Origin of the sequence: Pantoea sp. USMM079 (genome assembly GCF_037153115.1) — a bacterium.
Taxonomy (GTDB): Bacteria; Pseudomonadota; Gammaproteobacteria; order Enterobacterales; family Enterobacteriaceae; genus Pantoea; species Pantoea communis.
This window is the reverse complement of sequence record NZ_JBBCKX010000019.1, coordinates 1-56,571: the sequence shown is the minus strand read 5'-3', so window position 1 is coordinate 56,571 and position 56,571 is coordinate 1. Positions and strand designations below refer to the sequence as shown.

Below are 56,571 nucleotides of genomic sequence, written 5' to 3'. Positions count from 1 at the left end.
ACGCGCATCACCGCTGTGATCAGCGCGGCAACCACAATGGTCATCAGGACATTACGCTCCATGTTATTTCCCCTCCTTGTATTTCATGCGTAACAGCAGCGTGGCCAGACTGGCGGCAATCGAGGCGGCGATGATCACCACTATGCTGAGATCCAGATGTCCCGCAGAAAAATAGGTCACCAGCACCGCAACCACAATCGCCAGCGTCTCCAGCCATTTGCGGCGGCTGGCAAACCACGTCATTAGAATCAGCCCGATAAACATCGATACCAGACTAAAACTCAATCCGGCCATCAGCGATTCAGGGACGGCAGATGCGGCATAAGCGCCAATCACACAGGCAATAATCCAGTTCAGCCAGGCGGGCAGGTTAAGACCAAACATCCAGGCAAAGGCGATTTTGCCGTGCTGGCTGCCGTGCTGTACCGCGACGCCGAAGGTCTCATCGGTGAGCAGCAGGCCGCTGACGACTTTCTGCCAGCCACTTTGGCCACGGAAGAACACGCTAATCGCTGAACTCATCAGCAAATAGCGCAGATTAACCAGCATCACGCTAAGCACCACCGAGGTCATTTCCGCGCCTGCTGCCCATAGCGAATAAAATAAGAACTGCGCCGAACCGGTGTAGAGCAGCGTCGCCAGCAGCGCGGTTTGCAATACGGAGAAACCGGCCAGCGTGCCAATGGCACCCGCCGCAAAACCGATGCTCAGGTAACCGGGCACGGTAGGTAAACAGGCGATAAAACCCGCGCGAAAACTCAGTGAATCGCTGTGTTTCGGCAGGGTGTGACTATTCAACGACATGACAATTTTCCAAAACCTTCTCAACAGATGCACCAATTTTAAGCCACGATGCGCAAGGCTATAGTAAAATCCTGCTCCCGGAGTACATCAGCGAAGGATTTGTGATGCAGGAAAAACGTGATGACATCAAATTGTGGCGTGACCGTGGTATGCACGGCGGTATGGAAATCCTGCGTGCACGCTGCTACGAGCACAGTTATCCGCCACACTTCCACGACGAATTTGTGATCGCGGCGTTTGCCCGAGGGGCACAACGTACCCGTATTTGCCGTCAACAGGGGATTGCCGCCGCTGGCACGGTGATGGTGATTCTGCCGGGAGAAGTGCACACCGGTGAAGCGGTCCAGCGTGAGGAAGGCTGGGATTACTGCGCGTTTTATCCTTCCGCCACACTGGTTAATGAGATCGCGGAGTCACAAATCGGCGGCAAAGGTGAACTCAATTTTGGTGCGGAAGGGATGCGGTATGATCCGTTGCTGGCGCAGCAGATGTTGCAGGCTTCCGCCGTAATGCAAGAAAGTCCGGACGCAGTGGAAAAAGAGTGTGCGCTGTTTCAGGTACTGAGCGCGTTAATCCGTCAACACGGCGAACGCACGTTAAAAGGCGGTGAGCGGCATGCGTTACGCGCCGATATTCGGCAGGCGATCGATTTTCTGCACAGCGATTACCATCAGCCGCTGGCGGTCAGTGAAATCGCCGCCGTCGCCGGGCTAAGCGAATACCATTTTATGCGCACCTTCCAGAAGCTGACTGGCTTGTCGGTACATCAATACCTTACGCAGATTCGCCTGATGCGGGCAAAACGACTGCTGTCACAAGGCTTCGATGCCGCGCACACCGCCAGTGAAGTGGGCTTCTTCGACCAGAGCCACTTCATCAAGAAATTCCGCGCCCATTTTGGCATTACGCCGGGTGCATTTGCGGCGGCATCGCAATGATGGAACGAGGATCTTGCCATGACTTCCCGTAACAAACCCAATGAACAGGCAACGCCGCTGTCGGTCGGTTTCGTCCTGCTGAACCGCTTTACGCTGCTACCGTTTGCGGCTTTTGTGGATTGCCTGCGTCTCGCCGCCGATGAAGGCGATCGCAGCCGTCAGCTGCGCTGTAGCTGGACGTTTATGTCCAGCTCTGGCAGTGAAGCGACTTCAAGCTGTGGCGCGGTGATCTCGCCCTGTGAAGCCCTCAAGAACCCGGAACATTTTGACTACATCGTGGTGATTGGCGGGGTGCAGGATGAGAAGGACAAAACCGATCATCGCGCGCTGGATTATATTCGCCTTGCCGCGCAGTTTGGCACGCCATTGGTCGGCTTATGTACCGGTGTCTTTGCATTGATTCAGGCTGGCGTCATGAAGGGAAAAGAGTGTTGTGTCAGCTGGTATCACCATGGTGATTTACAGCGGCGTTTTCCCGATATCACCCCGGTAGCCGATCGCATCTTTGTCGATGAAGGCAAGCTGATTACCTGTGCCGGTGGCGTGGCGGCGGCGGATGTTGCCGCGCATCTGATTGAACGCCATCTGGGCCGCGCATGGGCGATAAAAAGTCTGCATATCATGCTGATTGATGAAGCGCGCACCACGCATCATCCGCAGCCGCAACCGGTGATCTTCGAAAAAATAAAAGATCGCATGGTGCGCAGTGCCGTTGATGTGATCTCCCAACATATGGGCGAGGTGATTTCGGTTGAGCAACTCGCGCAACGCCTCAATACCTCGCGACGCAATATTGAGCGTAAATTCAAAGATGAGCTGGGTGTCAGTCCACAACGCTTCGCACGTGACTTACGACTGCGTTATGGTCTTTGGCTACTGCTGTACAGCGCGAAAACAGTGACAGAAATTGGCGAGCGCTGTGGCTTCTCCGATACCGCGCATTTTTCCCGCCATTTCCGCGATGCCTTTGGTTATCCTCCCAGCCTGGCACGCAAGCAGGCCGCATTGCGCGATCAGCAGCATGTCGATCCATTCTTTATTCATATTGATAGTGCAATTGAAGGGCGTTGATTTCAGCGCTCTCGTTATTTCATTGTTGCTGCACAAAATGATTACCCACTGATTTACTTAATTTTTTCCTCCCACCCGATTTAAGCATTTCCATTCAGACATCACATTTTCTTATCCAATCGTGATGCACCTCAAACAATACAAATCACCTTCAAATATTAAATTATTGATAAATAAGGGTTGTCGCGATTTTGTCATATTAAATGTCGCAAACGTTCAAGCTTGCACCCGGCGATATTCAGTAGTGTGAAAACGTACTGAATTTGGCCACTAATCCTGATGATGAGGGTGTAGCAATGAATGCAAATGATTTGAACAGTCCCGATCCACAACTGTTTGCCGCCGTAGTGGGTGAGCTGGTGCGACAGGAAACACACATCGAATTAATCGCCTCGGAAAATTATGCCAGCTCCCAGGTCATGTCGCTGCAGGGCAGCCAGCTCACCAACAAATATGCTGAAGGCTATCCGGGGAAACGCTACTACGGCGGCTGCGAACATGTCGACACCATCGAACGTTTAGCGATTGAACGCGCCTGCCTGCTGTTTGGTGCGGATTACGCCAACGTGCAGCCCCATTCCGGTGCTCAGGCGAACGCCGCGGTGTTTATGGCGTTGATCAAACCCGGCGACACCATTCTCGGCATGAGCCTGGCGCACGGCGGTCACTTAACCCATGGCGCCGCACCGAATGTCTCCGGTAAGCACTACAACGCCGTGCAATACGGTTTGAATGCCGAAACCGGTGAGATTGATTATCAGGAAGTGGAGCGCCTGGCAAAAGAGCACCAGCCGAAACTGATTGTGGCCGGTTTCTCCGCTTACTCGCGCATTGTTGACTGGAAACGCTTCCGCGAAATCGCCGATAGCGTTGGCGCCTGGCTGATGGTGGATATGGCGCACGTCGCCGGTCTGGTCGCTGCGCGCTGTTATCCCAATCCGTTGCCGCATGCACATGTGGTGACCACCACTACGCATAAAACCCTGCGCGGTCCGCGCGGTGGCCTGATTCTTTCAGCGAACGGTGATGAAGCGCTTTACAAAAAACTCAACTCTGCGGTGTTCCCCGGCCAGCAGGGCGGCCCGTTGATGCACGTGATTGCCGCTAAAGCGATGGCCTTCCGTGAGGCGATGGAGCAGGACTTCATTCACTACCAGGCCAAAGTGATCGATAACGCCAAAACCATGGCGAAAGTGTTCATCAAACGCGGTTACGACGTGGTGTCAGGTGGTACCGATAACCATCTGTTCCTGGTCTCGCTGATTGGTCAGGAGATCACCGGCAAAGAGGCCGATGCTGCCCTGGGCCGCGCGCATATCACCGTGAATAAAAATTCCGTGCCCAACGATCCACAAAGCCCGTTTGTCACTTCTGGTTTACGCATCGGCACGCCAGCGGTGACCACGCGCGGCTTTGGCGAGAAAGAGTGCGAAACCCTGGCGGGCTGGATTTGCGACATCCTTGATGTGCTGGCGTTGAAACAGAACAGCGACAACATCGAAGCCTGGGTGCGTTTCAACGTATCAGAGCTGTGTGCCAGACATCCGGTGTATGGCGAACATTCACCGCAGGCTATCGCCAAAAAAGCCATTGCCTGACCATTTTTCCCGGCTCAGGCCGGGAGTTTTAGGAGACGAGTATGCAACGTTTTTCTGGTTTCGGGCTGATTAGCCACGGACTGAGTTATCATGAAAACTGGCAGCGTATGTGGCGCAATCCCACGCCGAAAAAGTCCTACGACGTGATCATCATCGGCGGGGGCGGACATGGCTTAGGGACGGCTTATTACCTGGCAAAAGAGTTTGGTATCCGCAATGTAGCCGTGATCGAGAAAGGCTGGCTGGGCGGCGGAAACACCGCGCGCAATACCACCATCGTGCGCTCAAATTATCTGTGGGATGAAGCTGCCGCACTGTTCGAGCACTCCGTGAAATTGTGGGAAGGGCTGACTCAGGAGCTGAACTACAACGTGATGTTCTCGCAGCGTGGCGTGTTGAATCTCGGACACACTCTGCAGGACATGCGTGATATCCAGCGACGCGTCAACGCCAACCGCCTGAATGGCATCGACGGTGAAGTCCTCGACACTCGCGGCGTACAGGATCTTGAACCGCTACTGGATTGCTCTGCTCGTGCACGTTTCCCAATCATGGGCGCTTCATGGCAACCGCGCGGCGGTGTGGCGCGTCATGATGCGGTGGCGTGGGGCTTTGCTCGCGGCGCAGATGCGCATGGTGTGGATATCCTGCAACAGACCGAAGTCACCGGCCTGATGATCCGTGATGGCCAGATTTATGGCGTGCATACCAATCGCGGTGATATCGAAGCGAAGACGGTGGGCTGCGTGGTGGCGGGTAACTCGGGCGTGCTGGCCAATATGGCCGGTATCAAACTGCCGCTGGAATCACATCCTTTGCAGGCGCTGGTCTCCGAACCGCTCAAACCGGTGGTCAACACGGTGGTGATGTCGAACCACGTACACGGTTACATCAGCCAGTCCGATAAAGGCGATCTGGTGATTGGTGCGGGCATTGATGGTTACACCGGTTACGGCCAGCGCGGCAGCTATCCGATTATTGAACACACCCTGCAGGCGATTGTTGAGATGTTCCCGGCCTTCTCGCGCGTGCGCATGAACCGCCAATGGGGCGGCATTGTAGATACCACGCCAGATGCCAGTCCGATCATCTCGAAAACCAAGGTGAACGGCCTCTATTTCAACTGTGGCTGGGGCACCGGCGGCTTTAAAGCGACACCGGGATCGGCGCACGTGTTTGCCGCCAGTCTGGCTAAACGTGAAATGCACCCTCTGGCGGCACCGTTCTCTATTGACCGTTTCCACACCGGCGCTCTGGTGGATGAGCACGGCGCTGCGGCCGTTGCGCACTGATTATTGTTCGGGAGAAAGACAACATGTTTCATATTTATTGTCCGTGGTGCCAGGAGCATCGCGAAGAAGAAGAGTTTCATGCCAAAGGCCCGGCACATCTGGCGCGCCCTAAGGATCCGGAAGCTTGCAGTGACGAAGAGTGGGGCGACTATTTGTTCTTCCGTGATAATCCACGCGGCGTGCATCACGAACTCTGGGTGCACGCGGTGGGTTGCCGAAAATTCTTTAATATCACGCGCAATACCGTGACCTACGAGATCCTGGAAACCTACAAAATCGGTGAGCAGCCGGGCAAAAATGTGCAGGCAGAAGTGGTGACATTACCGGTGCGGCAGGAAGCACGAGAAGCCGCCAACGAGAACGTGAAAGTGCAGGCCGGAGGCGCATCATGAGCCAGGTCAATCGCCTCAAACAGGGCGGTCGCATCGATCGCAGCCGTAAAATCACTTTCACCTTTAATGGCAAAACGCTGGAAGGTTTCGTTGGTGACACCCTGGCATCAGCACTGATCGCCAACGGCATTGATGTGGTCAATCGCAGCTTCAAATACTCCCGTCCACGCGGCATCGTTGCGGCTGGCGCGGAGGAGCCGAATGCCGTGGTACAGCTCGGTGGCGCGGAACAGGAGCAGATCCCCAACGTGCGTGCTACCCAACAAGCGCTCTACCAGGGGCTGGAAGCCGCCAGCACCAACGGCTGGCCGAACGTCGATCGCGATCTGATGGGCGTGGTAGGCAAAATCGGTGGGCGTTTTATGCCGCCAGGTTTCTACTACAAAACCTTTAAACAGCCGGCGTCGATGTGGAAAACCTACGAAAAATATATTCGTAAAGGGGCCGGTCTGGGCCGTAGCCCAACTGTCGCCGATCCCGATATTTATGATCACTTCAATCAGCACTGCGATGTGCTGGTGATTGGTGCTGGTCCAGCCGGACTGGCTGCGGCGCTGGCCGCAGGGCGCAGTGGCGTCCGCGTGATTCTGGTGGATGAGCAGGAAGAGATGGGCGGCAGCCTGCTCGACAGCCGTGAAATCATTGATGAGAAAGGCGCTGCGCTGTGGGCCCGCGATGTGCTGCAAACCTTGCAGGCGCTGGACAACGTGCAGCTGCTGGCAAAAACCACCGCCAACGGCTATCACGATCACAACTTTATCACGCTGCTAGAGCGTCGCACCGATCACCTGTCGATCACCGCGCCAGTTATCAAGGGGCACAAACAGGCGCGTCAACGTATGCACCGGGTACGTGCCGGACGGGTAGTGCTGGCCACCGGTGCGCATGAGCGTCCATTGGTGTACAGCGGCAACGATATTCCCGGTAACTATCTGGCGGGTGCCGTTTCCACCTATATCCATCGCTATGGCGTCGTGCCAGGCAACAAACTGGTGGTCTCCACCAGCAATGATGACGGCTACCGTGCCGCGCTGGACTGGCTGGATAGCGGGTGTGAAGTGGTGGCAATTGCTGATGCGCGTCCGAGTCCGGACGGCGAGTTGGTGAAACAGGCGCGTCTCAAAGGCATCACCATCATGACCGGCAGCGCGGTGATTGAAGCGCAGGGCGCAACGCGCGTGCGCAGTGTCGATATCGCCCGCATCAACAGTGAGAGCTTTGTGGTGGTTGGTAGCGCCACGCGTCTGGTGTGCGACACCGTCGCCAGCTCGGGTGGCTACAGTCCGGTCATCCATCTCGCATCACATACTGGCGGGCGCCCGCAGTGGCGTGACGATATCCTCGGTTTTGTGGCGCCGCAGGTAAAAGGGATGATGGTAGTGGGAGGCGCGCAGGGCATCTATAGCTTGCCAGACGTGCTCAGCAGCGGTTTCGAGGCGGGAAAACGTGCCGCTGAAGAAACCGGAGGCACACCGCAACCGATGGCGCTGCCGCAAACACGGGCGCGTCGTGATGGCCCGGCGCAGGCGCTGTACCAGGTACCGCACATGAAAACCACCATGCGCGCACCGAAACAGTTTGTCGATTTGCAGAATGACGTAACGGCCGCTTCCATTGAGCTGGCTACGCGTGAAGGCTTTGAATCGATTGAACATATCAAACGTTACACTGTCATGGGTTTCGGCACCGATCAGGGCAAACTCGGCAACATCAATGGTCTGGCAATTGCGGCGCGGGTATTGAACCGCAGCATTCCTGACGTTGGCACCACCATGTTCCGCCCCAACTATACGCCTGTGGCCTTTGGCGCAGTGACCGGACGCCACTGCAACGAGCTGTTCCAGCCGGAGCGCTATACCGCGCTGCATCAGTGGCACGTGGAAAAGGGCGCGATGTTCGAAGATGTTGGGCAGTGGAAGCGCCCATGGTACTTCCCGCAGCGCGTCAATGGCCAACTGGAGACGATGCACCAGGCGGTGGTGCGCGAATGTCGCGCAGTGCGAGAAAGCGTTGGCGTACTCGATGCCTCAACCCTCGGCAAAATCGATATTCAGGGGCCGGATGCGCGTGAATTCCTCGAACGCGTCTACACCAATAAGTGGGCCAAACTGCCGGTGGGCCGTGTGCGCTACGGCCTGATGTGTCGCGACGATGGCATGGTGTTTGATGACGGCACCACCAGCTGCCTTGGCCAGAATCACTTCCTGATGACCACCAGCACCGGCAATGCCGCCACCGTGCTGGAGTGGCTGGAACTCTGGCACCAAACCGAATGGCCGGAACTGCAGGTTTACTTCAACTCGGTCACCGATCACTGGGCCACCATCACTGTCACCGGGCCTAAAGCCCGCGATCTGCTGGCGGAGTTCAGCGATATCGATTTAGCGCGAGACAGCTTTAAGTTTATGGACTGGCGTGAAGGCAAGGTGGCGGATGTCCCGGCTCGCGTGTTCCGCATCTCGTTCACCGGCGAACTGGCGTATGAAATCAACGTGCAAGCCAACTATGCGTTGCATGTCTGGCAAGTACTGTTCGCGCACGGCAAGAAATACAACCTCACCCCTTATGGGACAGAAACCATGCACGTATTGCGTGCGGAGAAGGGGTTCATTATTGGCGGTCAGGACACCGACGGATCAATGACACCGCACGATCTCGGCATGGAGTGGTGTGTGGGCAACGACAAACCGTTCTCGTGGATCGGCAAACGATCGCACACCCGATCCGATGTGCTGCGCGAGGATCGTAAACAGCTGGTGGGGCTGTTACCGAAAGATCCTAAAGTGGTGCTGGAAGAGGGGGCGCAGGTGGTGTTCGATCCGCAGCACGCGGTGCCTGTGCCGATGTATGGCCACGTCACCTCCAGTTACTACAGCCCGACGCTGGACAGCGGCTTTGCCATGGCCGTGGTGACACGCGGACATCACCGCATGGGCGAAACCGTCTGGCTCGCCAGTTCAGACGGTCAATTCACTGAAGCCAAAATTGTTAGCTCCGTGTTTATCGATCCAAAAGGAGAGCGCCAGAATGTCTGAGACCCTCACTGCCAACCTCTTTAATGCACATCCTGTGACGCCGGGGATGGGCGAATCTCCACTGGTGTGGAGCTATATCAAAACGGGTGTTCCCACGCTAGCGGGCGCCTCGGATATCACATTGCGCGAGCGCGCTGACCTCGGTCATCTGACGCTGCGCGGATCGGCTATCGAGCTGGATAAAGCGCTGCGTGCCGTATTGCAGCTCTCTCTGCCCGCGCAGCCTTTATCCCTGACGCAAGCCGGTGCATACAGCGCGCAGTGGATGTCACCGGACGAGTGGCTGCTGATTGTGCCGCAGGGTGAAGAGTATGCGATTGAGCAGCAGTTACGCGCTGCGCTCGGCGATGCGCACTACGCAATTGTGAACATTGGCGGCGGGCAAACCTTGCTGGAGTTGCGCGGTGAACAGGCGATCAATCTGCTGAAAAAATCGGTGGTGTATGACGTTCATCCGCAGAATTTCCCGGTAGGTAAAGGTGTGATGACCTGCTTTGCCACCATCACGGTGATCCTGCGTCGCCCAACAGAAGATCGTTGGGAGCTGGTGGTGCGCCGCAGTTTTGCGGACTACAGCTATCGCTGGCTACTGGATGCCGGCGCGGAATATGGCATTAGCGTGCTGTCCTGATAGGACATCGTCGTCAATTTTACGCGGTGGCCTGCAGGTCACCGCCATTCGGCTCAGTTGCCAATGATGTGAGGGTCTTTTATGAGTCGTAGTAATGCCAACTGGATTTTGACCGCCCAATGCCCGAGTAAACTGGGCAGCGTGGACGTAGTCACGCGCTTTCTGAAAGAACAGCGTTGTTACATTAATGAGCAACACAGCTTTGATGACAAATGTGCGCAGCGATTTTTCATCCGCACTGTATTTGAACCGCAGACCGACAACTTTGATGCGGCGGCATTTCGTGATGAATTCAGCACGCGCGCGGCTGACTTCGCCATGTCGTTCGAACTCACCGAACCCGGCTATAAAGTGCCGGTGGTGATCATGGTGTCGAAAACCGATCACTGTCTCAACGATCTGTTATATCGCCATCGCGCCGGTAAGTTGGCCATCGATATCAAAGCGGTGATCTCTAACCATCCGCTGCTGGAGCCCATCGTGGCCTGGCATGGTTTGCCTTACCACTATTTCCCGGTATCTGCGGCGAATCGTGCGGAACAGGAGCAACAAATCTGGCAGGTGGTACAGGAGACGGGGGCGGAACTGGTAGTGCTGGCGCGTTACATGCAGGTGATGTCGGCGGAGATGTGTCAGAAGCTGTCGGGTCGTGCCATCAACATCCATCACTCCTTGTTACCCGGATTCAAAGGGGCCAGGCCTTATCATCAGGCCTATGACAAGGGCGTAAAACTGGTGGGGGCCACCGCGCACTTCATCAATGAAGATCTCGATGAAGGGCCAATTATCAGCCAAAAAGTCGAGGTGGTGAGTCATGCCGATTACGCTGACGATCTGGTGGATAAAGGGCGCGATATCGAGCGCTTAACGCTGGCACATGCGGTCTCGTGTTATGCCGAGCGCAGAGTGTTCCTGTATGAAAATCGCACCGTGGTGTTTTCACGGTAAGGTGCAGTGGAGATGGACAATTATCCGAATCCAGCCACTGACGAACCGGCATTGCCGCTGCGGCCTGACATTCGCATCGGCTTTGTGCTGATCAACAAGTTCACGCTGCACTGCGTGTCAGAACTGATCGAACCCATCCGCTTTGCGGCGGATGTGTCTTTTCTCAGTCGTCAGATTTTCTGTCAGTGGGAGTGGATGAGCTGTGACAATCAGCCTGTAACATCCAGCTGTGGCTTGCAGATTACGCCAACCGCGCCTTTTAACCTGGACGATCAGTGGGATTACGTGGTGTTTGCCGGTGGCCTGCTTGATGAGACGCGCGATTCGCCTGCGTGGCTGCTGGAAGCGATGCGGTCACTTCAGGCGCGGCGTATCCCCATTATTACCCTGTGCAGCGCCACTTTTATGGCTGCTCAGGCGGGTTTGCTGGAAGGCAAGAAGTGTGCGATTCACTTTACGACGCGCGATGAATTTCGTCAGCGCTTCCCTTCGGTGACGCCGGTGATCGATCAAACCTATCTGAGTGACGGCGGGATAATTTCCTGTCCGGTTGGCACCGCGCGCGATTTGGCCATGGATATCATCCTGCAGCATTGTGGTGAATTGCGGGCGAAGAAAGTGCAGAAGTACTTGCTGGTGGAAGAGAGTAAAAAGCGGCAAAGCAGCACAGCACGCTCCAGCATGGGCGGGGAGCTAAAAAACTATGATGATGAGCTGGTGAAGCGCACCGTTGCGTACATGCAGCAGCATCTGTCTTCGCCTGAGCCGTTGCAAACCCTGACGCATGCCATGCAGATTAACCTTCGTCAGCTGAACCAGGCATTTTTACACAGCACCGGTGATACCGCGGCTGTTCACTGGCGCAAAATGCGGCTGGAGCATGCGCGAAAATTAATGACCAGCAGTAATGTGAGTATTAACAGTGTCGCGAAATCATGCGGTTTTTCTGATGCTTCACATCTTATTTCCTGGTTCCGAAAACAGTATGGTGAAACGCCCGCCGATTATCGCAAACGACGGCGGGATGTTGAGAGATTAATTCAATAATCCTCACTTTTTTGATGTAAAGCCCACACGCTATCAATGCGGGGTGGGCTTTATTATTTTCACCGCTTATCTGAATTTCAAAGCGTGAGATTCGGTATAAAGAAAAACATCAATCATGTCCCATTTCACAAAAATAAGAAAAGGATATGAATGAATTGTTAATAAATTATATCGTTGATAATATTGGTATTTGTCTGGTGGTGGGTGATAAATATTATATTGATGTGAATTTTTATATTATTTCCACTCTGCTGTCAGGTTGACCAGCATTGCGTGCTGATGCAATTATTCCCTTACGAATTCACGGATATACTGTGAGGCTGAAATGAAAGGGTCAACCTGTAATCTGATAGCGCGCACGGCACTCCCGCATAAGGCATATGGAAGGCATCGCGCCAAAGGAAGTGTGAAGAAAATTGATGTGATATTCTGCGCGGTAAGTAATGGCATCATTGAAAATTCCTACATCAAACCGGGTAAAAGCCTGTTGCGTCTCGGCAAAGCGCTGTGGAATTTAATTGCCGCGCCCAATGCAAAAGATGAAGAGAAACGCAAATTCAATTATTAACTCTCCAGAGGGCGCAACTTGCCCTCTCTGTTTATCTCCTGCGATTTAGTCTCATTCCCTCGTTTGGTTTACCGTTCTACGTTGCACGCTGTGCTGTTGAGGTTCCTGGCCTGCATTTGGGGTTGATTTCTCTGCCGCAGAAGGGGAGTTTAGGTTTGCCCAACTGCAAAATCAAAGGAATAGCAACATGACGAACGCCCTGTGTCAGGCGCTTCAGCTGCAATACCCGCTTATTCAGGCACCGATGGCGGGCGTCTCCACCCCTGAAATGGCCGCCGCCGTCACCAATGCCGGTGCGCTAGGTTCTATCGGTGTGGGGGCCTCTACTCCCGAACAGGCAGCTGTGATGATCGCGCAAACGCAGGCGCTCACCCGAGGCCCCATCAACGTCAACCTCTTTTGCCATGCGCCAGCGGTACGCGACGTTGAACGCGAGCAGGCGTGGATTAATCGCTTTGCGCCATTGTTTGCGCGTTATGAAGCCGAGTTACCTTCGGCTCTCTCGGAGATCTATCAAACCTTCCTGAATAATGACGCGATGCTCAGCGTGATTGAGCAGGCGGCGCCGGCAGCAGTGAGCTTTCATTTTGGCATCCCTTCCGCGGCAGTGATTCAACGACTCAAGGAACGTGGGATCGTGTTGCTGGCCACCGCGACCAGTGTGGCAGAAGCATTGACCATCGCGCGCAGCGGCATTGATTTCATCGTGGCGCAGGGGATTGAAGCAGGCGGGCATCGCGGGCATTTTGATCCTCAGGCTTTCGACCATCAAATGTCGACCTTCACCCTGGTGCAGGCGATCCGTCAGCAAACTTCGCATCCGGTGATTGCGGCGGGTGGCATCATGGAGGGTTCAGGTATCGCTGCCATGTTGCAACTGGGCGCAAACGGTGTGCAGTTGGGTACCGCCTTTGTGTTATGCCCGGAATCGGCGGCAAACGCGGCGTATCGCGCGGCAATGAAACAGGCCAGTGCAACCGGCACCGAACTTACTGCTGCGATTTCTGGACGTCAGGCGCGCTGTCTACGCAATGATTTCTGCGATTTTAGTCGTGACTTCGCCACCAGTGATGTACCGGATTATCCATTGACCTATGCGCTGGGCAAAGCGCTTGCCGCTGCCGCTGCGGCGAAACAGCACCACGGCTTTGGCGCGCAGTGGGCTGGGCAGGGTGCAGCGCTGGCACGTGAAATGCCTGCGGGTGAGCTGATTAAGACCTTAGTTCGTGAATGGCAGGGTTGAATAAGCAGCAGCTGAAGAGGTGGTCGCACATAAAATGTGTTCTCACCAGCAGGCGCTATTTTTGAGTGAGAAGCTGCTTTCAAGGGTGATAAGTCACCCTTGATTCACTAGGGTGCCAGGGCATTCAACACGGCTTCAGGCATAGAAGGGCGTCCATTACTGAGACAGGTGGCGACAAAAGTCGCATCGGCGTAAACCACGTCATTGACCTTTATTTGTTGGACGAAATTCACCCGGTTACGCTTTTCATTTTTCTCCAGCGCGCATGTCACTTCGACATTGTCACCTTTTACCAGGCTCTTACGAAAGCGCAAAGAGTATTCAAGAACCATGTACAGTTTGCCCTGTTTGAACTCTTCTTCAATATCTATCCCGAGCGCTTCTCGCATAAATGCATGGCGAGTCCATTCCATATAGAACGGATAATAAAGGCCATCTACCACGCCCTGGAAATCAATATGGTTTTCATCAACGTCATAGTGCTTAACGAACATTTCTGCATCCTAAACTGAGGGTTACATTGGTCAGAAGTGTATATATCGCAGAAGAGCCGCAGGGTAAATGCGTAGATGTATCAAAGTGATGCCGGACGGCGCTGAAACGTCCGGCAGTAGAACCGCTAGCCAAAGGCTGACGCCTGTTGAGCCAGGGTGTATTAGGCCTCGATGCCGATGCACGCAAAGTGTTGATTGCCTGCGGAGCTGGGGCTGGACTCGCGGCGGTCTATAATGTGCCGCTGGCGGGTGCACTTTTTACATCTATGGACTACCTCTGTTTTGCAAGCACTGTTTCAGGTTTAGGTTGTTGCTAACATCTATCCGGCATCAGGAATATGCCTGTGCCCAAATGGGAAATCCGCACACAGTCGCCTCAACACCTGGGCGGTCTCAGGGACCAGTATAAAAATCAGGTTCCGACTGTGCAGGTGCAACCTGTTACCCTTTTCAGTACGCTGCAACTTTCATCAGGAAAGCCTTAATTCAATGCAGATTGATATTCAGTTTCATGCCGTAGGATCGACCAGATAATCCGGGCGTTTTTGTTTGCCACCGCGACAGTAGTCTTATTGGAACCCCGTCGTTCTTTTAACTGATTAACCCATTGGTTTAGAGAACCATCATTGTTATTTGTTGCTACCCGGACAACTGAGCGGGCTCCGTGAATTAAAAGTGCTCTTAAATGCTTATCGCCTTTCTTGGTGATCTTCATCAGCACCTGTCTGTCTCCGCCCGAATGCTGCCGCGGGACAAGTCCAAGCCATGCCGCAAAATGACGGCCGTTTTTAAATTCGTGACCATTACCGATCGCAGCAACAACAGCTGTAGCCCTTTTCGGGCCGATCCTTTTAGCTTTGGCTTTGCTCTGACATTCTGCTGATTGCCTGAACACAATTTCGATCTCCTTATCAAAAAAATTGATCCGTTTCTCAAGATCGATGAAAAGCTCATAAAGTTCAGCAATTGTCTTTCGCATTCTTATGCTTAATCCATTTTCACCATCTTCAAGTATCAGCGGAACAGCACGGCGGGCTCTGGACATCGCCGTACCAATTGAGATGCCGCGATCAAGTAAAAGCCCTTGTATCTGGCAGATTGTTGCATTACGGAGATTAACTATACGTTGTCTGGCCCGATGTAACGCCTGAATATCCTGCTGTTCCGGGCTTTTCGGGGGGACAAATTGCATTGTTGGTTGCGTCAGTGCGACCGCGATGGCCTGTGCATCATTGCCATCGTTTTTCTGTCCGCGAATAAAAGGCTTAACATACTGGGGACTGATGATTTTCACTTTATGTCCCAGTTTTTCAAATTCCCTCTGCCAGTAAAATGCTCCCGTGCATGCTTCAATACCAATCAGGCAGGCGGGTATATTGACCAGCGTCTGAAGTAAAATTTTGCGCTCAACACGCCGGGTATATACCGGCTTGCCTGCCTGATTCAGTCCGCAAAGCTGGAAAACATTTTTTGCCAGGTCGATGCCCATAAATGCGATGTTCATAGTCACACTCCTGCTGGATGAATTATGTTCAGTTAAGCGCAGAGGGAAGAGGTAGTCCATCCCATTACTTGAGGTGTTGCTGGTCACCTTTCGTTGGGAATGTGCCGTCGCAGCGTTAATCACCTCAGCCATTGCTGCGGGTGTCGCCACTTTAGGACTCGGCAATGAAGTGCAATATCACTTTTTAGTCGGCGCGGCACCTGCATCTATCATTGCCTGGGCGATCATTTGTGGCCCCATTCAAGGGGCGGCGGCGATGCTGTTTCGCAAGCTCACGCAGCGGGCGCGGAGTAAGGTAAAAAACTCACTGCAAATGCCGCTGTTTTGCCTGTTGTCGTTTGCTTTACTTAGCGGACTGAGTGTGATCTTCCCGCAACTTCCTGGTAACGGTAAAGGTCCGATGCAACTGGCGCTGGACGGTGCAATGCCCATGGCGTTGTTTATTAGCCTGGTCATTCTCAAGATGCTGGTCATTTTGGCGGTGCTGCGCAGCGGCGTAGAGGGGGGATTACTGACGCCAGGGTTAACGATTGGCGCATTGTTCAGCCTGATTCTTTGTGCCGTCTGGCAGCATCTGGTTCCGGGAGGTCATAGCGGGAGTTTCGCCCTGATTGGGGGAACCGCTTTTTTAGCAGCGTCAATGCAAATGCCCTTGACCGCGGTCGCATTGCTGCTGGAGTTTACGGGGATGGATCACAGCTATCTGGTGCCAGCCATTCTCTGCACCAGCGGCTCATTTTTAATGTGCCGCTGGTTAGAGAAAGCTAAGGTTTAAAACACTTCATCCAGCAATTGATACAGGCGTTTGAAGGCACGCTGCGTCACTTCCGGATGATACTGCGATACGCCAGCATTATCGGCTTTCGGATCGGTGAAGGAGTGCACCGCACCGGCAAAGCTCACCAGCTGCCAGTCAACGCCCTTGCTGTTCATCTCATTCGCGAAGGCGGCTAACTGCTCGCGCGGCACCAGGGGATCGGCCGCGCCGTCCAGTACCAGCAGTGAAGCCTGAATAGTATGACTGTCATAAGCGCCCTGGGTATCCAGCGTACCGTGGAAAGAGGCGGCCGCTTTGATATCCGCGCCGCTGCGTGCCAGCTCCAGCGCGCAGTGGCCGCCGAAGCAGAAACCGATAGCCGCTACCTTATCCGCATTAACGGGAGCCGTAGTTTGCGTGCGCAATGCGCTGAGCGCCGCCATCATGCGCGCCACTTCGGCGGGGGTGTCTTTCACTGCCATCATCATCGCACCCGCTTCTTCGCCGTTAGTGGGGCGTTGACCCTGACCGTACAGGTCAGCTACCAGCACCACATAGCCGTGGGCGGCAATGGCTTTGGCTTGTTCAGCAGCATCAGTGGTGGCCCCCATCCAATTGGGCGCAATAACAATGCCCGGTTGAGCAGTGTTATTATCAGCCTGGTAAACTAAATAACCTTCAAATGTCTCGTTGTCCACGGTGTAAGAAAGGAATGAAGACTGGATGTTGCTCATTAATTAAGCTCGCTTATTTTTATTAGCAGATGAAGCCACGACGTTACCGACTATTTTAGATTTAGCAATTGCATGCTGAACGCACCGCACCAAATGTTTAATGCCATATTTAACATTTCACTTCAGCGTTAAATTTCTGCCATTTTTGGCTGGGCTTTTCCTCCGCCAAGCGTGCTAAGAAAACTGAGCAGGGTGAATACCGTCATAATGCTCACCATAATCCAGGGCGTACCGTTGTTAAGCCCTGCCAGCAGCAGTGAGGAAACAATCCCACTACCGTATTGCAATGAACCTATTAGCGCGGAGGCTGAACCGGTGGCATTCGGCACGGCATCCAGCGCGGCCGCGGTGGCTGAAGCTGCAATAATCCCGTTCATCGAGAAGAAAATGAAGATACAGATGACCAATCCCGCCAATGCTGCCGGATGCGTTTTCAGTACAAAACACATCACGAAAGTCATCAGTGCGGCGATAAAAGAGGCGGATTTCAGCAGCGTCTCAAGCCGTACCTTTTGCACTAAACGTTTATTGACGGTGCTGACCGTCACCAGTCCAGGGATATTAATGGCGAACAGCCAACCATAATGTTGCGGATCGATGCCGAAATAGCTGATATACACCGCAGGCGAACCGACAATAAAGGCGTAAGCAGCAACGTAATAAAAAGTCACGCATAAGGTAAAACGCATAAAGTTTTTATTTTGCAGCAGGGTGCGATAATTACCCATTATTTGCCGAGGTGACGCCGTTACCCGTTTTTCTGCCGGCAGTGTTTCAGGAAGCCAGAGCAGTGATATGAACATCAATGCGCCGACTAACGCCAGAAACCAGAAAATCACCGGCCATTGCGAGTAACGAATGATTTGCCCACCCATTAATGGCCCCGCGATAGGTGCAATTGCCATAACAATGATCAGCGTCGATAGCATCTGCGCAGCGCGCGTGCGGCTGAAAAGGTCACGGATCATGGCACGCGCCAGCATCGGGCCGGTGCAGGCGCCAGCGGCCTGAATGACACGCCAGAAGACAATCTGAGGCATGTCGCTGGAGAGTGCGCATCCCGCTGAGCCGACAGCAAAAATAATCATCCCGATATATAGCGGTGTTTTGCGGCCGAGTTGATCGCTAATCGGGCCCCAGATTAGCTGTGCGATGGCAAAGCCAATCAGGAATCCGGTGACCGTCAGTTCCGAATCGCCGTGTAACGCGGCTGACATCGCGGGCATCGCCGGTAGATAGACGTCGGTTGAGAGCGAGGTAAATGCCATCAACGCGCTGAGAATGACAATAAAAGCGATGCCGGTTTTCATATCCGGAGGATGCGTTGCAGTTTTGATATCCATAGTGTCTTTTTATGAGCAAAGGAAAGGACCTGTGCGGTGCCAGGGCTTAATTACAGTGATGGAAAAGGGGTTGTGAAGTAGCTTAACAAAGGAAGAAGGGATTGATTAGGTGCGCCAGTCTACTAGCACCTATGAGCAATATTCATTAATGGGAGGGTTAATAAGACGAGGGCACATCACCGCCAGAGCAGTGATGCGCTTTAACGCGATTAAGGCTGTTGTGCTGCCAGTTGCAGCAGCAGCGCTTTCGCCACATCTTCTGAGCTGGCCGGATTTTGCCCGGTGATCAAATGACCGTCTTGTACGACAAACGGTGCCCAGTCCGCGCCTTTTTGATAATGCGCGCCCAGTTTGATGAACTCATCCTCAATCAGGAAAGGCACCACGTTGGTCAGCTCAACGGCTGCTTCTTCGCTATTGGTAAAGCCGGTGACCTGCTTACCCTGAATTAACGGGGCGCCGCTCGCAGCTTTAACATGACGCAACGCGCCGGGTGCATGGCAGACAAAACCCATCGGCTTATTCGCACGGTCAAAAGATTCGATCAACTGGATGGAGTCTGCTGACTCCGCCAGATCCCACAAGGGACCGTGGCCGCCAGGATAAAAGACGGTATCGAAATCCTGCTGATCGATGCCTGCCAGCTTCACGGTATTGGCCAGCGCCTGCTGTGCCGCCGCATCAGATTTGAAACGTTCGGTCATAGCAGTCTGAAATTCAGGTAAATCACTTTTTGGGTCCAGCGGCGGTTGTCCACCCGCCGGGGAAGCCAACACTACCTCAGCGCCCGCATCTTTAAACACGAAGTAGGGTGCGGCGAACTCTTCCAGCCAGAACCCGGTTTTTTTGCCGGTGTTGCCCAACGCGTCATGTGATGTCAGAACCATCAAAATTTTCATTGTCTGTCCTCGATTAATGTTGGTTATTCAGTAATGCAGTCAATGCTGCGCTTTTGTCCTGATAGGGCGCACGCAGCCGTAAATTTGTGGTGCCCGCCTCATCCTGGATCACAATCGGCTTGGCGTGGCTGAAACGACGGAATCCATGAACCCCGTGATACGCGCCGATACCGGATGCGCCCACGCCACCAAATGGCAGGCTGTCGAGAGAAGCATGGGTCATGACATCATTTATCACCAGTGCGCCAGAAGTGGTGTGCTGAGCCATTAGCTTTTGACGCTGTTCATCGTGGCCAAAATAGTAAGCGGCCAGTGGACGTGGATGCGCATTGATATAGCGAATCGCTTCCTCTACCTCTCCGCTGTAGCTTTTGATCGGCAGCAGCGGGCCAAAAATCTCTTCCTGCATGACTGCCATCTCTTCGGAGACATTGAGGATCAAATGCGGCGCGATTTTGCGGCTTTGCGCATCAAAGTCCGGCTCGCCCGCAGGGGCCAGGCTAACGATCCTGGCACCTTTAGCTCGGGCATCTTCGATCAGACCGATCAATCTCTGATAATGACGAGCACTGATTATGGCGGTGTAATCCACGTTGCTTTGTAGCGTTGGGTACGTCTGCTGCATGAATTGCTGTGACGCGGTGATAAATTCCGCTTCAGCGGCATGCGGAAGTAACAGGTAGTCCGGTGAGATACAAATTTGCCCGGCGTTAAAGGTTTTTATAGTCAAGGTTCGGGCTACCGCCATTACCACATCCGCATCTGCGTCGATCACCACCGGCGACTTTCCACCCAGTTCCAGCGTAACAGGCACCAGATTCTCTGCCGCTGCACGCATCACATGCTTACCGACGGCGGTGCTGCCGGTGAAGACCAGATGGTCGAATGGCAGAGCGCTAAACGCTTGTCCCACGCTGGCGTCACCCAGAACCACGCTGAGTTCATCGGCGGCGAAGTAACGCGGCACTAACTCCGCCAGTAATGCGGAGGTGTGGGGTGTCAGCTCAGAGGGTTTCAGCATCGCAGTGTTGCCCGCAGCAAACACACCGGCCAGCGGGCCAAATGCCAGGTTAATCGGGAAATTCCATGGGCTGATAATGCCAACGACACCTAAAGGTTGCGGTTCGATACGCGCCTGCATACCTGCAACCGGGACTTCGGCGACTTCCGGCTGCATCCACTGCTCCAGATGCTCAGCGGAGTGCTGCAACATATTGATGGTGGTCATCAGGTCGGCCGCCTGGGTTTGATAGGCACTGCGATGACCAAAATCGGCGCTGATAGCCGCAGTAAACGCGGCATGATTCTCGCGAATTAATGCCACGCTGCGTAATAAGCGATCGCGGCGAAGTTCGGCGCTAGCAGGTCCGTTCTGCAGATGAGCCTGTTTCATTGTGTGCAGCACATGCAGTAATTCTTGCTGAAGTGACATGATTTTTTCCCGTGCGTTTCAAGATGTGGGCAGCTTACTCGCGCTGGTGTTTGACGGCTAACAAGGCTATTTTGGCAGGGGTATAAAATAATTTATGGGGCACTATGTCACTGGTTCGCTTACGAACGTTTATGGAAGTGTATCGCCAGCGCTCAATTTCCGGTGCGGCGCGCGCACTGAATCTGACGCAGCCTGCGGTTTCGCAACACATTAGCGGCCTGGAAGTCGCAGTGGGTCGACCGCTGTTTGAGCGTCAGGCCCATGGCGTGATGCCAACGGCCGCTGCCGACGATTTGGCCGCTGATATAGGCAACTCTCTGGATACCGCAGAGTCCGCTTTATCATCGGCGCGTGCCCGATCGATGGATGTGAGTGGAACGTTGCAGATCATTGGACATGCTGATTTTATGGCGGAGAAATTATCGGCTGAATTGCTGCCTCTGCTTGAAAGCGGCATTCGCGTGCATATGCACAGCGGTGATGGTCCGCTCGTTGCGCAGATGGTGATTGAAGGGCACTGTGATCTCGGCGTGACGGCACATCCGGTGACCGATCCACGTTTAAAGGGGGAAGTGATTTTTCAAGACCGTGTGGTTGCTGTTGCTGCACCGGTCGTGGCGGCTCGCTTACACAACAGCGCAGATTTTTCTGCGGATTTGATTAAAGAACCTCTGCTGGCTTATGACCTGAAACTCTCTTTGATTGATCACTGGCTGGATAAAAATCGTATTAAATACCAGACGCTGTTACCTGCGGTAGTTGGGCAGGATTTACGTGGTTTGCGAAGTTTACTCTGCGGCGGATTTGGCTGGTCGGTGATACCGGCATTTTTATGTCAGGCGCAAATCGCGCAAGGGGAGTTGGTGGTGCTGGACGCGCCAGTGGGGGATACGGAAATTCGTTATCACCTTATCTGGTTACCAAGCGCTCTGCGCCAACCGCGTATTGCCCATGCAAGACAGGCACTGGTTTGGGGGATGAATAACAGCCATTAAGATTTATTATCTAAAGGTTGTGACTGGTAGCTTTTATAATGTTTCCTGACTAGCGGATCGTCAATGTCGCTATAATTGATTTGCCCTTTATCCAATCCATCCAGGCCTTTAATACTACCGATGGTTAAGGGCCATTCGTCCCTGCTATGAATCTCGATAATGAACGGTTGGAGATAACGATCCAGATGTCCTTTCCCAGGTTCACGAATTTCTCTGCTCAATGTGCGAAGGTAATCATCTTTTTTTGTTTTAGACCAGTCGACAGAAAAACCTGCACGGAAGCTTAATTCCATGAAAGTTAGCAAAATTGTACGTCCGTTACCATCGAGGAAAGGGTGAGCAAAAGCCAACTGCCCCATCACTTCTCCTGGCTTTTGACGAAATTTGTCCCTGTCACTGGCAAGCTTTAACGCATACTCCACTGCACGCTGAATAAGATGTGGATATTCAAATACCGTAAAGTGTTCGTCTTCACGCGCGCCTTTAAAGATCGATAGGTGAGGAACTAACTCGTTTCGGTCTTTTCCTGCCCAGTGATAGAAGTCACCGAAAAGAATTTCGTGAACTTTAAGTATGGAAGAATATTTTACGTGTTTTAGCGTTGATAGGTACAGCAGCGCATCTTCCAGACTCAGTTCGAATGAAAGATGTTCAGAAGCTTTAACTTCATCAGGATCTTTTAAATTTAAGGCATTCTGTAAATAACCCGCTGTTTCATAGTCGCCGAAAGGATCAAAAATCATGCAGAAAAATTCTGTTTAATTTGTCTTTTCTCACGCAGATAGTCGCCTTGCATCTCCAGCGTTTCTGCCTTGGTTAAAATGCCTTTTTTCTTCAGATTAACCAGAAGTTGTTCGATGACATCAAGTTCTACGATGTCATCGGCCAGGCGAGTAATTGCAACAGCCATGCGACTCATACCATCACGGTCAGCCGTTACGTGGTGAACTTTAGCCAGTTCACGTACCTGATTAGCAACACTTAATGATGCAGATTTATTCATGTCTTTGCCTCATTCAATGATACCCAATTTTAGCACGCAGAAGGTTGAGTGTCTGCTATGCGATTTGACCTTATTCCAGACACAAAAAAGCCGGACATTGTCCGGCTTTCTTCATTAGCGCGAGGGAGAATTACAGCGCCATATCCTGCTTAGCGGATTCTGCGCGAGGCTTAGCTTGCGTAGGGGCAACGGACTGGTCACCCATATTGATGACTGGTGGTTTAGTCAACTGCAGCGTGGCTGCGGTGTTGTCCCAGACCTGCTGAGTCAGTGCGGTGTTACCGTTCAGTTTCTGGCCGAAGCTTGGAATAATGCCGCGAATCTTCTCTTGCCACTCAGGAGATGCGAACTGCTCCGGGAACAACTTCTTCATCACGTCGAGGGTGATTGGCGCAGCAGTTGAAGCACCTGGTGATGCACCCAACAGGGCAGCCACGGTTTTCTGCTGATCGGTCACGATTTCGGTGCCGAGCTTCAGCACGCCGCCTTTATCCGCATCTTTCTTGATGATCTGTACGCGTTGGCCCGCCTGGATCAGTTTCCAGTCTTCTTTACGTGCGTTCGGGTAGTACTCTTTCAGCGCGGCAAAACGATCGTCGTCGTTCAGCATCACCTGACCAATCAGGTATTTCACCAGGTCAAAGTTATCAATACCGACGTGAGTCATTGGCATGATGTTGCTGGTGGTGGTGGCGCTTAACAGATCGAACAGAGAGCCGTTTTTCAGGTACTTGGTAGAGAAGGTCGCGAACGGTCCAAACAGCACCACGCGCTTACCGTCCAGATTACGGGCATCGATGTGTGGAACAGACATCGGTGGCGCACCGACTGAAGCCTGGCCGTAGACTTTTTCCAGGTGACGGCTGGTCACTTCTGGATTCTCAGTCATCAGGAACGAGCCACCCACCGGGAAGCCGCCGTAGTTATCCGCTTCAGGAATGCCGGTTTTCTGCAGCAGTTTGATTGCCGCGCCGCCTGCACCGATAAACACATATTTCGCGTCAACCGAACGGTTTTCGCCGCTCTTCACATCTTTGATGGTGACGTGCCATGAATTATCGCTGTTACGTTTGAAATCAGTGACTTCTGAAGAGGTTTCTAATTTGAAGTTCTGATCTTTCTTCAGGCTGCCAATCAACTGACGGGTGATTTCACCGTAGTTAACGTCAGTACCGACTGGCGTCCAGGTGGCTGCCACTTTCTGATTAGGATCGCGACCTTCCATCACCAGCGGAGCCCACTGCTCAATCTGCTTGTGATCGGTTGAGAACTTCATGCCCTGGAACAGGGTGGTTTTCTGCAGTGCATCGTAACGCTTAGTCAGATACTCAACGTTTTTATCGCCCCAGACAAAGCTCATGTGTGGGGTGGAGTTGATGAATGAACGCGGGTCATGCATTACGCCGCGCTGTACCTGAGAGGTCCAGAACTGACGGGAAATCATGAAAGCTTCGTTAATTTCCAGCGCCTTGCTCACGTCGATTGAACCGTCTGCACGCTCTGGCGTGTAGTTCAGTTCCATGTTCGCAGAGTGACCGGTACCGGCGTTGTTCCAGCCGTTAGACGATTCCAGTGCGACGCCATCCAGACGCTCAACCATCAGCTGCTTCCAGCCTGGTTGCAGTTCCTGTAGCCAGGTTCCCAGTGAGGCGCTCATGACGCCGCCGCCAATCAACAGAACATCGGTTTTTTCTGGTGCGTTTTCAGCGTGGACCACTGAAGAAACAAGCAGCGCTGCCAGTGAAAGGGCAGACACGATTTTTTTAGAGTGAGTCATTCTGATCCTGATCTTTGTACTTTGCAGGTGAACGTTAAAATTTCGGTTTGCAAATTAAAAGATTGTTACGAAAAGATTAACTTGTTTTTAGTTAATAAAGTATTGGTGTTAATTACTTAACTTACATAAAACCAATGTGGAGGGAATTTAAGCAATGAATGCGAAAGGTAGGGAGAGATATCCGTGAGTACTGCGCGGTTATTCTTTATAGCGAGCATCGCGACTTAGGTCAAATAAAACACCATAACGCCAGGTTAAATATTTACTCGCTAACTGGGTGCGCATGGCTGCGCACCACGACGATGATTAAGCGCGAACTTTAAAATTGCGTTTCAGCGACATGCCGTATCCCATCAATGCGCAGCCAGCAATGAACCAGGGAATCATCTTCACCACGCTGGAATCACTGCCGCTTAAGGATTGCAGATTATTAACCACCAAAATAATCGTCACGCTCATGCACACCATTGACAGTAACGGTGCCCAGAATACGGTGAATGGATTTTCGCTATTCTCCATCCGACGGAAGAGCAGTATCACGGCAGCGGAAACGCCCAGTTGTAAAATCAAAATACACAGTGTGGCGACGGCAGAACCGATAGCGAAGATGTGCACCATCGGGTCCAATCCCGCGCTGCCCATGCCTGCCAGTAGCATCAGCATGATCACGCTATGAACGTGGCTGGCGTTATGTGGCGTGCCGTTAGTGGGATGAGTTTTGCACAACTCTTTCCAGATCAGACCATCGCGGCTAATGCTGAACAAATACCGAGAAATATTGTTATGAAACGCCAGCGCCGCTGCAAATAAACTGGTGATCAGCAATACCGACATGGTTTCTACGGCCCACTCTCCAACATATTGCCGGGTAATATTAAACACGAAATTACCGGGATCTTTGCTGGCAATCGCGACAATCTGATCAAAACCGTATGCCTGCACCAGTGACCAACTGGTGAAACAGAAAAATGCCGTGATCAGTAACAAGGCACATACTGTGGCACGCGGCACAGTTTTATGTGGGTCACGGCACTCTTCCGCATATATGGCGGTAGATTCAAAACCGATAAAAGCGGCGATGGTGAAAATAAAGGCGATGCCAAGGTTGCCCTGCATAAACACTGACGGCTCGAACGATTGGAAGCTGTAAGGACCGACTTTTTTGATTAACAGCATCACGTCGGTGAGTAACACAATAGCCACTTCCGCCAGCATTAATATGCCGAGTAATTTTCCACCGACTTCGACGCGTTTAATGCTCAATACCCAGCATACCAGCACAAATAGCATGCTCAATGCCCACCAGGGAATATGGGCAGAAAAGTGCTCTTCAATAAATAACTGCGTGAAGAATCCCAGCATTGCCACGATGGCAATCTGAATAGAGATATACGCCATCAACGCTAATACTGACGCGGAAGCGCCCCAGTTTTCGCCCATTCCTTTAGAGATATAGGTATAAAAGGCCCCCGCATTATTGACATGACGGCTCATGGCAATAAAGCCCACGGCGAATAACATCAAAATAATACAAGAGAGAATATAAAACACCGTAATGCCACCGCCGTTGCCAGAAATAATCGCCACCGGCAAGCCGCCCACCACGCCTGTCAGCGGCGAGGCTGCCGCGACGACAAAAAAGACCAGAGAAAACAAACCCAACGTATTTTTGCGTAAGCCGGAATCCGTATTCATCGCCAAAGCCCTCAACCGCTAAGAAAAAGTTCTCAGGCAATCTGTGCCGCCTGAGGCAGGTAACATAGCGGCATCATTTCTCAGCTGAGCATCTGGCGGATAGAAAAAATCGGACAGCGTCACAGTGCAACGCTGCACACTTTTAGTGCTCAGTGGAAACGCAAACGATGGAAATAGGCATCATGCGAAATACGCCGCTGATAATCACAGGGCGTGGTGCTGACAAACTTTTTAAACTCGCGCAGGAAGTGCGACTGATCGCTAAATCCAAGATCAAAGGCCAGATCGCTAAACGATACTTCCTGCTGTAAGTGAATGCTGCCCAGCGCCGACTGGCAGCGCAAAATGCGGCTGAAAGCCTTGGGTGACATCCCGGTATCCTGGCGAAACTGGCGCTGGATAGTGCGGCAGGTGTAGCCGGTCAGCGCTTCCAGTTGATCAATGCGAATGTTGCCTTTCTGCTGGCGCATGGTGTGGATGATCAAGGATGTGACGGCGGAAGCTTTGCGCACCAGGCGCGGCGTGAAACTGGCGTTGAACAAAGCAATCTGCCGCGAAAATTCGTGCGTCTGAACGATCTGTTCAAAGGCTAACCGTGCATCCGGCACCACATCGAGGAAATTAAACTCACGATCGGGAATCTCTTCTGCCATCACATCGAGGAAATCAGGAATGATGCCCGGTGCGAAGCGCACACCAAAATAGTGGTGGTTATGCTGCATATCGGCACCGCGCGCCTCCAGCGTGGTGCCACACACGCGTGCAGCAGGACGCTGCGCATCGCAATCAAACACGATATCTACGCAGCCGTCGGGAATCGCCAGCGTCATGCTGGCACTCTGCGCCACATCAAAACTATAAAAATGGGAAATAGCCGGGTTGTCTGACGCAATCAGCGAGTAATGCTGCGCGGCGTTCAGCACAAACCATGGCTGCTCGGGTTGAAATCCACTGTGGCGATAGAGAGGCAATTGTGTCATGGCGGGCTCCGCTGCGGGCTATTTACTGTCTGTGTGATGCAAGGGCTGTGCCACGCACGAATTTCGTCATGTCGCAAATATTCAATACAGCTCGACAACTGACGCGCTATTTCTATTTCACCCAGCGAAGACCATCGACACCTAAGACGGTTTTAGCCAGTGAAATCGCTATTTATGGCAGCGCTCGCTACGGCGGGAAATAGACCAAAAGACTGATTGATGAGGCGACTTATGAGTGATTCAACCCGGATTGATTTTATTTACCTGTCGGAGCAAGACATGATTCGTGCGGGCGTGACCAATATGGCCGCCTGTGTCGATACCATGGAAGAGATGTTTGGCCTGTTGTATCACGGCGACTATCGCATGGCCGGATCCAACAATGATTCTCACGGCGCGATGGTGACCTTCCCGGAAAATTCGCCGTTCCCGACGATGCCAAAACCCACTGCCGATCGCCGCATGATGGCGATGCCTGCCTACCTTGGCGGCAATTTCGGCACGGCTGGGGTTAAGTGGTATGGCTCCAACATCGCCAACCGTGAGAAAGGGCTGCCACGCTCGATTCTGATGTTCACCCTCAATGATGCGGATACCGGCGCGCCGCTGGCGCATATGTCAGCCAATCTGCTGTCGGCGTATCGCACCGGGGCGGTGCCGGGCGTCGGCGCACGTCATCTGGCGCGAAAGGATTCTCGCATGATCGGTTTGCTCGGACCGGGCGTGATGGGAAAAACCGCTGTTGCGGCATTTATTGCTGTGTGCCCACACATCGACACCATCAAAGTCAAAGGACGAGGCCAGCGCAGCCTCGATAACTTCATTACCTGGGTGCAGGAGACCTATCCGCAAATTAAGCAGATAGAAATTGTCGACTCGCTGGAAGCGGTAGTGCGCGACAGTGACATTGTCACTTATTGCAGCTCAGGTGAAGTCGGTGATCCCGCCTCTTATCCGCTGGTGAAACGTGAATGGGTGAAAGCTGGCGCGTTCCTCGCCATGCCCGCGCTGTGCAATATCGATGAAGGCATGGAACTACCCGATGTGCGCAAGGTGCTGGATAACACCGGACTCTATCATGCCTGGTTTGATGAAGTTCCCAAGCCTGCGCATCGCTGCGTGCCGATTATCGGTGTGCGCTTTATGGATATGGTCGCTGAAGGGCAGCTGCAGGCGGAGCAGCTGGAAGATATCGGCAAGATCGTCGCCGGCGAAGCACCAGGCCGCCAAAACGATAGCGAGATCATCATCATGTCTGTCGGTGGTATGCCGGTGGAAGATGTGGCCTGGGGCACGGTGTTGTATCGCAATGCCCTGGAAAAAGGCATTGGCATCAAACTCAACCTGTGGGAATCACCGGTTTTAAGCTAATTCATTTATTAATAGAGAAAACATCATGACCAATATCATTAAAGTAAAAACCGGTTCGAAATTTGAAGAGCAGGCGAGTTATTCGCGCATCGTGGCCGTGGATAACTGGATTTATGTCTCCAACACCGCCGGTCGCAACCCACAAACCAAAGAAATTCCCGAAGACCTGCGCGAGCAGACATTGCAGGTGTTTGCCAATATCGAAGCCGCACTGGCAGCCATCGATGCCTCATTACAGGATGTGGTGTGCTCGCGCGTGTTTATTCAGGATCCGGCGGATGTGCCTGCAGTGATGGCGATCATTGGTGAGAAGTTCCGAGGGGTTAATCCCGCCTCAACAGTGACCTGCCCGCCGCTGGGATCGACCGTTTATAAAGTTGAACTGGAAGTTACGGCCTATCGCGGGGCCGGTAACGCTCAGGTTCAGGAAATCACCGTGGCCCTGTAAGGGCAGGAGACGCGCTATGGCACCTGTTATTTCTCCGGTTACGCCTTCGCCAACGCTGCCGGATACCACCACGGTGGTCGTTATTGGCGGCGGGATTGTTGGATTGACCGCCGCACTGACGCTGGCGGAGCGCAATATTCCGGTGGTGGTATTGGAAAAAGGGCGGATTGCGGGCGAGCAGTCTTCCCGCAATCTCGGCTGGATCCGTAAAACCAGCCGTGCGCTGGAGGATATTCCGCTGGCGCAGGCCGCTGACCGCTTGTGGGCGGGGATGGCCGCGCGGGTTGGCAATGACGTGGGATATCGTCAGGCTGGGATTATGTTTGTGGCACGCAACGAGCAGCAGATGTCACTGCATGAAAAATGGTTAAGCGGGGTTAGTGCCGCTGGCCTGGATACGCGCTTGCTCAGCCACGCACAAATTGCAGCACAAGTGCCAAGCGGTGCGGAGAAATGGGCAGGCGGGATTTACACTGCTTCCGACGGGCGAGCCGAACCCACGCTGGCGGCCAGCGCGATGGCGAATGCCGCCATCGCCAGGGGGGCGATTATCATGGATCACTGTGCGGTGCGTGGCCTGGTCACCAGCAACGGCAAGGTCAGTGGTGTGATGACCGAACGCGGTGAGATTCGTTGTGACCAGGTGTTGCTGGCGGCAGGTGCCTGGTCGCGTCGTTTCCTTGGCAATCACGGTATTAATCTGCCGACGCTGCCGCTGATTTGTTCGGTGATGCGTACCAAACCGCTGGAAGGACCGGCCAATATAGCGGTGGGCGCTCCTGACTTCTCATTCCGAAAACACCAGGACGGTGGCTTTATCATCACTCAACGCGGTGCGCTGGATGCGCCAATAACGCTTGATCATCTATTGATCGGCACACGTTATATGCCTCAGCTACGGCAGGCGCGTGACAACCTGCGGATTTCGCTGGGCAAATACTTTGTGAAGGATCTTGCACTGGCACGTCGCTGGCGCAACGATCGGCGTTCACCCTTTGAGCAAGTCCGCACGCTGGACCCTCTTGCCAATCCGGCACTGAACCAGGAAGCGATGCGCAACCTGCGCGCGGCGTGGCCAGTGTTCCAGCAGGCGGAGATGGCGGAGTCATGGGCTGGCGTTATAGATGTTACCCCGGATTCGAACCCGGTGATTGGCCCAGTGGCATCGATACCTAGGCTAACTTTGGCGACGGGCTTTTCAGGGCATGGTTTCGGGACATCACCCGCAGCCGGGCAGTTAGCCGCAGATTTGGTGACCGGGCATACGCCGCTTATCGATCCCGCACCTTATCGCTTCGAACGCTTGCAGTAGCATCATACTTCTATCGGCGGCTGTGAGGTCGCCCATTAAACACACTTCATAAACCATCACTTCACGTACTGTGTTCATAGTCTTAACCACAACTGTATTACCCTAGAGTCTCTAATGACTTGTTGATACTTTTATGTGGGCAATCGCATGGCTAACAAAACACTGTATGAAAAACTGATCGATCAGCATGTGGTACGTCAGTTAGACGATGAAGGGCATGTGTTGCTCTATATTGATCGATCAATACTCAACGAATACACCAGCCCGCAGGCCTTTAGCGGGCTGCGTGAACATCATCGCCCGGTACGTCGTCCGGCGACTATCTTACTCAATGTCGATCACGTAAATCCCACGCGTCCTGAGCGTGACGATGCGATGAACGATGCCGGCGGGCAGCTGCAGGTGGATTACTTCCGTCAAAATGCCGCCCACTTTGGCATCGAACTGTTTGATGTCATGGACCCGCGCCAGGGCATCGAGCATGTGGTTGCGCATGAGCAAGGCCTGGTCATGCCCGGCATGGTGATTGCCGCTGGTGATAGCCACACCACCACCTATGGCGCATTTGGCGCGTTGGGTTTCGGCATCGGAACATCAGAAATTGAACATCTTCTCGCCACGCAAACCCTGATTTATCGCACGCTGAAAACCATGCGCGTCACGGTAACGGGAGAGCTGCCTTATGGCTGTTCGGCTAAAGACATCATTCTGGCGTTGATTGAAGATATTGGCGCCTCAGGGGCAACCGGTTATGCCATCGAGTTTGACGGCCCGGCGATTGACGCGCTAAGCATGGAAGGGCGCATGACGCTGTGCAATATGGCGGTGGAAGCCGGTGCGCGTGGAGCGATCATTGCGCCAGATGAGAAGGTATTCGCCTACATCCAGGGCAAACCGCAAATGCCAACGGGTGCATTGTGGGAGCAGGCTAAGGCTGAATGGCTCACATTGCGAAGTGACGCAGGGGCTAATTTTGACCGTTCGATTGTGCTGGATTGCAGCGACCTCGAACCTAAAGTGACCTGGGGCATCAGCCCGGATCAGACCTGTGCTATTGGCGGCTGTGTACCTGATCCGCAATACGAACCCGATTTGATTAAACAGCAGGCAATACAAGCCGCACTGAAATATATGGGGCTGGAACCTGGCATGCGCCTGTCTGACATCGCCATCACCCATGCGTTTATTGGCTCCTGTACCAACGGCAGAATCGAAGATTTGCGCGCTGCAGCAGCGGTGATTGGCGAGCGCAAAATCGCCCGACACGTGCGCGGGATCATCGTGCCAGGCTCCACGCAGGTGCGTCAGCAAGCAGAGGCTGAAGGCTTAGCCGACATTTTTATCAATGCAGGTTTTGAGTGGCGGCAGTCGGGGTGCTCAATGTGCCTGGCAATGAATGAAGATGTCCTGGAACCCGGCGATCGCTGTGCTTCAGGAACCAACCGCAATTTTGCGGGCCGCCAGGGTGCAGGAGCACGAACCCATTTAATGAGCCCGGCGATGGTCGCCGCCGCTGCGGTGGCCGGTCATCTGGTCGATGTACGCAACTTCACGACAGCAGAGGTTTAATATGGACGCTTTTCACAGCATCACCGGACGCATTGCCCATTTACCGGCGGCCAACATTGATACGGATGTGATCATGCCAAAGCAGTTTCTGAAAGGCATCGATCGCCAGAGTTTGGATCGGGGCGTGTTCTTTGACCTGCGATTTTTGCCCGACGGCAGTGCGAATCCCGCGTTTATCCTCAACCAGCCTGCCGGAAAGAACGCGGCATTCTTGCTGGTGGGACCCAACTTTGGCTGTGGTTCCAGTCGCGAACATGCGGTGTGGGGACTCAATCAGCTGGGCATTCGCGCCATCATCGGCACCAGTTTTGCCGGCATCTTTGACGATAACTGCCAGCGCAACGGCGTATTGACGCTGACGCTAAGTGAGGAGGCGTATCAGCAGCTCAGCGCTGCTACCGCTGATGCAGAACACAATCAGATTACGGTTTCTCTGGAAGATAAGACCCTCACCTTCAATCAGCAGGTGTTGCATGTTGAGGTCAGCGCGCTCAAACGTGAGATGTTAATGGGTGGCGGCAGCGCGGTAGACTGGACGCTCCAATACGAGACTGACATTACGCAGTTTGAACATCGGCACTTTGCTCAGCGCCCCTGGCTGCAGCGGGTTAAAGGACAAACAGCATGAGTGACATCAAGGGTTGCGGCGCATCGCCGTTTATCGACGGATTTGCCTTGAAAGCGGTCACGCTGGACAACGGTATCACACTACGCGTGGCAATCGGGGGCGAAGGACCGCCGTTGCTGATGCTGCACGGGCATCCACAAAATCATCTGGCGTGGCGTAAAATCGCTCCGCAGCTGGCGCAAAAATACCAGGTGATCCTGCCTGATCTGCGCGGCTACGGCGACAGCGACAAACCCGCCAGCGACGAACGCCATTTGGCCTATTCAAAACGCGCCATGGCTGAAGATATCAGCCAGTTGATTGATGCACTGGGTCTTTCGCGTGTCGCGTTTGTCGGACACGATCGCGGTGCCCGGGTTGGACATCGTCTGGCGCTTGACCATCCGGAGAAAGTGGCTTGCGGCACTTTCGTCGATATCGCCCCGACTGCAACCATGTATGCGCAGACCGATAAGGCTTTTGCTACGCGCTATTTTTGGTGGTTCTTTCTGATCCAGCCTTACCCACTGCCGGAGACGATGATCGGCCACGATCCGGCCTTCTTCCTGCGAAAACATATTGACGGTCAGCTCAAGACAGCGGGGGCGACTTCAGAAGCGGTATTCAATGATTATTTGCGCTGCTATCAGCAGCCCGAGATGATCCACGCCGTCTGCGAAGATTACCGCGCGGCCGCCACGGTGGATTTAGAGCACGATGCAGAGGACAGCGACAAACGCATCGTTTGTCCGCTTCAATTGCTGTGGGGGGAAAAGGGCACGGTCGGTCAGCTATACGATGTGGTTGAAACCTGGCAGGAGAAGGCCATCAATGTGCAGGGCAAGGCACTGCCTTGTGGGCATTCCCCACAGGAAGAAGTCCCGGCGGTATTTTTAGCACAGCTTCAGGGCTTTCTCGATTCTGTGTTATAACCGCTCGATGTTGGCTAACTGCGTAATAGTATGAAGCTCTTGCTTGCCGGGAAAAACGTTCAGAAACCGCTACAGGGCTGGCCCTCTGTCGAAGACCTCTATGTGTTTATCAGCGTGGCGCGTCATGGTGGTTTTGGTCGCGCTGCCGTGGAGCTGGGCCAGTCTCCATCGTATATCAGCAAACGTATCGCCATTCTTGAGAAACAGCTCGACACCCGGCTTTTCTTCCGCACCAATCGGGTGATGCGACTGACGCCAGAGGGAGAGAAAGCGCTGGAGGGGGCGCTGCAAGTGGTACAGGAAATGGATGCGTTTCTGAATAATTTTCAGCAGTGGCGCGGTGAATTAACCGGTGAGTTGACCGTTGGCTGTTCGCTGGGATTTGGTCAGGCGTATTTATCTGATGCCATTTCAGCCTTTATTTCTCAGCATCCATCTTTAAATATCAAACTCATTTTAAGCGATCGTGAGATTGATTTGATGCAATCCGGCACCGATGTGGATATACAGGTTGGCGATAATCTGAATCACTCTTACATCGCGCGTAAACTGGCCGTTAATCGGCGTATTCTTTGCGCATCCCCTGAATATTTAGCGCGCGCTGGGGCGGTCAATTCGCTGGATGAATTAATTGACCACAGCTGCCTTATCATCAATGAAAAGAACAATTCATTCGGTAATTGGGCGCTGACTGACGGTAAGCAACAGGTATTGTGCCGACTGAATAGCCATTATTCGTCAAACAGTGGCAAGGTCATTTTAAACTGGGCGTTGAAGTCACACGGGATTGCGCTCCGCTCGGCATGGGATGTGGTGCCTTTTCTCAGCACTGGCGAATTGGTCCATGTTTTACCGCAGTGGTATCAGCAGGCGAATATCTGGGCGGTGTATACGCAACGGACATCGGAATCGCCGCGCATGAAAGTGTTTATTGATTTTCTCGCCGAATACTTTGCAGATAAAAGCCTGTCACAAGAGTGGCAGGCTTAAATACAACAGCGAAGGGGGGGTTAACATCAGCCGTACGCCACTTTGCTATTGATATGGTACAGGGTTGCGGTAGCCGCCATTACATGCTGACCATCGTGGCCCGGCTCATGGGATTCAACATCAGTGATGTGATAACCCACGGCCCCTGCAGCGAGCGTTTTTTTCACAATCGCATCAGTCAGTTCTTCCATCGAAGTCGCCCAGCTCACGGAAGTAAAGCCCACAGGATGAATTGATGATAATTCACGATGGGTCAAATCCGCACGGACTAAAACGGGTTTAACATTTTGCGGTGTGAAAATAGAGATAACGTCATTAATAAGTTCTTTCATGGTCTTACTCCTCAAAATAACTGCTGAGCCGATTTCGAAGCTATGCATTTTATTGTTGATGGTGATTTTATACATTCCGACAGTTGCGCACGGCAGGTAATGAGTGCCGGTAGGCTTAATAAACACCTTTTGAGGTTATGCGTTTTAGCTTTAATTGCTAATTAGTTGTTAAGAAAAGTTCAGCCACAACTCCGTTAAACTTTCGGGAATATTCTTTCATCTGGTTACATTTGTGGCAGAGCAATAAGTTGATTGGGGCGTCATGCACGCCCCATTTTGTTAAAACTCGCGTTGTCCACCCAGTTCGATAACGCGATTGGGGGGAATATTAAATTGCTCATGCGCACGCAGCGCATTGCGTTGGCAGAAGTGAAAGATGCCGCCTTTTATTCTTGCCAGTCCGCGGCGTTTTTTCATCACCAGGGTGTCGTGTGAGGTAAAGAAAGACGCTTCATTCAGCGTGCAGCCAAAACCTTCCAGTCCGCACAGGTGTAAAACCTCCGCCATTGAAGGGACTTCTCGCCAGCCGTATGCCGCGGTTACCTGCCAAAAGGACGGCGAAAGTTGGGTGATGGTGATGCGCTTCTGATTGTGCACGCGTGGCGTATCTGTCGTGCGGATGTTCAGCAACACCACGCGCTTATGCAGCACCCGGTTATGCTTGAGGTTATGCAGCAGCGCCTGTGGAATCTCAAACTCTTTACGCGCCAGGAAGATGGCAGTACCCGGTACACGACTGGGCGGATTGGTTTCCAGTGATTTCACCATCGCCTGCAGGCTTTCCGGATCGTTGTTCAATTTTTTGATTAACCGATTACGCTCGGTGCTCCAGATCAGCATCAACCCCATCATGGTCAGCGCCATCAGTACCGGAACCCAACCGCCTGACAGCAGTTTCATCAGGTTCGCCGCAAACAGCGGCACGTCAATGCTCAGCATACATAGCAGGAAAATCACCGCCAGCGGCAGTGGCCATTTCCAGTTACGCAGCGCCACCACGCCGGCCAGACAGGCGGTGATCACCATAGTGCCGGTCACCACGATACCGTAAGCGGAGGAGAGGGCCGAGGACTGACGGAACGCCAGCACAATCACCGTTACCGCAACAAACAGCAGCCAGTTCACCACAGGAATGTAGATTTGGCCAGATTCAGTATGCGAGGTGAACACAATACGCATGGGTGGCAGAAACCCCTGACGAATCGCTTGATGCGTCAGGGTGTAAACGCCGGTAATCACCGACTGGGCTGCGATCACCGTGGCGAGCGTTGACAGCACAATCAAGGGAATCTGTCCCCAACCCGGCGCGAGGTTGAAGAACGGGTTATTGACCGCCTTTGCATCCGCAATCACCAGCGCCCCCTGACCGAAGTAATTCAGCACCAATGCCGGCATGGCAATCACCAGCCACGCCAGGCGGATCGGCGCTTTGCCGAGATGTCCCATATCCGCATACAGCGCCTCGGCACCGGTAACGGCCAGTACCACCATACCCATCGCGGCAAAGGCGAGCGCTTCATGAGTCAGCAAAAAGGTCAGCGCGTAGCTGGGATTCAGCGCCTGCAAGACCGTGGGGTTGAGCGCAATCCCGCGAATACCCAGTAAACCAATCGAGACGAACCAAACAAACATCACCGGCCCAAATACTTTACTGACTTTTTCCGTACCGTGTTTCTGGATGAAGAACAACAGCGTGAGTATGAGTACCGCCAGTGGGACCACGTATTTGTCGAGTTGGGGTGATACCACCTCAATCCCTTCAATGGCGGAGAGCACCGAAATCGCCGGCGTGATGATGCCATCACCGTAAAAGAAGGCGCCACCCGTCAAACCGGCCAGAATAATGATGTGACCAATCTTCGGACCGACGTTACGACGCGCCAGTGACATCAGCGTTAAAATACCGCCTTCACCATCATGGTCGGCACGCATGACAAAGCAGACATATTTCAGGGTAACGATCAGGGTTAACGCCCAGAAAATCAGTGACAGAAAACCCATCACGGCAGTGGTTGAGATTGATCCATCCGGTAAGATCGACAGGCACTCTTTCAGGGTGTAAAGCGGGCTGGTACCGATATCACCAAACACGATCCCTGCGGCGGCCAACATGCCAGCAGGCAGAGACTGTTTCTCGGTCTGACTCATATATTTCCTGTTTCTTATCAGCGTGGAACGGCGATGGCTGTGTCTATGACGGCGAACATACCTGTTTACCCGAACGGTTAATAGCGGGTGGTGGTTTTGTGACCTGCATTTTTACGCCTGGCAGCGAAATTTTTACGACATTTTTATATCGCGGCGGTTTTTTAATCTCAGAATAGACGAACGGTGAGAAATAAAATGACGGATGGTTATCAGAGATAAACGAAAGCTAACTGGACCGCTTTTTCCCTCACCTTGTGCAGATCGCATTTATCCGCCATTTATCTGCGCTGGCATACATTCGAAGCCACGCTCAATGGACCGTTTTCGTCCAGAAACCAACTGATAGCTGAATACTATGAATACGATTTTAATTACTGGCGCAACCGGATTTTTAGGCGGAGCAGTAACGGTTAACTTATTGAAGAAAAGCGAGAATAATCGACTGTTACTGCTGGTGCGCGGTGATTCACCCACCGAAGGACTGAGTCGGTTGCAATCCAATCTGGCTAAATTTGGCGTGGCACAAAATCTGTTGGATACACTGACCACAGATAACATTCTTATTGGCGATCTCGCGGAACCAGAGCGGTTTACTGCCGACCCGCGTCTGGATAGCGTTACGCATGTGCTCAACTGTGCGGCTGTGGCTTCGTTTGGGGCGAATCCTTACATCTGGAAAGTTAACGTTGAAGGAACTTTCACCTTCGCCAGTCGTATGAATCAGGTCAGCGGACTTAAGCGCTTTATTCATGTCGGAACGGCAATGTCTTGTGCGCCGGAAGCTAACACCCTGGTGACCGAGAGCAAACTGAATACGCTGCGCGATCAGCACATTGTTGAGTACACCTGGAGTAAAGCCACGGTGGAAAAAATGATGAGCGAGATGTTACCCGAACTGCCGCTGGTTATTGCGCGTCCCTCTATTGTTGTGGGCCATTCCGATCATGGCTGCACGCCATCGCCGAGTATTTTCTGGGTGTTCCGCATGGCACTGACATTGGGTAAGTTTATGTGTGAGCTGGACGATCGTATTGATGTGGTGCCTGTGGATTATTGTGCAGATGCGCTGGAGCTGTTGTTGACCGCTGAAAACGTCGATAAAAGCATTATTCACATTTCGGCGGGGCTCAACAGCAGTGTCACCTTCGCGGAGATTGATAAAGCGATGGCGAAAGCCTCAGGCAATGTGCCCGTGGGCGAGAGTTATCAGAAAGTGAATTATCGCGAGCTGGCCGAAAGTAAGAAAAACTTCGCGTCGTTATTTGGGCCGTGCAATGAGCGGATTGTGTTGCGCGCCATGAATCTTTACGGCCATTTCTCCAAACTCAACGTGGTGTTCTGCAATGAGAAGTTGCTGGAGTTAGGCATGCCGCCCTCCTCGAAATTTACTGATTACCTGCACCGCTGCGTGACCTCGACACAGGATTCAACCATCGCTGAATTGATGGCAGTGGATTTTAAGTAATAAAAAGCCGCGCAACACGCCTGTTGCGCGGCTTTTAAGCGGCTATTACCAACCCTTGATAATGTCGCCTTTGTAAATCTCGTTAGCTTTATCCAGCACTTCCTGCGACTGGAAAGCCTCTTTTAGCTTCTGCACATTCGCGCTGTCTTTGTTATCTTCGCGCGCCACAATCGCATTCACATACGGCGACGCTTTGCCTTCCATAAACATGCCATCCTTCGACGCGGAGAGGTTAACCAGCGCGGCAAAGTTGTTATTGATGATGGAGATATACACCTGCGGATCGTCGAGAGTACGGGCCAGTTGCGGGGTATCCACTTCAACGATTTTAAGTTTCTTCGGATTATCTGTGATATCCAGCGTCGTTGGCAGCAAGCCCGCTTCGGGTTTCACTTTGATCAGTCCCTGAGCTTGCAACAGCAACAGGCTGCGACCGAGAGTGGTTGCTTCGTTAGAGATGGTGATGGTCGCGCCATCTGGCAACGCATCGAGCGCTTTGATCTTGCGGGAATAGCCGGCAATCGGGAACACAAACGTGTTGGTGACCACGGCGAACTTATAGCCACGCTCTTTCGACTGCATTTCCAGATAAGGCAAGCTCTGGAAGGCGTTGGCATCGACATCTTTATTGAACAGGGCTTCGTTCGGTTGTACATAATCGTTAAATGCCACCACATCGACATCCAGATGATATTTATCATGAGCGACCTGTTTAACGGTCTGCCAGAGCGCTTCGTCAGGACCGGTGTTAATGGCGACTTTGATGGCATTGTCTTTGTTGTTGTCGCAGGCGCTCAGCAGTGAAACTGCAGCGGCGAGAAGGGTGGTAACGAGTAATTTGTTCATAGTACGAGTCCCTGAGTAACGTAGGAGACGGACTATAATATACGTCTGGACGTCTGTACATCCGTGAATGGTTCGTTCGTCGAAATTTCGTCCGGTCTAAAAAGCACCGATGTATAGCAAATAATAATTAATATCGGTGAGTGACGTTGTGCATTGTTGATATATCCAGCAAGCAATCATCAAGAAAACCCACAGTTTTACGTTTCGCTTTAAGGGTAAATTGCACTCTTCAGAGCTGAGATCGATCTCATTAATCAGAGAATCTGCGGGTTTTAAAGCGGGTGGCCGCAATCCTTCATCGGATTTTTTGCAGATTGTAATATTAATATAACTGCATTGTGCATCAAGAGACTTACAAGATAATCTGTTGAAGCAGATTATCTTGTTATAGATCGGGAGAAGATGATGGAGTCTGTTAAAGCGTTGGATATGGAGCAGTTAAACTCGTTTTTGAGTAGCGGTAAACACCCTTCAGTTATTATTGGCTTCAATTTAACCAGTGATGCGTTTTTCAATATGGCAGCATACTGGCGTGAACGCGGCGTCACGATTGAAAAACACGATAACTATTTTGTCGCCAAATCGGACAGTTCAGTGACCACGTCCTGAATCGAAAAATTTCTATTATTCAAAGCGCGAGTTTATTAAAGGCATGCAGATCGCTGATTGCCTGTTCCCGCGCTTCAGCTTCCTGCACCACCATTAATTCCTGTAGATCTTTTTGTGCGAAACGCACACGCCCCCCAGCCTCAGTGAAACGAGTCCTTAAGTTTGTCTACGGGCTAAGCCCCGTTGCGTGTTCAATTTACGGGTCTTGATGCAATCAAAACTATTGATGATGGCCCGTTATTCCCATCTGTAAGAACCAGGTAAACGGGGCAATACCGGGCTAATCGGGTCATTATTGCAGGCAGCGGATATAACGTTCAGCTGCCTGTCTGACAATGGATTGTGCCTGCTGTGTCATTTCCCGACCGGCAAAAGCGCCATAAATCTGCGAGAAGGTGACCTTATCCAGTCGGTGAATGAGCGTATTCACCGTAGCAGCAGAAAGCGGCAACATGTTGGGATAGCTCCACATGAATGACACGGAATTTGCACCGGGTGTCACTTGCACAACATCACCACTCAACAGCACGCCATCATGTTGCGACCAGTGCAGTACACAGCCTCCTTTAAAATGCCCACCCAGGCGTAATAACGTGACATCGGGCAGTAAATCCAATTCGTCACCTTGCCAGAGATGAATATGCGAGCTCTGGCGCATAATCCATTCCCGATCATCCTCATGCAAATAGATGGGTGCATTAAATGCCGCAGCCCAGTCTTGCATGGTGCTGTAGTAATGGGGATGAGAAATGGCAATGGCATCAATACCGCCGAGTGCGTGTACCAATGATTCCGTGGCGTCATCCAGATTCGCAATGCAGTCCCAGAGAATATTCCCCTGCGCGCTTTGCAGTAAAAAAGCACGTTGGTTGATGGCGAAACTCGGGACAGTTTGCAGGCTGAATAATCCCTTTAGATACTGCTGCCATTTATTTTGATGTGTGGCACGCAGAGCCGAGAATGCCAGCCATTGCTGCCCTTTGACAGGCACAAACTGCCGCTCGTCTTCGCAAATTTTGCAATGTGAGATGCCTGGATCATCTTCATAAGAAGTACTGCAGGCGGTGCAGAGTTTGCTCATCTGAATGCTCCTTGATGCGGTTTGCATTCATTCTAGCCTGGCTTATTAAGTGCGAGCGTGCTGCAACCCATACCGCAGAGAATACCTGTGCCGCAGTAGCCAGATGTATTCTCATCTCGCAAGGTATCGTGGGTGTTGCGCTTGCTTTGGCTGGAAAAGAGCAGGGCAGACTAGGCCTGTGGCGGCTGTAACTGATAAATCCACGCTGTGATTTTCTCTCCTTCGAGGGTGGTGACTTCAACATCAACACGATCATAGCCCTCCTCGAACTCATCCAGCATTGTCCAGTGCGCGGTCAGATGCTCTGAGAAGAAGAGTGAGCCTTTGACAAGGCCCGCATTGTTGTCCAGCACAATGCCGGGAAAATCCGCTGCCGCGCCCCAGCCGCGTTCATAGAAGATGCCGTTGACCGTTCCGGGCAGCCACTCTCCACCGATACTGTCCAGAATATGCGCATTTGAATGACCTGGTTGCAAGGTGCCGTATACAAATAAAGGTTTCATTTTCCCTCGAAAAATCAAACAAAAGAGTGACTTTAGCGCTCAGGAAATGAAAAGTCATCTGAAGGTTGAATTTCATGACCAGACCGCCCGTTATGCCATATAGGGTTCACTAAAACACGGTATTGTGAGCCATCGCATCCGGCCAGGAATAGATCAATGTTAAATTGTTCAGGCATCTCCCGCAGTGCCATCAAGGGTTATCCGCAATCCGCACAGTTCGATGGCAAGCGTTTCACCAATGCTGCTCCCCGGCAGCCGTTGAAATTCAGCGAATATATGAAGATGTTCTGGGATTTAGCGTTTAACAAGCCAAAAGAAACGGTACCTCAGCAGCAATTACCTGTGCAGCCCATCACGTCCGAGGCGCTCGCCATGGCCGCCGAAAACAGTGTGTTTCGACTGGGGCATTCATCGCTGCTGCTCAAATTGAAAGGCAAGTATTGGCTTACTGACCCAGTATTTAATCTGCGAGCGTCTCCCTTTCAGTGGCTCGGGCCAAAGCGTTTTCAGGCTGCGCCCATCGAGCTGAGCGATTTACCGCCTATTGAGGGCATTATTTTGTCCCATGACCATTATGATCATCTGGATTACCAGACGATCATGCAGTTGAAAGATCGTGTTCGCTATTTCCTCGCTCCGCTGGGCGTCGGCGATTTACTGGCGAAGTGGGGAGTGGCTGAGGAGAAGATCACCCAACTGGATTGGTGGCAATCTACGGAGGTGGGCGAGGTGCATTTTGTCGCCACACCGTCGCAGCACTTTTCCGGACGTGGTTTGTTTGACAGCAATAAACGTTTGTGGTGTTCATGGAGCATCATCACCGATGAGTTTCGTTTATTTTTTGGCGGTGACTCCGGCTATTTTCCGGGCTTTAAAGAAATCGGCAATAAATACGGTCCATTTGATGTTGCCTGCCTGGAGAATGGGGCTTATGACAGCCGGTGGGCGGATATTCACATGATGCCAGAGGATACCATCCGGGCGTTTCAGGATCTAAAGGGAAAATGGTTAATGCCCATTCATAACGCGGCCTTCGATCTTGCTTTCCATCACTGGAATGATCCCCTGATACAAATAGCGGCGCTGGCGCGTGAGCAAAAAATTAAATTGTCTTTACCGGTCATCGGACAAGCCGTGAACATTGTGCAACCAAGGGAAGAAGCGGTCTGGTGGTAACTGGAAATATAGGCTGCTATTTAGGGTAAGTAGCAGCCATTTTTTTTACGATTCAGTCAGTAAAACGCCATGTTTTCATTACTCAGCGGTAAGCTCATCATAAAGACTGCGCAATCGCGTACGCAGGGAAAGCACCGCTTTGTGTTTGCGTGATAACAGCGCCTGGACGCTGACGCCGCTCTCTTCAGACAGGTCGTTGTAGCTGTAACCCAACAACTCTGTTTTTTCGAACACCTCGCGCTGAGCGAGTGGCAGTTCCGCTAAGGCTTCCTCCAGTTCTTCCCATAGCAGTGCTTTGAGATACTCATCTTCCGGCGTTTCCGGCACGCCAAATAGCGTTTCAGCCAGCTCATCTTCGGGAAAATCCGCCTCTTCATCGCCGTTCATCAGATCGGCTAGCGGCAGTTCACGCTTTTTTCGTGCCCGATCGGTCATTTCATTGCGTGCGGCACGGAATAACCAGGCCGCGACATTTTCCACCGGTTGCTCAACCTGCATGAGCTTGTAAGTCACTTCCTGCAGAATGTCGTCAGCATCTTCTCGTACCGACGTGCGCCCGCGGATAAATGCGCTTAATTTTGACCGACAGGCGCTCAACGCGGACATCAGCAGTGAATCCTGCGCCATGGCGTTTACTCTGCGTCTGGCGATTTTGCGGGTGCTTCGTCTGACGGTGAGCGCGCATCATCGCGTCGGCCATGCCAGTCACAGCGATCGCGGCGTCCACGGTGCGAACGTTCACGGCGGTGTTGCATAAACTCTTCGCGCTGTTCTGGGGTCATCTGCATCCAGCGTTCGTGCATACGACGACGTGCCATACCGAACATGCCGGGGCGGAAACCTAAGCCACCAAATAGTATGCGGCACAATACCAGCAGCCCAAGCGCCTGCCAGAACCCAATCGCCTTCACGCCGATGATGGCAGGCAGCACGGCATTCCACAACGACATCACCAGCAGCCCAAGTGCCGCGATGATCACCACGCCGAGCAACAGCGGTTTCATCATGCGATGACCACCAAAATGGTGGTCACGGCGGTGTTGTCTGCGCATATCGAAATCTCTCATTGTTGTTATTCCTCATTACAGTAGCCGATATTGGCTCGTACTGAGGTAGACGAATGAGCGATGTGAATATTGCCAATAAAATGAAAATATTTCCGAGCTTATAAATTTAGCGGTGATACGGTGTCGTTTTACCGATCCGATTCACCGCAGCTCCCAAAGCGTATTCTCCTGCGATGAACGGGATCCATCCAACGATGGCTGCTACCCATACTGTCAGGGTTAAACCATAAGCTGACGTATAAACGTTAAATCAGCTTGCTGCGCTAATTCCTTTAGGCCCTGATAAAGCGATTCTGCCTGGGGTAGCGCTGCACAACAATCTAAGAACTTTGCCTGGCGATCGTCGGTGCTGAAAGGTTCGTCTAACGCACCACGCGCCCGCAATCTGGCGTGGACAATTTCCTGACCATTCCTGAAACGCAAAGTGAGGATATGCGGCAAGTTTCTGTCTTCAGCCTCCTGTTCCGCTGTCCATGGCGCGAGGGTAATCATCGCCAACAGTTGTACATCTGCCTGTTGTTTTACGCTGGCGGCTGTAAAGTCCTGCACGCTCAACGTGCCATTCCTGAGCATCATGGCAACGCAATATTGCATTGAGAAGCGCGCTTGCATTTCATCTTGCGGCTGGTGGTAGGCAAGATTGCGCCAGTTGGCGATCCCGACCTGGCAGTGCACGCTTTCAATGTCGTCAATCTTCAATGTTTGCTGTTGCTGGATATCGGCAATCGCATCGAGAATGCGGTGGGTAGACCCGCAGCACGGATATTTTTTCGGCATCACACCGATTTGTTCAATGACATGCTGCTCAGCGCCGGGCAGCGACGGTTGGCTTAACAGACCGGCATAGAGTTCCGCAAAACCCTGTGCGCACTCAAGAATATCCAGACGACCTTGCATGCCGGTTTGCGCCAGCGCCGCGGCTTCAACGGCATTGCGCGCCGCCATTCCGGCATGAAACGGTTTCAGAGGCGTGCCAAACTGGCCTTTGACCCCACTGGCCAGACTTACCGCAATGCTCAACGTACGGGCAATCCCTGCTGCATCCTGGCCGAGCAGGGCAGCAACACCTGCCGCGCTGCCAATGCAACCCACGGTGGATGTACCATGCCAGCCAGCAGTGTAGTGCTGATAGCCGATGGCTTCGCCTATATAGGCTTGTGCCTGCAAACCAATTAAATAAGCGTGTATCAACGATGCGCCGTCGCTGTTTTGCGCCACGGCCAGCAGTGCCGGTACCAAAACGGCCGATGCGTGACTCATGCCCGGTGCAAAGTTGTCGTCAAAGTCGATAGCGTGAGCGGCCGTGGCGTTGAACAACGCATCGAGCGCCTGGCTACGGGGTATCTGAGGCCATGCCTGCTGCACCGCCTGGGTAGTAAAGTCGCTACGGCCAGCTACCATGCAACCCAGGGTATCAATGATGGCGTCAATCGCCAGTTCACGAGCACGAAGAGTAAAGGGCGGTGGATTGGCACACCACTGTGCCAGAGATTCGATGAGCGTCATGATGATGTCTCCCTGTCCAATACGGTGAGCAGCCTGTGCAACAACGAGCCAATCTGGAAACGGTTCACCTCTTGCCCCGGTGTGCGGGTGTCAACACGATGTACGATCACCCTATTCTGTTGCGGCATCACCAGGCAGAAGTGACCGCCTGCACCACGTGCTGAGTAACTGCCCGCTGGCAGGATCACCTCGGGCCAGGCCACGCCATCGCGCGTGATCCACCACATATAGCCGTAGCCCCCGCGATCGCCCGCATGCGAAACAGGCAAGGTGCTGGTGCGAACCCACTGTTGCGGGATGATTTGTCGATCGCCCCAGCGCCCCTGCTGCAGAAAGAGCTGGCCGAATCGCAGCAGGTCGCGACTTGAGAGCGTAAAGGGATAGGCAGGGTGATCAGAAAATTCACCGGGTTCCAGCCAACTGTCCTGATCAACGCGATAATCCTGCATCCCCAGCGGGTCGGCAATGCGCTGCGCAAACGCCTGGTTGATCTCCTCTCCCGTGAGCTGACGGTAGGCACTGCCCAGCACATTAAAATCCCAGTTGCTATAGCACCAGTTCTCGCCTGGCGCATGCAGGTGGCGCGGGGGTTTAATACGCTGCATCCAGGCGGTTTCATAGTTCGCCGGATGATAAATGCCAGAGCGGGCGGTCAACAGATCGTATAGCGTGGCCTGTTTCTCGCTGACGCTCAGTCCTTCACGGTCATCGATTCCCAGCGTCTGCAAGGTTAAGGAGAGATCAAAACGGCCTTCTGCCACTGCGCAGCCGATCAGCGCACTAAGAAAGCTTTTGCGCATCGAGTGGCAGGGGTAACGCTGGGCAGCATTGCCGTAACTGAACAGGATTTCATCACCCTGCGCCACCAGCAGCACGGCAGTGGCCTGGCCTTCAAGTTGTTGCTGAAGTGATTCAAACATGGCAAAGCCTCATCGTTTTAGTGTGGATCAGAGGTTCACGCCTCACTCGCCGCCAGAAACTCGCGGGTATAGATTTCCCGTGCTCCGCCCTGACGCACGCTATCCGCACTGAGTTCTTCCAGCAATTTGCCGTGATGCATGATGCCGATGCGACGGCAGAGGTGTGTCACGACCGCCAAATCATGCGTCACCATTAAATAAGTGAGGCTGCGCTGCCGTTGCATGCTGCTGAGTAAATTGAGGATTTCAGCCTGAACTGAGACGTCCAGTGCTGAGGTCGGCTCATCCAGTAACAGCACGGAAGGTTCGAGAATGAGGGCCCGCGCGATGGCCACACGCTGACGTTGACCACCAGAAAGTTGATGGGGATAACGATAACGGTAGGCATCGGAAAGTCCGACCGCATGCAGCACATCGCTGATGCGCGCTTCATGGTGATCCATAGCATGCAGCTTCAGCGGTTCACGCAGACTGGCCCACACCATTTTTCTCGGATGGAGCGAGGCGTAAGGGTCCTGAAACACCATCTGCACCTGGCGATAAAAGGCTTTATCTCGCTGCGGCTGCTGTTCACGATTATTGAACAGAATATGGCCCTGATAATCGTGATTCAGGCCAGCCAGCGCGCGCAAAATGGTGGATTTTCCACAACCCGATTCACCAATCAGGCCGTAACACTCTCCTTGTGCCAGCGTCAGGCTAACGTTATCAACCACCTGTCGCCGATGTGCTCCCTGACCGAATGCAATACTGACATCCACCATTTCAATGCTGCGTTGTGCGGTTGGAATGGGATTCATAATGCGACTCCATCACGAAAACAGGGTCCGGTGAGCCAACTGGCATCACGGGTCGGCACACGCAGCGTATCAAGGGGATGATGCAGACGTGGCTGACTGGCAAGTAATGCCTGCGTGTAAGGATGCTGCGCCTGTTCCAGACGTTCGGCACGAATCTCTTCGACAATACGCCCGGCGTACATCACCAGCACGCGATCGCAGAAACGAGAGACCAGATTAAGGTCATGACTGATAAACAGCAGGCCGGTTTGACGCCGCGCCAGCTGTTCATTCAGGATGCTCAGCACCTGCTGGCGCACCGTCACGTCCAGTGCGGAGGTGGGTTCGTCGGCGATGATCAAATCCGGCTCGGGGATCAGCATCATCGCGATCATCACGCGCTGGCCCATACCGCCAGAAATCTCGTGGGGATAGAGGCGTGCCACTTTCGCCACGTCGCGAATATGCACCGATTCCAGCATCGTTAGCGCGCGATCTCTGGCTTCGCTTTTACTCACCCGGCGATGCAACCTGAACGCTTCCGCCACCTGATCGCCAATGCGCATTAGCGGATTAAGCGAGAAGCGGGGATCCTGCAGGATCATTGAAATACGATTTCCGCGAATCTGGCGCATCTGTTTTTCACTGCTGTTGAGCAGATCTATATCACCGAACTGCATCTGATCGGCGGTAACGCGACCGATTTTGGGCGTCAGCTGCAGCAATGCACGGCAGGTCTGTGATTTTCCCGAACCGGATTCACCGACAATCGCCACTTTCTCACGTCCAACATGAAAAGAGACGTCACGTACCGCGCGGTGCTCCCCGTGCGCGCTGCGAAATACGATATTGAGGTTTTTCACCTGAAGCAGATTATTCATGGCGGATATCCATTACGTCGCGCAGGCCATCACCCAACAGGTTGAAGGCGAGACTGGTGAACAATATTGCTAATCCAGGGATGGCAGCGATCCAGCCATTGTTCAGCATGAACTCGCGGCCGGAAGCCAGCATTGCGCCCCATTCCGGACTAGGCGCTTGAGCGCCAAGCCCCAGGAAACCCAGTCCAGCGGCGGTAAGGATAATCGCCGCCATGTTAAGGGTGACGCGCACGATGACAGAAGGCAGGCACATAGGGATGATATGTCGCACGATGATGTGCCAGGCGGATGCCCCTTGTAAGCGTACCGCGGCGATGTAATCCATCTTACGGATTGCCAGAGTTTCGGCGCGCGCAAGGCGGGCAATCGGCGGCCAGGCGGAGAGAGAAATCGCGATGATCGCATTCTCGATGCCTGGCCCCAATGCCGCGACAAACGCCAGCGCCAGAATCAAACTGGGGAAGGCAAGGAAGATATCCACCAGACGCATGAGCACCGTATCAACCCAACCGCCGAGATAACCTGCACTGGTGCCGACCAGTAAGCCAATGGGAGTGATAATCAGCGCGGTTAAGCTCGCGATATACAGCGTGATGCGCGCGCCATACAGCAGACGGCTGTAAATATCCCGACCCAATTCGTCGGTGCCCAGCCAGTGCTCAGCAGAAAACGGTTGCAGGCGGAAGGCGAGGTTTTGGGCATAGATATCGTGAGTGGCTAACCAGGGCGCGAACACCGCCGCGCCAGCAATCATCAACAGCACCAGCAAACCAAATAGCGCTGAGTGGTTAGCGCAAAAGCGTTGCCACTGAATCCATAACAGTTGCATGTGCGCCTGAAACGGTGACTGTGGCGCAGGATCGCGCAGCCAGGCGCGTAAGTGACGCGAAGGATTAACGCGCATCGATTTGTTGACGGAATCGGTCATGCTTCCTCCTGACGCGTGCGCGGATCGAACAGACGATAAAGCAGATCGCACAGCAGATTGATTGCGACAAAAATTGCGCCGATCAGCAGTGTGCAGCCCACCACCGCATTCATATCGCCCGCCAGCAGTGCGTTGGTCAGATAGCGGCCAAAACCGGGCCAGGCAAATACGGTTTCGGTGAGTACCGCGCCTTCCAGCAGCCAGGCCCAGGAAAGGGCCACCACTGTCAGCGTGGGCACGGCGATATTGCGCAGAGCATGCACCCAAACACATCGCGCCCACGACAAACCCTTCACGCGAGCGGTAATGATGTATTCCTGCGACAGTTGTTCCAGCATGAAGCTACGCGTCATACGGCTGATGTAAGCCAGCGCGCTCAAGCCAAGAATCGACGCGGGCAAAATGATGTGACCAAACACGTTGCGGAACATTTCCCAGTTTCCGCTCAGCGCGCTGTCGATCAGCCAGAATCCCGTCACCGGATGTAAATCGAACTCGTAGATAAAATCGATGCGTCCTGGTCCGCCAATCCAGCCGAGCGTGGCGTAAAACAGCAGCAATCCCATCAGACCCAGCCAGAAGTGCGGTGTGGAATAGCTGAGTAGCCCCACGAAGCGGATCAGATGATCGAACCAGGTGTTGCGGTACATTGCCGCCAGCACGCCCGCCGGAATACCGAAACCGACGCCGATAATGGCCGCCACGGTGGCCAGTTCCAGCGTAGCGGGGAAGACGCGCGCGATATCCTGCGCCACCGGATGGCTGGTGGTCAGAGCGATACCAAAATCGAGGTGCAGCAGTTGCCAGACGTAGTCGGCAAATTGGTGCCACAACGGTTGATCCAGCCCCAACTGATGAAACATCTTGTCGTAGGCTTCCTGACTGGCGTTATCGCCTATGATCGCGACCACCGGGTCGATAGGCAGTAAGCGACCAATAAAGAAGGTCAGGGCCGCTAACCCCAGTAGCGTGCAAACAATCGAGATAAGCCCACGAGCAAGGCGTCTTATCAGACGCCAGCCAGCGGAAGGGGGGTTGTGTGCAACGGGTATCATGACCTGTGACATCTGCCACCTCCGTTATTTACTTGCGGCACCATACCAAACGCGAAAACCGTTCCAGGTCCAGTTTTTCACCGTTGGGCTAATTCCCGCGGTGTTGTACATCTGGAACATGATCGCCATAGGTCCTTTTTGCATCTGCTCTTTCTGCAGATCGCCATAGAGTGCAGCGCGTTTGGTGTCATCCGGTTCTAACAGTGCGGTTTCCACTTTCTGATTCATCTGCGGATCGTAATAAGCGGCACGCCAGCTTGGATATTGCGTGGCACGCGCTTCTTTACGATTGTCAGGGTTATAAACCAGACGCGAGGCATTGCCGTAGGCATCGGGCACCGAGGTTTGCCACGCCATCATTGCGCTCTGGAATTCCCGGCCACGTACCCGGCTGAACAACTGCGCGTTAGCCATGCGTTCCAGATTGAGTTTCACGCCGATTTTGGCGGCATTCTGCTGTACGCTTTGCGCGATTGGCGCCGAATGCGGCAGGGTGCCAAACAACACCGCCGTACTGAAACCATTGGGATAACCGGCTTCCGTCAGCAACTGTTTGGCTTTATCCAGATCGAGATGGAAAGGCTGACCTTGTTTGGCATCCAGCGCACCAAACGCCCCTTGTTGAACAAAACTGGCGCGCGGCACGCCGAGATAAGGCATGACGCTCTTCGCTAACCCGTCGTAATCGATCAGATAGCGCATGGCGAGACGGACTTTTTCATTTTGGAAAATGGGGTCTTCATTATTGAAGGTCCAGAAAAACAGCTGTGGCTTCAACACTTTTTCCACTTTCACTTTGCCGCCCTGATCCAGCGTTTTCAGATCGTCAGCTGAGAGATCGCGAGCGATATCCACATCGCCCTGCGTCACCAGCAGACGCTGAGTGCCGGTTTCAGCCACATGACGAATCAGAATGCGCTTCAGTACCGGCGCTTTTCCCCAGTAGTTCGGGGTGGCCTGGAGCACCACACCTTCACCGGCATTCCAGCGCACCAGTTGATAAGGCCCAACACAGGCGGTATGAGTGGAAAGGTATTTGTGCCCCAGATCGCCATCCACTGCCTGTTTTTCGACTTCTTTGCGGTTAAGCAGGGAAGAGACGTTATTGGCGGCAATCGCCTGGAGCACCAGATTAGTGGGGTAAGCTTTATCGAAACTCATCACCAGCGTTTTGTCATCGGGCGCGCTAATGCGTGAGTCGACGTTATCTTTATCAAAGCCATACTCCTTGATAGCGGCTGCATTGCCGTAGCCCAGTTTCACGACGCGCTGCATCGACCATGCCAGGTCGCCGGCGGTTGCGGCTGAGCCATCGGCAAATTTCAGGTTGTCCTGTAAATGAAAGGTGATGGTCTTGCGATCGGCAGAGACATCCCAACTTTTCGCCAATGCAGGATCGAGCTGCGTTTCATCGCTGACGCGAAAATCAACAAGGGTGTCACAGGTGTTCGAATAGATTTCACTGGTGACCACTTCACCAATCTGTGCCGGATCCCAGGTGCTGATGGCATCAATATTCCAAGCCATCACCAAAGAATCGGCGGGCGTTGAGGCCTGTGCTGAGGCGCAACAGGTCGCTGCCAGCGTCAATGCAGCAGTTAACATCTTGTTTTTCATTTATTTCTCCTGAGGCGTTACAGAGTATCCGGGCGTGGCTGAATCGGCGGTTTCACCTCTGCCGGAATAGGGCAGTGATAGGGTTTTTCACTGACCTGCTCGAAATGGGCTTTCTTCATCTGCGCCATCAGTATTTTGTCGGTCAGTACGTCGACCGCCGTCGCGGCCATGACTTTCGCGACATGGCCCAGCGCTTTGTGTGCGGCCGGCATTTTGCCTTGCGCGGTCAGTTGCCATGAGTGACCAGGGGTTCCAATTGCCATGGTGGGTACGTGCGCCTGCACGGTCGGGATCACCCAACTGACATCACCGACATCGGTCGAGCCAATCATGACCTCTCCGTGGGTATCGAGCGGAATGATGTAATCGCTGAGGGGTTTAGGATCGGCGGGTTTCACACCGGTTTTGCGGTAGCAGTTATCAATCTCTTCCGCTGTTAGCGTGGCCTGAATTTCAGCTGCAAAGGCGAGGTCAGCCTGGTCAAATGGCCCCGGACCAAGCGCTTCCAGATTTCGCTGCATCGCTTCTTCTAACGGACGATTGCCAAGCAGGTTGGATACCGCGCTCATGATACTGATATCCACTTCGGTATCGGTCATGATGGCGGCACCCTGAGCCACGCGCTTGACCCGCTCATTCAGTTCAAACATCGCGTGGACATCGCGCGAGCGAATGGCATAGCGCACGGTAGATTTTGCCTGTACCACATTGGGAGCCACACCACCGGCATCGAGGAAGGCGTAATGGATGCGGGAATCTTGCGGCACGTGTTCGCGCAGGAACTGTACGCCAACGTTCATCAATTCGGCGGCATCCAGCGCACTGCGCCCAAGATGTGGAGAAGCCGCAGCGTGGGATGAGCGGCCACGGAAAGCGAAATCCATGCGGGTGTTAGCGAGAGAAAGCGGTTTTGCCACTTCATGATGCGCGCCTGGATGCCAGGTGATGGCCACATCGACGCCATCGAATGCGCCAGCACGCGCCATAAATGATTTGGCCGCACCGCCTTCTTCTGCCGGACAGCCATAATAGCGAACGCGGCCCGGTGTGCCGCTCTCTTCAAGCCATGACTTCAACGCAGTAGCCGCCAGCATGGCAGCCGATCCCAGCAAGTTATGCCCGCAGCCATGACCATGGCCGTTGCCCGGCAGTGGAGAATAACGCGCCACGCCTGCTTCCTGACTCAACCCTGGCAAGGCATCATATTCTCCGAGGAAAGCGATGATGGGACCGCCTTCACCGGCTTCACCCATCACCGCCGTGGGGATGTCGGCCACGTTTTCTGTGACGCGGAATCCTTGCTGATTTAGCATCGCGGTGTGTTCAGCCACCGAACGATACTCGGTATAGCAAATTTCCGGCATGCCCCAGACGCGATCGCTCAGTTCACAAAATACCCCTTGATATTCTTCTACCCACTTCCAGACTAACGCTTTGTTTTCCATGATAGTCCCCAGCTTGGTTGGTCAGGTTTTCGTCTCTCTGAAGCCCCAGCATGGAGTAAATCATCAGCGTAAGGCCAATGAGCAATTCACACTCCCCATTCCAAAACGGCATAGTTTTATGTCAGGCCGCATTAGCCGTCTCGCTGGCACATGCCCGCAGCCACAGTTGTTCAGCCTGAGAATTTTGCAGAATCGGTTGACGATAGAGCCGAATCGCCAGCGACATATCCCAGCTGCTGTCATCGGCGCGCACTAAACTGCCGCTGGCCAGTTCTTCATGTACCAGACTCAGAGGCAACCACGCCACGCCGCCACCGGCCAGGACCATGGCTTTGAGATTCACCGACATACCATTTTCATATACCGCTTCAAGAGGAAGCGGGCGTTTGCTGAGCATTTGCGCCAGCGCATGAGCAAAGAAGGTATGTTGTCCATAACTCAACCACGGAATCGGACCGCCATCCGCGCGCACCGGATAGAGTGGCTTGCCACTGCTATCCGGGCGACACACGGCAATGGCACGCTCACGGCCCAGTTGCACCATGGGATACGCCGCCAGCTGATGTATTAGCGACACCGCATCGTGCGCGTAAGTCAGTAGAAAATCGGTTTCACCGCTGTGTAAGGTGGAGATGTGCTCAGCGAAAGTCGGTTTTTGATTACACAGGCGGATATAGCTGAGATTGGGCTGCAGATTTAATCGCTGTATCCAGTCAGGGAAGAACGTCAGAGAAAGGGTATTTAGCATCGCAAAGCGTAATACCGCAGTGCGCGAACTGTAGCGCTGGTGCAGATCATTGCGCAGATGCGACATGGAAAATACCGTTTCGCTGGCGGTCGCGAGGAAGGTTTGTCCCTCTGGCGTGAGCGTAACCGGATAGGTTTTACGATCGAATAACGGCACACCCAGCCACTCTTCCAGTTGCCGGATGCGCCGACTGAGCGCCGATTGCGTGATATGCCGCTCATCCGCGGCACGGGTAAAACTATAACAGCGTGCAACACTGAGAAAATCTTCAAACCATTTCAATTCCATAGCAAAGACCTCTTTGGATGAATGGGAAAGCAACGTCAGCGGTGGGAAACCTTTTGTTACACGCAAGAAACGCGCCAGGCTTAATTACGGCGGTACAGGCACTGGCACAGCTACGACGCCGTCATAAACGCTTAAGATGGAGCAACCACTGCACTCGTGGGGTGCAGAGGATTTGCCCTGATGATGGCTGGTGATTGGCAAAGTCGAATTGACCAGGCGACAATAAAGGCCTTTGAAATTTAAGCGATGAAATGAATCTATGAATGCCCATATTGAATCTGTTGAGCTGGAAAAAGCCTATCGCCTGATCAACCATGGCCCAACGACATTGGTTTCCTCCCGCCATGACGGGATTGACAATGTGATGTCTGCATCCTGGGTATGTGGATTAGAGTTCAAACCGGCAAAATTGACGGTTGTGCTGGATAAATCCACCTTCACGCGTAAGTTGATTGAGCAAAGCCTGAAATTCGTTATACATGTCCCAACCGTCAGCCAGGCGCAGATGGTTCATTATCTCGGTACGCATTCCCGCACTGAGCAGTCAGATAAGCTAGCCACAGCTGGCGTCGAGTTCTTCCAGTTACCGGAAAGTCATCTCCCTTTGGTGGCTGGCTGTGTGGCTTGGTTGTACTGCGAGTTGATACCCATCGAACAAAATCAGATCGACCACGATTTGTTCATCGGTGAAATCAAGGGTGCCTGGGCGGATAGCCGGGTGTTTAAAGAAGGGCGCTGGTTATTCGAGGACGCACCAGACGAGATGCGCAGTTTGCATTACATCGCCGGGAAACGTTTTTATAAAACGGGCTCACTGCTGGATGTCGAGTGAACCCGTCCAAATCATTCATTGAGTTTGGCCTGGCGCATGGGCATTTTATCAATGGTTGAGAGCAACACCTCAGTATTCAGAGGTGTTGTTTCACGTAGTTTCATTCCACCATCTTTTCCAACCAGCACCACTTCAAATCCTTTCGGATTGAGTTGCTTACGCAAAGTGCCATTAGCTGTGGGTGAAGTATCACTGAACACAATGATATCGCGATCGGCCAATTCTGCTTTCTGCTTCTCCAGCATCGCTATCTGCGCGACATAAGCAGGATCTGTTTTTGATGGGGCGAAGATCACCAGAGGGCGATTGTGCCAGCGATATTGAGTGAGGTCTGAGACCTTCGGCGATAAAGGCTGGAACAGGGGCTCTTCAGCCGCACGAACGTTGTTAAGGCTCATTATTGAACAAATGGCCAACAGCAGCAGTGGCGTCTTCAGCAGTAAATTCGTCTTCGACATGATGGTTTCCCCGGCAGGTTAAAGAACGTGTACTACTAAGGTTAGCGGAACCGTGCGCATGCGTAGGTTACTTCACGTTTCTTTACCCACAGAGGGAAAAATGAAAACAAGAAATGTCTTTCGTGTTGCTAATGTCACCCGGAACTTAAGGCTTCGTGTGTCACATTCTGATGTTTTTCTGAAGAAGAGAACAGGGCATATACATATGTCAAAGCTGGGCATATACTAGACATATGCTGAGTGATAAAGCTCAAAACATAAAGCCGGTGACGGCACCGTGCCGGAAGTCCGTTCAGGAGGATTGATCATGCGAACTGTTTCTGTATTTAAAAATGGCAATAACCGCGCCATTCGTTTGCCACGCGATATGGATTTTGAAGGGGTGAGTGAGTTGGAGATTGTCCGGGAAGGTGACAGCATCATACTGCGTCCCGTACGGCCGACCTGGGGCTCATTTATGCAGCTTGAGAAAGCGGACCCGGATTTTATGACGGATCGCGGGGATGTTGTCAGTGATGAGGGAAGATTTGATCTGTGAACAAAACCTACATGCTGGATACTTGTATATGTTCGTTCATTATGCGCGAGCAACCAGAGGACGTGATCAGACGGCTTGAACAAGCGGTGCTGCGCAACCATCGCATTGTAGTTTCGGCTATTACTTACGCAGAAATGCGCTTTGGTGCTATTGGAAAGAAAGCCTCGCCGCGTCATGGTCAACTGGTTGACGAATTCTGCGCCCGACTTGATGCGATTGTGCCCTGGGATCGGGCGGCGGTGGACGCCACCGCTGTAATTAAGGCCACCCTAAGCGCAGCCGGAACACCGATAGGCCCAAATGACACGGCGATTGCCGGCCATGCCATTGCGGCCGGCGTTATCTTGGTGACAAATAATACCAGGGAATTTGCGAGGGTACCGGATTTGGTGCTGGAAGACTGGGTGAAGTAAGCCGCTGATCAATCTCGGAACGTACCGGAAGCATTTCTGCGGTAATTTGTGGGCAAAACCCACGTAATTTTCACGTAGCAGCGTCAGTATGTGGTGGCGCAGACTCTCATCGATGCGATGTGTGCCGGGCTTTCCACGCCGTGCATCGGTAAGACCGGCTGCACCAGACTCGCGGTAGCGGTTCATCTGCCAATGAACCTGACGCTCGGTAAGATCCAGCTGAGAGGCCGCATCACGTCGACGCAGACGTTTTTCTATAACAGCCTGAATGACGGGAATACGGTGAAGTTCTTTGTTCGACATGGTCACCAGCATAAAGTCTGCATCCTGAGCTGAGCCTGAGGAGATCTAAGGTTAGTTCAGGGACGACATCTGGGAATTGTTCCGTACGACATTAGTGCTTTGGAGTAACAATCAATGTTAAAGCTAAGCAGAGATGACCACTTTTAGGCAAACCTGAGTTGTCCGGATGAGATAAATTGCAGCCTTTCAAATCACAGTATGATGTGGAATTATTGGCAGATAAA

55 protein-coding genes and 3 pseudogenes (1 of these 58 only partly in view) are annotated in these 56,571 nt (G+C 53.0%); 27 read left to right on the top strand and 31 right to left on the bottom strand.

Annotated features, from left to right (window positions below):
• Together WFP70_RS19840 and WFP70_RS19835 are read right to left on the bottom strand one after the other, a co-directional pair.
• Positions 1-62: the 5' portion of an AzlD domain-containing protein gene (locus WFP70_RS19840; protein WP_034824025.1), read on the bottom strand. It extends 262 nt beyond the left edge of the window; the window shows 62 of its 324 coding nt (coding positions 1-62); the start codon lies at positions 60-62; the stop codon falls past the left edge of the window.
• Position 63: 1 nt separating this feature from the next.
• Complete coding sequence (locus tag WFP70_RS19835; RefSeq protein WP_337024227.1) at positions 64-804, bottom strand: AzlC family ABC transporter permease; 741 nt, start codon at positions 802-804, stop codon at positions 64-66.
• Between the two features lie 104 nt (positions 805-908).
• Between WFP70_RS19835 and WFP70_RS19830 the strand changes: the two genes are divergently transcribed.
• The 11 genes from WFP70_RS19830 to WFP70_RS19780 all read left to right on the top strand — a co-directional run bounded on the left by WFP70_RS19830 (position 909) and on the right by WFP70_RS19780 (position 13,567).
• A complete protein-coding gene (locus WFP70_RS19830; RefSeq protein WP_034824023.1) occupies positions 909-1,742 on the top strand; it encodes a helix-turn-helix transcriptional regulator in 834 nt (277 codons plus the stop codon).
• Positions 1,743-1,760: 18 nt separating this feature from the next.
• Entirely contained in the window at positions 1,761-2,813 is a 1,053-nt protein-coding gene (locus WFP70_RS19825) for a GlxA family transcriptional regulator (RefSeq protein ID WP_034824021.1), read from the top strand.
• A 296-nt stretch (positions 2,814-3,109) separates the two neighbouring features.
• Positions 3,110-4,411, top strand: a complete 1,302-nt coding sequence (gene glyA, locus WFP70_RS19820) for a serine hydroxymethyltransferase (RefSeq protein WP_337024226.1) — start codon at positions 3,110-3,112, stop codon at positions 4,409-4,411.
• A gap of 41 nt (positions 4,412-4,452) precedes the next feature.
• The gene (locus WFP70_RS19815) at positions 4,453-5,703 is read left to right on the top strand and encodes a sarcosine oxidase subunit beta family protein (protein WP_034824016.1); all 1,251 of its coding nucleotides are present in this window, start codon (positions 4,453-4,455) and stop codon (positions 5,701-5,703) included.
• Positions 5,704-5,726: 23 nt separating this feature from the next.
• Entirely contained in the window at positions 5,727-6,095 is a 369-nt protein-coding gene (locus WFP70_RS19810) for a sarcosine oxidase subunit delta (RefSeq protein ID WP_034824015.1), read from the top strand.
• A complete protein-coding gene (locus WFP70_RS19805; RefSeq protein WP_337024225.1) occupies positions 6,092-9,130 on the top strand; it encodes a sarcosine oxidase subunit alpha family protein in 3,039 nt (1,012 codons plus the stop codon). The genes WFP70_RS19810 and WFP70_RS19805 overlap by 4 nt, the downstream gene beginning before the upstream one ends.
• On the top strand, positions 9,123-9,761 hold the full coding sequence (locus tag WFP70_RS19800; protein ID WP_337024224.1) for a sarcosine oxidase subunit gamma: 639 nt from the start codon (positions 9,123-9,125) through the stop codon (positions 9,759-9,761). The genes WFP70_RS19805 and WFP70_RS19800 overlap by 8 nt, the downstream gene beginning before the upstream one ends.
• An 81-nt stretch (positions 9,762-9,842) precedes the next feature.
• Entirely contained in the window at positions 9,843-10,709 is an 867-nt protein-coding gene (purU, locus tag WFP70_RS19795; protein ID WP_160867568.1) for a formyltetrahydrofolate deformylase, read from the top strand.
• 12 nt (positions 10,710-10,721) lie between these two features.
• Positions 10,722-11,756, top strand: a complete 1,035-nt coding sequence (locus tag WFP70_RS19790) for a GlxA family transcriptional regulator (protein ID WP_337024223.1) — start codon at positions 10,722-10,724, stop codon at positions 11,754-11,756.
• Between the two features lie 406 nt (positions 11,757-12,162).
• Positions 12,163-12,324, top strand: coding sequence for a hypothetical protein (locus WFP70_RS19785; protein ID WP_155287984.1), 162 nt, complete (start codon positions 12,163-12,165; stop codon positions 12,322-12,324).
• A 187-nt stretch (positions 12,325-12,511) separates the two neighbouring features.
• Positions 12,512-13,567: an NAD(P)H-dependent flavin oxidoreductase gene (locus tag WFP70_RS19780; RefSeq protein ID WP_337024222.1), complete on the top strand. Its 1,056-nt coding sequence runs from the start codon at positions 12,512-12,514 to the stop codon at positions 13,565-13,567.
• A 107-nt stretch (positions 13,568-13,674) separates the two neighbouring features.
• On the opposite strand, the gene WFP70_RS19775 is transcribed toward WFP70_RS19780, so the two are convergent.
• Positions 13,675-14,061 carry an acyl-CoA thioesterase gene (locus tag WFP70_RS19775; protein ID WP_200575098.1) on the bottom strand — a complete coding sequence of 129 codons (387 nt, stop codon included), beginning with the start codon at positions 14,059-14,061 and terminating at the stop codon, positions 13,675-13,677.
• Between the two features lie 161 nt (positions 14,062-14,222).
• On the opposite strand from WFP70_RS19775, the pseudogene WFP70_RS19770 reads away from it, so the two are divergent.
• Positions 14,223-14,324, top strand: a pseudogene (locus WFP70_RS19770) (chloride channel protein); the annotation flags it as partial.
• Between the two features lie 218 nt (positions 14,325-14,542).
• Here the strand turns inward: WFP70_RS19770 and WFP70_RS19765 are convergent.
• A complete protein-coding gene (locus tag WFP70_RS19765) occupies positions 14,543-15,565 on the bottom strand; it encodes an IS110 family transposase (RefSeq protein WP_337024221.1) in 1,023 nt (340 codons plus the stop codon).
• Positions 15,566-15,632: 67 nt separating this feature from the next.
• On the opposite strand from WFP70_RS19765, the pseudogene WFP70_RS19760 reads away from it, so the two are divergent.
• Positions 15,633-16,340: pseudogene (locus tag WFP70_RS19760) on the top strand (chloride channel protein); the annotation flags it as partial.
• Here WFP70_RS19760 and WFP70_RS19755 read toward each other — a convergent pair.
• The 4 genes from WFP70_RS19755 to WFP70_RS19740 all read right to left on the bottom strand — a co-directional run bounded on the left by WFP70_RS19755 (position 16,337) and on the right by WFP70_RS19740 (position 20,730).
• Complete coding sequence (locus tag WFP70_RS19755) at positions 16,337-17,056, bottom strand: dienelactone hydrolase family protein (RefSeq protein WP_337024220.1); 720 nt, start codon at positions 17,054-17,056, stop codon at positions 16,337-16,339. The pseudogene WFP70_RS19760 and the gene WFP70_RS19755 sit on opposite strands and share 4 nt — an antisense overlap.
• Positions 17,057-17,184: 128 nt before the next feature.
• Positions 17,185-18,399, bottom strand: a complete 1,215-nt coding sequence (locus tag WFP70_RS19750) for a multidrug effflux MFS transporter (RefSeq protein ID WP_337024219.1) — start codon at positions 18,397-18,399, stop codon at positions 17,185-17,187.
• A gap of 209 nt (positions 18,400-18,608) precedes the next feature.
• A complete protein-coding gene (locus WFP70_RS19745; RefSeq protein ID WP_337024218.1) occupies positions 18,609-19,298 on the bottom strand; it encodes a type 1 glutamine amidotransferase domain-containing protein in 690 nt (229 codons plus the stop codon).
• A 13-nt stretch (positions 19,299-19,311) separates the two neighbouring features.
• The gene (locus WFP70_RS19740; RefSeq protein ID WP_337024217.1) at positions 19,312-20,730 is read right to left on the bottom strand and encodes a coniferyl aldehyde dehydrogenase; all 1,419 of its coding nucleotides are present in this window, start codon (positions 20,728-20,730) and stop codon (positions 19,312-19,314) included.
• A gap of 104 nt (positions 20,731-20,834) precedes the next feature.
• Between WFP70_RS19740 and WFP70_RS19735 the strand changes: the two genes are divergently transcribed.
• Positions 20,835-21,725 carry a LysR family transcriptional regulator gene (locus WFP70_RS19735; protein WP_337024216.1) on the top strand — a complete coding sequence of 297 codons (891 nt, stop codon included), beginning with the start codon at positions 20,835-20,837 and terminating at the stop codon, positions 21,723-21,725.
• Here the strand turns inward: WFP70_RS19735 and WFP70_RS19730 are convergent.
• The 5 genes from WFP70_RS19730 to WFP70_RS19710 form a co-directional block, all read right to left on the bottom strand.
• Positions 21,722-22,468, bottom strand: a complete 747-nt coding sequence (locus tag WFP70_RS19730) for a Fic/DOC family protein (RefSeq protein ID WP_337024215.1) — start codon at positions 22,466-22,468, stop codon at positions 21,722-21,724. The two genes, WFP70_RS19735 and WFP70_RS19730, sit on opposite strands and share 4 nt — an antisense overlap.
• On the bottom strand, positions 22,465-22,728 hold the full coding sequence (locus tag WFP70_RS19725; RefSeq protein ID WP_058961386.1) for a hypothetical protein: 264 nt from the start codon (positions 22,726-22,728) through the stop codon (positions 22,465-22,467). The genes WFP70_RS19730 and WFP70_RS19725 overlap by 4 nt, the downstream gene beginning before the upstream one ends.
• A gap of 130 nt (positions 22,729-22,858) precedes the next feature.
• Positions 22,859-24,505 (bottom strand): malate dehydrogenase (quinone), encoded by a 1,647-nt coding sequence (gene mqo / locus WFP70_RS19720; RefSeq protein WP_034823997.1) that lies wholly within the window; start codon positions 24,503-24,505, stop codon positions 22,859-22,861.
• A 306-nt stretch (positions 24,506-24,811) separates the two neighbouring features.
• Complete coding sequence (locus WFP70_RS19715) at positions 24,812-26,200, bottom strand: APC family permease (RefSeq protein WP_337024214.1); 1,389 nt, start codon at positions 26,198-26,200, stop codon at positions 24,812-24,814.
• Positions 26,201-26,349: 149 nt separating this feature from the next.
• Positions 26,350-27,180 (bottom strand): AraC family transcriptional regulator, encoded by an 831-nt coding sequence (locus tag WFP70_RS19710; RefSeq protein ID WP_337024213.1) that lies wholly within the window; start codon positions 27,178-27,180, stop codon positions 26,350-26,352.
• 231 nt (positions 27,181-27,411) lie between these two features.
• On the opposite strand from WFP70_RS19710, the gene WFP70_RS19705 reads away from it, so the two are divergent.
• The 7 genes from WFP70_RS19705 (at position 27,412) to WFP70_RS19675 (ending at position 34,409) form a co-directional block, all read left to right on the top strand.
• A complete protein-coding gene (locus WFP70_RS19705; RefSeq protein ID WP_337024212.1) occupies positions 27,412-28,551 on the top strand; it encodes a tyramine oxidase subunit B in 1,140 nt (379 codons plus the stop codon).
• Between the two features lie 25 nt (positions 28,552-28,576).
• Positions 28,577-28,999 carry a RidA family protein gene (locus WFP70_RS19700; RefSeq protein WP_224933170.1) on the top strand — a complete coding sequence of 141 codons (423 nt, stop codon included), beginning with the start codon at positions 28,577-28,579 and terminating at the stop codon, positions 28,997-28,999.
• Positions 29,000-29,015: 16 nt separating this feature from the next.
• On the top strand, positions 29,016-30,311 hold the full coding sequence (locus WFP70_RS19695) for an NAD(P)/FAD-dependent oxidoreductase (protein ID WP_337024211.1): 1,296 nt from the start codon (positions 29,016-29,018) through the stop codon (positions 30,309-30,311).
• 147 nt (positions 30,312-30,458) lie between these two features.
• A complete protein-coding gene (gene leuC / locus WFP70_RS19690; RefSeq protein ID WP_337024210.1) occupies positions 30,459-31,880 on the top strand; it encodes a 3-isopropylmalate dehydratase large subunit in 1,422 nt (473 codons plus the stop codon).
• 1 nt (position 31,881) lies between these two features.
• Complete coding sequence (leuD, locus tag WFP70_RS19685) at positions 31,882-32,508, top strand: 3-isopropylmalate dehydratase small subunit (RefSeq protein ID WP_337024209.1); 627 nt, start codon at positions 31,882-31,884, stop codon at positions 32,506-32,508.
• On the top strand, positions 32,505-33,419 hold the full coding sequence (locus WFP70_RS19680; protein WP_211728947.1) for an alpha/beta fold hydrolase: 915 nt from the start codon (positions 32,505-32,507) through the stop codon (positions 33,417-33,419). Before leuD ends, WFP70_RS19680 begins: the two co-directional genes overlap by 4 nt.
• Before the next feature lie 30 nt (positions 33,420-33,449).
• Positions 33,450-34,409: a LysR substrate-binding domain-containing protein gene (locus tag WFP70_RS19675; RefSeq protein WP_337024208.1), complete on the top strand. Its 960-nt coding sequence runs from the start codon at positions 33,450-33,452 to the stop codon at positions 34,407-34,409.
• A 26-nt stretch (positions 34,410-34,435) separates the two neighbouring features.
• On the opposite strand, the gene WFP70_RS19670 is transcribed toward WFP70_RS19675, so the two are convergent.
• Positions 34,436-34,741 carry a DUF1471 domain-containing protein gene (locus tag WFP70_RS19670; RefSeq protein WP_045815559.1) on the bottom strand — a complete coding sequence of 102 codons (306 nt, stop codon included), beginning with the start codon at positions 34,739-34,741 and terminating at the stop codon, positions 34,436-34,438.
• Between the two features lie 279 nt (positions 34,742-35,020).
• Complete coding sequence (kup, locus tag WFP70_RS19665) at positions 35,021-36,889, bottom strand: low affinity potassium transporter Kup (RefSeq protein ID WP_337024207.1); 1,869 nt, start codon at positions 36,887-36,889, stop codon at positions 35,021-35,023.
• Positions 36,890-37,244: 355 nt separating this feature from the next.
• Between kup and WFP70_RS19660 the strand changes: the two genes are divergently transcribed.
• Positions 37,245-38,354, top strand: coding sequence for an SDR family oxidoreductase (locus tag WFP70_RS19660; RefSeq protein ID WP_313374417.1), 1,110 nt, complete (start codon positions 37,245-37,247; stop codon positions 38,352-38,354).
• Between the two features lie 45 nt (positions 38,355-38,399).
• Here WFP70_RS19660 and WFP70_RS19655 read toward each other — a convergent pair whose 3' ends face one another.
• Positions 38,400-39,200: a MetQ/NlpA family ABC transporter substrate-binding protein gene (locus WFP70_RS19655; protein ID WP_160833866.1), complete on the bottom strand. Its 801-nt coding sequence runs from the start codon at positions 39,198-39,200 to the stop codon at positions 38,400-38,402.
• Between the two features lie 402 nt (positions 39,201-39,602).
• Between WFP70_RS19655 and WFP70_RS19650 the strand changes: the two genes are divergently transcribed.
• Positions 39,603-39,809 (top strand): hypothetical protein, encoded by a 207-nt coding sequence (locus WFP70_RS19650; protein ID WP_153012345.1) that lies wholly within the window; start codon positions 39,603-39,605, stop codon positions 39,807-39,809.
• 292 nt (positions 39,810-40,101) lie between these two features.
• Here the strand turns inward: WFP70_RS19650 and WFP70_RS19645 are convergent, their stop codons facing one another.
• Positions 40,102-40,890 (bottom strand): MBL fold metallo-hydrolase, encoded by a 789-nt coding sequence (locus tag WFP70_RS19645; protein WP_337024206.1) that lies wholly within the window; start codon positions 40,888-40,890, stop codon positions 40,102-40,104.
• Between the two features lie 170 nt (positions 40,891-41,060).
• On the bottom strand, positions 41,061-41,393 hold the full coding sequence (locus WFP70_RS19640; RefSeq protein WP_034823962.1) for a gamma-glutamylcyclotransferase family protein: 333 nt from the start codon (positions 41,391-41,393) through the stop codon (positions 41,061-41,063).
• Between the two features lie 156 nt (positions 41,394-41,549).
• On the opposite strand from WFP70_RS19640, the gene WFP70_RS19635 reads away from it, so the two are divergent.
• A complete protein-coding gene (locus WFP70_RS19635) occupies positions 41,550-42,569 on the top strand; it encodes an MBL fold metallo-hydrolase (protein WP_337024205.1) in 1,020 nt (339 codons plus the stop codon).
• A 78-nt stretch (positions 42,570-42,647) separates the two neighbouring features.
• Here WFP70_RS19635 and WFP70_RS19630 read toward each other — a convergent pair whose 3' ends face one another.
• The 11 genes from WFP70_RS19630 to WFP70_RS19580 all read right to left on the bottom strand — a co-directional run bounded on the left by WFP70_RS19630 (position 42,648) and on the right by WFP70_RS19580 (position 53,803).
• Positions 42,648-43,196 carry an RNA polymerase sigma factor gene (locus WFP70_RS19630; RefSeq protein WP_337024204.1) on the bottom strand — a complete coding sequence of 183 codons (549 nt, stop codon included), beginning with the start codon at positions 43,194-43,196 and terminating at the stop codon, positions 42,648-42,650.
• A 5-nt stretch (positions 43,197-43,201) separates the two neighbouring features.
• Positions 43,202-43,636, bottom strand: coding sequence for a hypothetical protein (locus tag WFP70_RS19625; RefSeq protein WP_337024203.1), 435 nt, complete (start codon positions 43,634-43,636; stop codon positions 43,202-43,204).
• 219 nt (positions 43,637-43,855) lie between these two features.
• Positions 43,856-45,142, bottom strand: coding sequence for an MmgE/PrpD family protein (locus WFP70_RS19620; RefSeq protein WP_337024202.1), 1,287 nt, complete (start codon positions 45,140-45,142; stop codon positions 43,856-43,858).
• On the bottom strand, positions 45,139-46,062 hold the full coding sequence (locus WFP70_RS19615; RefSeq protein ID WP_337024201.1) for a serine hydrolase domain-containing protein: 924 nt from the start codon (positions 46,060-46,062) through the stop codon (positions 45,139-45,141). The genes WFP70_RS19620 and WFP70_RS19615 overlap by 4 nt, the downstream gene beginning before the upstream one ends.
• Before the next feature lie 35 nt (positions 46,063-46,097).
• Positions 46,098-46,862: an ABC transporter ATP-binding protein gene (locus WFP70_RS19610; protein ID WP_160867601.1), complete on the bottom strand. Its 765-nt coding sequence runs from the start codon at positions 46,860-46,862 to the stop codon at positions 46,098-46,100.
• Entirely contained in the window at positions 46,859-47,722 is an 864-nt protein-coding gene (locus WFP70_RS19605) for an ABC transporter ATP-binding protein (RefSeq protein ID WP_097119175.1), read from the bottom strand. Before WFP70_RS19605 ends, WFP70_RS19610 begins: the two co-directional genes overlap by 4 nt.
• On the bottom strand, positions 47,715-48,650 hold the full coding sequence (locus tag WFP70_RS19600) for an ABC transporter permease (protein ID WP_337024200.1): 936 nt from the start codon (positions 48,648-48,650) through the stop codon (positions 47,715-47,717). Before WFP70_RS19600 ends, WFP70_RS19605 begins: the two co-directional genes overlap by 8 nt.
• Complete coding sequence (locus WFP70_RS19595) at positions 48,647-49,717, bottom strand: ABC transporter permease (RefSeq protein ID WP_058962158.1); 1,071 nt, start codon at positions 49,715-49,717, stop codon at positions 48,647-48,649. The genes WFP70_RS19600 and WFP70_RS19595 overlap by 4 nt, the downstream gene beginning before the upstream one ends.
• A gap of 12 nt (positions 49,718-49,729) precedes the next feature.
• Positions 49,730-51,322, bottom strand: coding sequence for an ABC transporter substrate-binding protein (locus WFP70_RS19590; RefSeq protein ID WP_337024199.1), 1,593 nt, complete (start codon positions 51,320-51,322; stop codon positions 49,730-49,732).
• A 17-nt stretch (positions 51,323-51,339) separates the two neighbouring features.
• Positions 51,340-52,767: a M20 family metallopeptidase gene (locus WFP70_RS19585; protein WP_337024198.1), complete on the bottom strand. Its 1,428-nt coding sequence runs from the start codon at positions 52,765-52,767 to the stop codon at positions 51,340-51,342.
• A 121-nt stretch (positions 52,768-52,888) separates the two neighbouring features.
• The gene (locus WFP70_RS19580) at positions 52,889-53,803 is read right to left on the bottom strand and encodes a LysR family transcriptional regulator (protein WP_058962178.1); all 915 of its coding nucleotides are present in this window, start codon (positions 53,801-53,803) and stop codon (positions 52,889-52,891) included.
• Positions 53,804-54,062: 259 nt separating this feature from the next.
• Here WFP70_RS19580 and WFP70_RS19575 point away from each other — a divergent pair, with 259 nt between their 5' ends.
• Positions 54,063-54,635: a flavin reductase family protein gene (locus WFP70_RS19575; RefSeq protein WP_337024197.1), complete on the top strand. Its 573-nt coding sequence runs from the start codon at positions 54,063-54,065 to the stop codon at positions 54,633-54,635.
• A gap of 11 nt (positions 54,636-54,646) precedes the next feature.
• On the opposite strand, the gene WFP70_RS19570 is transcribed toward WFP70_RS19575, so the two are convergent.
• Positions 54,647-55,093, bottom strand: a complete 447-nt coding sequence (locus WFP70_RS19570) for a DUF4174 domain-containing protein (RefSeq protein WP_337024196.1) — start codon at positions 55,091-55,093, stop codon at positions 54,647-54,649.
• A 307-nt stretch (positions 55,094-55,400) separates the two neighbouring features.
• Between WFP70_RS19570 and vapB the strand changes: the two genes are divergently transcribed.
• On the top strand, positions 55,401-55,631 hold the full coding sequence (gene vapB, locus WFP70_RS19565) for a type II toxin-antitoxin system VapB family antitoxin (protein ID WP_337024195.1): 231 nt from the start codon (positions 55,401-55,403) through the stop codon (positions 55,629-55,631).
• Positions 55,628-56,044, top strand: a complete 417-nt coding sequence (locus WFP70_RS19560) for a type II toxin-antitoxin system VapC family toxin (RefSeq protein ID WP_337024194.1) — start codon at positions 55,628-55,630, stop codon at positions 56,042-56,044. The genes vapB and WFP70_RS19560 overlap by 4 nt, the downstream gene beginning before the upstream one ends.
• A gap of 24 nt (positions 56,045-56,068) precedes the next feature.
• On the opposite strand, the pseudogene WFP70_RS19555 reads toward WFP70_RS19560, so the two are convergent.
• Positions 56,069-56,359: pseudogene (locus WFP70_RS19555) on the bottom strand (helix-turn-helix domain-containing protein); the annotation flags it as partial.
• Positions 56,360-56,571 lie beyond the last annotated feature (212 nt).

Excerpts from the sequence above, each read along its gene's own strand:
- WFP70_RS19595 (WP_058962158.1), bottom strand. The coding sequence starts at position 49,717 with ATGTCACAGGTCATGATACCCGTTGCACACAACCCCCCTTCCGCTGGC.
- kup (WP_337024207.1), bottom strand. The coding sequence starts at position 36,889 with ATGAGTCAGACCGAGAAACAGTCTCTGCCTGCTGGCATGTTGGCCGCC.
- WFP70_RS19695 (WP_337024211.1), top strand. The coding sequence starts at position 29,016 with ATGGCACCTGTTATTTCTCCGGTTACGCCTTCGCCAACGCTGCCGGAT.
- WFP70_RS19670 (WP_045815559.1), bottom strand. The coding sequence starts at position 34,741 with ATGAAAGAACTTATTAATGACGTTATCTCTATTTTCACACCGCAAAAT.
- glyA (WP_337024226.1), top strand. The coding sequence starts at position 3,110 with ATGAATGCAAATGATTTGAACAGTCCCGATCCACAACTGTTTGCCGCC.
- WFP70_RS19625 (WP_337024203.1), bottom strand. The coding sequence starts at position 43,636 with ATGAGAGATTTCGATATGCGCAGACAACACCGCCGTGACCACCATTTT.
- WFP70_RS19655 (WP_160833866.1), bottom strand. The coding sequence starts at position 39,200 with ATGAACAAATTACTCGTTACCACCCTTCTCGCCGCTGCAGTTTCACTG.
- WFP70_RS19765 (WP_337024221.1), bottom strand. The coding sequence starts at position 15,565 with ATGAACATCGCATTTATGGGCATCGACCTGGCAAAAAATGTTTTCCAG.
- WFP70_RS19705 (WP_337024212.1), top strand. The coding sequence starts at position 27,412 with ATGAGTGATTCAACCCGGATTGATTTTATTTACCTGTCGGAGCAAGAC.
- WFP70_RS19605 (WP_097119175.1), bottom strand. The coding sequence starts at position 47,722 with ATGAATAATCTGCTTCAGGTGAAAAACCTCAATATCGTATTTCGCAGC.
- WFP70_RS19635 (WP_337024205.1), top strand. The coding sequence starts at position 41,550 with ATGTTAAATTGTTCAGGCATCTCCCGCAGTGCCATCAAGGGTTATCCG.
- WFP70_RS19805 (WP_337024225.1), top strand. The coding sequence starts at position 6,092 with ATGAGCCAGGTCAATCGCCTCAAACAGGGCGGTCGCATCGATCGCAGC.
- vapB (WP_337024195.1), top strand. The coding sequence starts at position 55,401 with ATGCGAACTGTTTCTGTATTTAAAAATGGCAATAACCGCGCCATTCGT.
- WFP70_RS19790 (WP_337024223.1), top strand. The coding sequence starts at position 10,722 with ATGGACAATTATCCGAATCCAGCCACTGACGAACCGGCATTGCCGCTG.
- WFP70_RS19825 (WP_034824021.1), top strand. The coding sequence starts at position 1,761 with ATGACTTCCCGTAACAAACCCAATGAACAGGCAACGCCGCTGTCGGTC.
- WFP70_RS19810 (WP_034824015.1), top strand. The coding sequence starts at position 5,727 with ATGTTTCATATTTATTGTCCGTGGTGCCAGGAGCATCGCGAAGAAGAA.
- mqo (WP_034823997.1), bottom strand. The coding sequence starts at position 24,505 with ATGACTCACTCTAAAAAAATCGTGTCTGCCCTTTCACTGGCAGCGCTG.
- WFP70_RS19740 (WP_337024217.1), bottom strand. The coding sequence starts at position 20,730 with ATGTCACTTCAGCAAGAATTACTGCATGTGCTGCACACAATGAAACAG.
- WFP70_RS19590 (WP_337024199.1), bottom strand. The coding sequence starts at position 51,322 with ATGAAAAACAAGATGTTAACTGCTGCATTGACGCTGGCAGCGACCTGT.
- WFP70_RS19580 (WP_058962178.1), bottom strand. The coding sequence starts at position 53,803 with ATGGAATTGAAATGGTTTGAAGATTTTCTCAGTGTTGCACGCTGTTAT.
- WFP70_RS19640 (WP_034823962.1), bottom strand. The coding sequence starts at position 41,393 with ATGAAACCTTTATTTGTATACGGCACCTTGCAACCAGGTCATTCAAAT.
- WFP70_RS19835 (WP_337024227.1), bottom strand. The coding sequence starts at position 804 with ATGTCGTTGAATAGTCACACCCTGCCGAAACACAGCGATTCACTGAGT.
- WFP70_RS19680 (WP_211728947.1), top strand. The coding sequence starts at position 32,505 with ATGAGTGACATCAAGGGTTGCGGCGCATCGCCGTTTATCGACGGATTT.
- WFP70_RS19735 (WP_337024216.1), top strand. The coding sequence starts at position 20,835 with ATGTCACTGGTTCGCTTACGAACGTTTATGGAAGTGTATCGCCAGCGC.
- WFP70_RS19600 (WP_337024200.1), bottom strand. The coding sequence starts at position 48,650 with ATGACCGATTCCGTCAACAAATCGATGCGCGTTAATCCTTCGCGTCAC.
- WFP70_RS19730 (WP_337024215.1), bottom strand. The coding sequence starts at position 22,468 with ATGATTTTTGATCCTTTCGGCGACTATGAAACAGCGGGTTATTTACAG.
- WFP70_RS19660 (WP_313374417.1), top strand. The coding sequence starts at position 37,245 with ATGAATACGATTTTAATTACTGGCGCAACCGGATTTTTAGGCGGAGCA.
- WFP70_RS19575 (WP_337024197.1), top strand. The coding sequence starts at position 54,063 with ATGAATGCCCATATTGAATCTGTTGAGCTGGAAAAAGCCTATCGCCTG.
- WFP70_RS19780 (WP_337024222.1), top strand. The coding sequence starts at position 12,512 with ATGACGAACGCCCTGTGTCAGGCGCTTCAGCTGCAATACCCGCTTATT.
- WFP70_RS19725 (WP_058961386.1), bottom strand. The coding sequence starts at position 22,728 with ATGAATAAATCTGCATCATTAAGTGTTGCTAATCAGGTACGTGAACTG.
- WFP70_RS19755 (WP_337024220.1), bottom strand. The coding sequence starts at position 17,056 with ATGAGCAACATCCAGTCTTCATTCCTTTCTTACACCGTGGACAACGAG.
- WFP70_RS19710 (WP_337024213.1), bottom strand. The coding sequence starts at position 27,180 with ATGACACAATTGCCTCTCTATCGCCACAGTGGATTTCAACCCGAGCAG.
- WFP70_RS19570 (WP_337024196.1), bottom strand. The coding sequence starts at position 55,093 with ATGTCGAAGACGAATTTACTGCTGAAGACGCCACTGCTGCTGTTGGCC.
- WFP70_RS19815 (WP_034824016.1), top strand. The coding sequence starts at position 4,453 with ATGCAACGTTTTTCTGGTTTCGGGCTGATTAGCCACGGACTGAGTTAT.
- WFP70_RS19715 (WP_337024214.1), bottom strand. The coding sequence starts at position 26,200 with ATGAATACGGATTCCGGCTTACGCAAAAATACGTTGGGTTTGTTTTCT.
- WFP70_RS19610 (WP_160867601.1), bottom strand. The coding sequence starts at position 46,862 with ATGAATCCCATTCCAACCGCACAACGCAGCATTGAAATGGTGGATGTC.
- WFP70_RS19650 (WP_153012345.1), top strand. The coding sequence starts at position 39,603 with ATGATGGAGTCTGTTAAAGCGTTGGATATGGAGCAGTTAAACTCGTTT.
- WFP70_RS19675 (WP_337024208.1), top strand. The coding sequence starts at position 33,450 with ATGAAGCTCTTGCTTGCCGGGAAAAACGTTCAGAAACCGCTACAGGGC.
- WFP70_RS19700 (WP_224933170.1), top strand. The coding sequence starts at position 28,577 with ATGACCAATATCATTAAAGTAAAAACCGGTTCGAAATTTGAAGAGCAG.
- leuD (WP_337024209.1), top strand. The coding sequence starts at position 31,882 with ATGGACGCTTTTCACAGCATCACCGGACGCATTGCCCATTTACCGGCG.
- WFP70_RS19775 (WP_200575098.1), bottom strand. The coding sequence starts at position 14,061 with ATGTTCGTTAAGCACTATGACGTTGATGAAAACCATATTGATTTCCAG.
- WFP70_RS19830 (WP_034824023.1), top strand. The coding sequence starts at position 909 with ATGCAGGAAAAACGTGATGACATCAAATTGTGGCGTGACCGTGGTATG.
- WFP70_RS19630 (WP_337024204.1), bottom strand. The coding sequence starts at position 43,196 with ATGGCGCAGGATTCACTGCTGATGTCCGCGTTGAGCGCCTGTCGGTCA.
- WFP70_RS19645 (WP_337024206.1), bottom strand. The coding sequence starts at position 40,890 with ATGAGCAAACTCTGCACCGCCTGCAGTACTTCTTATGAAGATGATCCA.
- WFP70_RS19750 (WP_337024219.1), bottom strand. The coding sequence starts at position 18,399 with ATGGATATCAAAACTGCAACGCATCCTCCGGATATGAAAACCGGCATC.
- WFP70_RS19620 (WP_337024202.1), bottom strand. The coding sequence starts at position 45,142 with ATGACGCTCATCGAATCTCTGGCACAGTGGTGTGCCAATCCACCGCCC.
- leuC (WP_337024210.1), top strand. The coding sequence starts at position 30,459 with ATGGCTAACAAAACACTGTATGAAAAACTGATCGATCAGCATGTGGTA.
- WFP70_RS19615 (WP_337024201.1), bottom strand. The coding sequence starts at position 46,062 with ATGTTTGAATCACTTCAGCAACAACTTGAAGGCCAGGCCACTGCCGTG.
- WFP70_RS19745 (WP_337024218.1), bottom strand. The coding sequence starts at position 19,298 with ATGAAAATTTTGATGGTTCTGACATCACATGACGCGTTGGGCAACACC.
- WFP70_RS19585 (WP_337024198.1), bottom strand. The coding sequence starts at position 52,767 with ATGGAAAACAAAGCGTTAGTCTGGAAGTGGGTAGAAGAATATCAAGGG.
- purU (WP_160867568.1), top strand. The coding sequence starts at position 9,843 with ATGAGTCGTAGTAATGCCAACTGGATTTTGACCGCCCAATGCCCGAGT.
- WFP70_RS19800 (WP_337024224.1), top strand. The coding sequence starts at position 9,123 with ATGTCTGAGACCCTCACTGCCAACCTCTTTAATGCACATCCTGTGACG.